Genomic DNA, 55,853 nt, shown 5'->3' with positions numbered 1-55,853 from the left:
TCCTCGTCCAGGAGTCGATCCAGGACGAGCTGCTCGACTCGCTCAAGCGCCGGCTGTCCACGCTGCGCCTCGGCGACCCGCTGGACAAGAACACGGACATCGGCGCGATCAACTCCGCCGAGCAGCTCTCCCGGATCACCACGCTGGTCGAGGCGGGCGAGGCGGAGGGTGCCGAGCGCTGGTCGCCGGCCTGCGAACTCCCGTCCGCCGGTTACTGGTTCGCCCCGACGCTGTTCACGAACGTCACCCAGGCGCACACCATCGCCCGGGACGAGATCTTCGGCCCGGTGCTCTCGGTCCTCACCTTCCGCACCCCGGACGAGGCCGTCGCCAAGGCCAACAACACCCAGTACGGACTGTCGGCGGGCATCTGGACGGAGAAGGGCTCGCGGATCCTCGCCGTGGCCAACAAGCTCCGGGCCGGTGTCGTCTGGTCCAACACGTTCAACAAGTTCGACCCCACCTCGCCGTTCGGCGGCTACAAGGAGTCGGGCTTCGGCCGCGAGGGCGGTCGCCACGGCCTGGAGGCGTACCTCGATGTCTGACCGCCTGTCTGTTTTCAAGACCTACAAGCTGTACGTCGGCGGGAAGTTCCCGCGTTCCGAGAGCGGCCGGGTGTACGAGGTGACCGACGCAAAGGGCAAGTGGCTGGCGAACGCGCCGCTCTCCTCCCGCAAGGACGCCCGTGACGCGGTCGTCGCCGCCCGTAAGGCGTTCGGCGGCTGGTCCGGCGCGACGGCGTACAACCGGGGCCAGATCCTCTACCGCGTCGCCGAGATGCTGGAGGGCCGCAAGGGCCAGTTCGTCCACGAGGTCGGCGACGCCGAGGGTCTGTCGAAGTCGAAGGCCGCCGCCCTGGTGGAGGCGACCATCGACCGCTGGGTCTGGTACGCCGGCTGGACCGACAAGATCGCCCAGGTGGTCGGCGGCGGAAACCCGGTGGCAGGCCCGTACTTCAACCTCTCCTCCCCCGAACCGACGGGCGTGGTGACGGTCCTGGCCCCGCAGGAGTCGAGCTTCCTGGGCCTGGTCTCGGTACTGGCCCCGGTGATCGCGACCGGCAACACGGCGATTGTGATCGCGAGCGAGAGGTCCCCCCTCCCGGCGCTGTCACTCGGCGAGGTGCTGGCCACCTCCGACGTCCCCGGCGGTGTCGTCAACGTCCTCTCCGGCCGTACGGCGGAGATCGCGGCACCCCTGGCGGCCCACCAGGACGTCAACGCGATCGACCTGGCCGGCGCGGACGACGTGCTGGCGAAGGAGCTGGAGATCGCCGCGGCGGACAACCTCAAGCGCGTCCTGCGTCCACAGCCTGTGGACGACTGGACGACCACTCCGGGCCTGGACCGCATGACGGCGTTCCTGGAGACGAAGACGGTCTGGCACCCGACCGGCTCCCTGGGCGCGTCGGGGTCCGCGTACTGACCGACACCGAATAAACCGAACAAATCACATAAAAAGCCGAGGGCCGCGTCTCCCACCGTCCGGGGAGACGCGGCCCTCCAGGTTTGTCGTAACACCGACCGCCCGCTTCAGACCCCTTCGAGGATCATCGCGTTGGCGAGGCCGCCCGCCTCGCACATCGTCTGCAGCGCGTAGCGCGCACCCCGCTCCCGCATCGCGTGCACCAGGGTCGTCGTCAGGCGGGTTCCGCTCGCGCCGAGCGGGTGGCCGAGGGCTATCGCGCCGCCGTGGACGTTGACCTTGGCGAGGTCGGCACCCGTCTCCTGCTGCCAGGACAGGACGACGCTGGAGAAGGCCTCGTTGACCTCGAAGAGGTCGATGTCGCCGAGGGACAGGCCCGACTTGCGGAGCACCTTCTCGGTGGCCGGGATGACGCCGGTGAGCATCAGCAGCGGGTCGGATCCGGTGACGGCGAAACTGTGCAGCCGGGCGATCGGGCGCAGCCCGAGGCGGGCGGCGGTCTCGCTGGAGGTGATCAGCACGGCCGAGGCACCGTCGTTGACCGGGCTGGAGTTGCCGGCGGTGACGCTCCAGTCGATCTGGGGGAAGCGCTCGGCGAAGTTCGGGTCGTAGAAGGCGGGCTTGAGGCCGGCGAGGGTCTCGGTCGTGCTGCCGGGCCGTACGGACTCGTCGCGCAAGACCCCGTCCAGGGGCGCGACCTCCGCGTCGAAGAGGCCCTTCTCCCAGGCCTCGGCCGCCTTGCGGTGCGAGGAGGCCGCGAAGGCGTCCATCTGCTCGCGGGTGATCGACCACTTGGCGGCGATGAGTTCGGCGCTGACGCCCTGCGGGACGAGACCCTCGGGGTAGCGCTCGGCGATGCCGGGGCCGAAGGGGTCCTTGCCGGCCGGCACGTTCGACCACATCGGCACGCGGCTCATCGACTCGACCCCGCAGGCCACGACGATGTCGTACGCGCCGGAGATGACGCCCTGCGCGGCGAAGTGCACGGCCTGCTGGGAGGAACCGCACTGCCGGTCGACGGTGGTCGCGGGGACCGACTCCGGGAAGCCCGCCGACAGGGCGGCGTAGCGCGTGATGTTCATGGCCTGTTCGCCGACCTGGTCGACTGTGCCGCCGATGACGTCGTCGATCAGCGCCGGGTCGACACCGGAGCGCTCGACGAGGGTGCGCAGGGTGTGGGCGAGGAGTTCGACGGGGTGGACGTGCGCGAGGGCGCCGTTCGGCTTGCCCTTGCCTATCGGGGTGCGTACGGCTTCGACGATGACGGCGTCACGCATGCTGCGGCCCTCCACGGGTGCACGGCTGTACGGATTTACAGATGCACGGCTACTAGTGAGTAGGAAATCCAAACTCATCATAGGCTGGTGAGTTGGAAAATCCAACTCACCCCTAGACTGGACGGCATGGCCGCCTCCCCCTCCCCCAAAGACCCGCGCCCCTGCTCCATCGCCGACACCCTGGCGCTCGTCGGCGAGAAGTACTCCCTGCTCGTCGTGCGGGAGGTGTGCCTCGGCAACGGCCGCTTCGACCAGCTGGTGCGCAACATCGGCGCCCCGCGCGACGTCCTGACCACCCGCCTGCGCCGCCTGGTGGACGCCGGGATCCTGGTCAAGCGCGTCTACAGCGAGCGACCGCAGCGCTTCGAGTACCGCCCCACGCAGGCGGGGCTCGACCTGGAGCCGATCCTGATGACGCTCATGGCGTGGGGCGACCGCCATCTCCGGAAGGAGGACGATCGCCCCATGGTGGTCGAGCACAACTGCGGCCACGAGATGGTCGCGGTGGTCACCTGCGCGGCCTGCGGCGACAAGGTTCGCCACGAGGACCTGACGGCCCATCCGCAGTCCGCGGGGTGGACGGTGGCGGGACCGACGGCGGCCTGAGAGGCTCCCGCATCAGGCCGGGACCACCCCGCTCACGGTCCGCCCACGACCCGCCAACGGGCCGCGCGGCACAGCGCGTTCAGCCGCCCAGCAGCCCCGTCGCCTCCCCCAGCAACGGGATGCTGCCGATGGACTGCGCCTGGGCCACCGGGCCGGTCAGGGCCTGGGAGGTCAGGGGCTGGAAGTCGGCGAGCTGCGTACCCACGCCGTTGTCGAGCGGGTCGACTCCCGTACCCGCCAGCGGATTCGGCTTGATTCCCTGGACCGCTCCCGTGACGTAGCCGACCGAGCCGGTGAGTGCCGCCAGGCCGCTCTGCGGGTCGATCTGCCCCAGCGAGGCACTGGGGTTCATGCGGATGGCGTCCACCGCGGGTCCGACCTCGGCGGCGGAGGCCGTCGCGGCGCCCGCCCCCAGGGCCGCGCCGGTGGCCGCGAGGGCGATCAGGGCGCGCTGCGCGGTCTGGTGCTGGGGGGACGTTCGTCGTGCCATGACTGGTGACCGCCTTCTGCTGCACTGGGTAATCGGAACGGCACAAAGAGTAGTTGAGGTGTGACGCACCTTCCAAAGCCGACCCTCGGGGTCGGCAGAGGGCCGCCCGATGCCTCACACTGGTGACTCGTGACCTCCCACCCGCCCATACCCGCCCGTGTCGTGCTGCTCTGCGGCCCTTCCGGCTCCGGCAAGTCCCTCCTCGCCGCCCGTTCCGGTCTCCCGGTCCTGCGGCTCGACGACTTCTACAAGGAGGGCGGCGACCCGACGCTGCCGCAGGTCCTGGGAAGCACCGACATCGACTGGGACCACCCACGGTCCTGGGACGCGGACGCGGCAGTCACCGCGATCACGGAGCTGTGCCGCACGGGTCGTACGAACGTTCCGGTGTACGACATCTCGCTGAGCGCCCGCACGGGCGTGGAGGGCGTCGAGATCGGCCGGACCCCGCTGTTCATCGCGGAGGGCATCTTCGCCGCCGAGATCGTCGCGCGCTGCCAGGAGGAGGGCGTCCTCGCGGACGCGCTCTGCCTGAGCCGGGGCCCGGTCAAGACGTTCCGCCGGCGGTTCCTGCGGGATCTGCGCGAGGGCCGCAAGTCGGTGCCGTTCCTGCTGCGGCGCGGCTGGCGGCTGATGCGCGCCGAGCGTTCCATCGTGGCCCGCCAGACGGCCCTGGGCGCGTACGCGTGCGACCGGGACGAGGCGATGGGCAGACTTGCGGACGCGGCGGCGGGCACGAACACACACGTACGCGGCACGTACGTCCGCAACACGTAGGCGACACACAAAAGCGGGACTGGACGGACCCCCCGGCCCTCCAGTCCCGCTTCTTTGTGCTTCCCCCGTGCGGTGCTTCCCCCGTGCGGTGATCCACCGCGGCCCCCCAGCCGCGGTGGTTCCCCCTTGGTGGTGCTCCCCCGTGCTCCCCCGTTCACCGCTCCCCCGAGCGGTGCTCCCCCCGGACCCTCAGGCGACAAGCTCCCCGAAGGACTCCTCCTCGTCACGACCGAAGCTGAGGACCTCGTCCTCGCGCATCCGGCGCAGCGACCGCCAGATGCTCGACTTCACCGTGCCGACACTGATGTCGAGGATCTCCGCGATCTCCGGGTCGGTGCGGCCCTCGTAGTAACGAAGGACCAGCATCGTCCGCTGGAGTTCGGGCAGCCGCGCGAGCGCCTGCCACAGGACCGCGCGCAGCTCCGTGCCGCGCATCGCGTCCGTGTCGCCGGCCGTCTCCGGCAGCTCCTCGGTCGGGTACTCGTTCAGCTTGCGGCGACGCCACGCGCTGATGTGCAGGTTGGTCATCGTGCGGCGGAGGTAGCCCCCGACCGCCGCCTTGTCGCTGATCCGCTCCCAGGCGCGGTACGTCGAGAACAGCGCGCTCTGGAGCAGGTCCTCCGCCTCGAAGCGGTCACCGGTGAGGTGGTAGGCGGTCGCGTACAGGGAGGCCCGACGCTCCTGGACGTAGGCGGTGAACTCCGCCTCCGACAGCGAACGACGCTCTCCCGTTGTCTCCCTGTACGCCGCCCCCGTGCGCCCCGTTTCCCCCGTGGCGCCGCTTCCGTTACCCCCCGTGCGTGCGTCAACCACCGACATGTACGTGGTGTGCTGACGCCCGGTGCCGCGAACGCACCCCCGCCCGTTTACGGCACCGGACTTCTCGGTGGTCCGGGTGACGTCGTGCAGGCGCGTGATCACTGCGTTCGCGCTCGTGCTGTGCAGCGTGCTCATCTCGCGCCCCCCGTCGTGGACTTCCCGGTCTTCGGCTTGGTTCGTGGTGCTCCCTTGCCTGTGCCGAGAACTCTGCCCAAGCCACTTCATGACGGTGTCCGCCGACTGTCACAGGCGTGCAACAGGGCTCCGTCCCAGGAACATCACAGCGATGTCACAGCAACGCGCGGTACGCGCCCGTGCGACCCCCAAAACACCCGTCAAGCCCCCGCCGGCCACCCGGCAACCATCCGACAACCCCCTGGCAGTCGCAGCACGGCCCGGCCATGGGCCAGAATGCATCCGTGCCTTCCCTGTTGCTGATCGAGGACGACGACGCCATCCGTACGGCCCTGGAGCTGTCTTTGACGCGCCAGGGCCACCGGGTTGCCACCGCTGCCACCGGTGAGGACGGTCTGAAGCTGCTGCGCGAGCAGCGGCCGGATCTGATCGTCCTGGACGTGATGCTGCCCGGCATCGACGGATTCGAGGTGTGCCGGCGCATCCGGCGCACCGACCAGCTGCCGATCATTCTGCTCACCGCGCGCAGCGACGACATCGACGTGGTCGTCGGGCTGGAGTCCGGCGCCGACGACTATGTCGTCAAACCCGTGCAGGGGCGTGTGCTCGACGCCCGGATCCGGGCCGTGCTGCGCCGTGGCGAGCGGGAGTCGAACGACTCGGCGACCTTCGGTTCGCTGGTCATCGACCGCTCGGCGATGACGGTGACGAAGAACGGCGAGGACCTGCAGCTGACACCCACCGAGCTGCGGCTGCTCCTGGAGCTGAGCCGGCGGCCCGGTCAGGCGCTGTCGCGCCAGCAGTTGCTGCGGCTGGTCTGGGAGCACGACTACCTGGGCGACTCGCGGCTGGTGGACGCGTGTGTGCAGCGGCTGCGCGCCAAGGTCGAGGACGTCCCGTCGTCGCCGACGCTGATCCGTACCGTCCGTGGGGTCGGCTACCGGCTGGACTCGCCTCAGTGACGAAACCGCAGGACAAGCTCCGTGGCTGGGCCGCGGCGCGCAAGGCGATACTTTCCGGGCTGCGCTTCACCAGCCTGCGGCTGCGTCTGGTCGTGGTGTTCGGTCTCGTGGCGCTGACGGCGGCCGTGTCGGCGTCCGGGATCGCGTACTGGCTCAACCGCGAGGCGGTGCTCACGCGTACGCAGGACGCGGTGCTGCGCGACTTCCAGCAGGAGATGCAGAACCGCGCGGGTGTGCTGCCGACCCACCCCTCGCAGGACGAACTCCAGCACACGGCGGGCCAGATGGCCGCCAGCAGCCAGCGGTTCAGTGTGCTGCTGGTCGCCCAGGACGAGAACGGGCGGACGGTCGTCGGCAACTCCGGGGCGCTGGACACCTTTTCGCTGGCCGACGTGCCCAAGTCGCTCCGTACGGCGGTCGGCAAGCGGCAGTCGGTCACCTCGAACAACAAGGATCCGTACCACCTGTACTGGCAGCGGATCATCGACGGCGACAAGCCGTACCTGGTCGCGGGCACGATGGTGATCGGCGGGGGTCCGGCCGGGTACATGCTGAAGTCGCTGGAGCCCGAGGAGAAGGATCTCAACTCACTCGCCTGGTCGCTGGGTATCGCGACCGGCCTCGCGCTGATCGGCTCCGCGCTGCTCGCACAGGCCGCCGCCACGACCGTACTGAAGCCGGTGCACCGGCTCGGTATCGCGGCCCGGCGGCTCGGCGAGGGCAAGCTCGACACCCGGCTGCGGGTCTCCGGTACGGACGAACTGGCCGATCTCTCCCGGACGTTCAACCACACGGCGGAGGCACTCGAGAAGCGGGTCGCCGATATGAGCGCCCGTGACGAGGCCTCCCGGCGGTTCGTGGCGGACATGTCCCACGAGCTGCGTACGCCACTCACCGCGATCACCGCCGTGACCGAGATCCTCGAGGAGGAGCTGGACGCGGAGACCGGCAGCGTCGACCCGATGATCGAACCGGCGGTACGGCTGGTGGTGAGCGAGACGCGGCGGCTCAACTCCCTGGTGGAGAACCTGATGGAGGTCACCCGCTTCGACGCGGGCACCGCCCGGCTGGTCCTGGACAACGTCGACATCGCCGACCAGATCACGGCCTGCATCGACGCCCGCGCCTGGCTGGACGCGGTCGACCTGGACGCCGAGCGCGGCATCATGTCCCTGCTCGACCCGCGCCGCCTGGACGTCATCCTCGCCAACCTCATCGGCAACGCCCTCAAGCACGGGGGTTCGCCGGTACGGGTGTCGGTGCGCGCGTCCGACACCGATCCCGACCTGCTGATCGAGGTGCAGGACCACGGCCCCGGCATCCCCGAGGACGTCCTGCCGCACGTGTTCGACCGCTTCTACAAGGCGAGCGCGTCCCGGCCGCGCTCCGAGGGCAGCGGGCTCGGCCTGTCCATCGCCCTGGAGAACGCCCACATCCACGGCGGCGAGATCACCGCCGCCAACTCCCCCAAGGGCGGCGCAGTGTTCACCCTGCGGCTCCCCAGGGACCCTTCAGCACTGACAGAGACACCGCCCGACCCGAACGACGCGAACGACAGCAGCGACGGCAGCGGCAACGGGGAGGGCTCGTGATGAACGTACGTGGCGGGCGGCGGTCCTGGCTGGCCGTCCCGGTGCTCGCGGCACTGCTCGCCGGCTGCGGGATCCGGGCCACCGAGGTCCCGACGGACTTCGGTCCGGCGCCCTCCCGCGTTCCGTGCTCGCTCTCCGACGTCACCGCCCCCACCTCACCGGACTCCGCCGCCGCGCGGACCCCGGCGGGCGTACCGGTCCAGGTGTTCCTGCTGTGCGCCTCCCAGCTGGTGACCGTCGACCGGGCGGTGCGCGTCCCGGACGGTACGGCGGAGGCGCGGCGGCGCGTCCTGGTGGCCCAGGGGCTGCTGGACGAGCTGGCGCGGACCCCGACGGCGAGCGAGACCGAGGCCGGCTACACGACGGACGTACGCGGCGGGATGAGCGTGAGCGGCCCGGGCCCGAAGGACCCCGAGGACGCCCTGCGGCTGAGTACGCCCCCGGCCGACCTGGCCTCGTACGCCCTGGCCCAGATCGTCTGCACGTTCTCCGACTCGGCCGCCGCCGAGGGAGACGGCCACGTGGTCCTGGGCGGCCCCGACGCCACCCCCCTACGCCGCTACGCCTGCACCCCAGAGGTCCGCTCCCGCCCAGGCTCCCAGGTCCCCCCGTCATCAACGGTGGACGGCGCGTAAGCGCCAGTCCAGGGGCGCGGGGCTGTATCCGATCTGCGGCTCCGCCGCGGGGCGCGACAAGCCCCCACCGCCCCGCGGCCAAAGAACGACCCCCCGTGTGGCACACCCCTCACTCCCCAGTAAGCCCCCACCCCGGAACCGATCGCGCCGCCCCCCGCGTCTTGGGGGGCGTGCAGCGTACTGGTTCCAGCGGCAAGAGTGCCGCACTCCGCATCCGTACGACGGGAGGTGCCCTCCTCGTCGCCCACCTCGCACTCGTCGCCTGGATCACGCTGCGTCCGCTCGACGTCCCGTGGCAACTGCCCACCAACCTGCGCCCGTTCGCGGGCCTGAGGGCCGACCTGGCCCTCGGCTGGCCGGAGGCGGCCCGCCGCATCGCCGAGGGCCTCTCCCTGCTGGCCCCGCTCGGCGTACTGCTGCCGATGGCGGGCGGCCGCCTCGACGTCTCCCCGCTCGCCTCGCTCGTCCGTACGGTCATGGCGGGCGCCCTGATCTCGCTCGGCATCGAGCTGCTGCAGACCGGCGTACCCGGTCAGGTCGTGGACGTCGACTCGCTGCTCCTGAACACGGTGGGCGTGGGCCTCGCCCATGTCGCCGTGGTGCCCGCCGTACGGTCCTGGCTGCGCCGCAGGAGTGAGACCAGGCGCCGCGCGGCCATCCGCAGGGAGGAAGCGACTCAGGGTATGACCCCGACGATTCCCAGGGTCGGGATCGCCCCGTAGAGCGACGCTTCGTCCGCTGTGCGTCCGTAACGTTGAGTACAGATGAGGCGACCGGACAGGCCGGTCCCCGTCACCGTAGTCATCGAGGAGACGCCATGACCGCCCTTGCCCGCCCCACGAACGGCCGCATGATCGGCGGAGTGTGTGCCGCGCTGGCACGGCGCTTCGGGATCTCCGCGACGACGATGCGCGTGATCTTCGTGCTCTCCTGTCTGCTGCCCGGCCCGCAGTTCGTGCTCTACATAGCGCTGTGGTTCCTGCTGCCCTCCGAGAAGTACGCGGACAAGGCGCACACCGCCTGGTAGCCGGCACCGGCCCCGGAGCTTCGCTGTACGCCGATGGGGCGCACCCCTGACGCAGGGGTGCGCCCCATCGGCGCGTTCACGGGGTGGGTCAGCCGAGCGGAATGCCGTTCACCGGGAGGCCGTGCGTGGGCAGGCCCTGCAGCGGGAGGCCGCCGAGCAGACCGGCGACCGGCGCGGTCGGGCCCTCGGCGAGGAGCTTCGTGACGGCGGGCTTCGCGGTGGCCACGCCCGCGCCGAGCGCGCCCTGACCCTGGGCCACGGCCTCGACGGCACCCGGCAGCGCCTGCGACACGTTCTCCACGGGCAGCGTCTGGGTCACGGAGCCCAGCGCGGCGGAGTCCGGGAGGGCGGGGAGGGCCGGGGCGGCGTTGGCGGCACCCGCACCCGCCGCGGCGAAGGCGGCACCGAGAGCGGCGACACCGAGGGTCTTGGCAGCAGACTGCTTCATAGTGAATGCGTCCTTGAATGCGAGACGGGGATGTGAGCGGTCCACGACCGTAAACACGGGAAGGCGCCCGCCGCAAACATCGAAAAGCGGTCGAGTCGCACCGACCCGACCGCTTCCCGGACTCCCGGATCAGCCCTGGTCTTCGACAGAACCGCTGGTGGAAGCGGTCTGCCGGAACAACCATTCGGATTTCAGCTCGGCATATCCGGGCTTGATGACGTCATTGATCATCGCCAGTCGTTCATCGAAAGGAATGAATGCTGACTTCATAGCATTGACAGAGAACCATTGAAGGTCGTCGAGCGTGTAGCCGAATGCCTCGACAAGGTGCTCGAATTCCCGGCTCATTCCGGTGCCCGACATCAATCTGTTGTCGGTGTTGACCGTCGCACGAAAATGAAGCCTGCGCAGCAGCCCGATGGGGTGCTCGGCGTAGGAGGCGGCGGCGCCGGTCTGGAGGTTGGAGCTGGGGCACAGCTCCAGGGGGATGCGCTTGTCCCGTACGTAGGAGGCCAGGCGGCCGAGTTTCACCGAGCCGTCGTCCAGGACCTGGATGTCGTCGATGATGCGGACGCCGTGGCCGAGCCGGTCGGCGCCGCACCACTGGAGGGCCTGCCAGATGGAGGGCAGCCCGAAGGCCTCACCGGCGTGGATGGTGAAGTGGTTGTTCTCGCGCTTGAGGTACTCGAACGCGTCGAGGTGCCGGGTGGGCGGGAAGCCGGCCTCGGCTCCGGCGATGTCGAAGCCGACGACGCCCAGATCGCGGTAGCTGTTGGCCAGTTCGGCGATCTCCAGCGAGCGGGCGGCGTGCCGCATCGCGGTGAGCAGGGCGCCGACCCTGATCCGGTGGCCGTTCTCCCGGGCCCGCCGCTCGCCCTCCCGGAAGCCCTCGTTGACCGCCTCGACGACCTCCTCCAGGGTGAGCCCGCCTTCGAGGTGCTGCTCGGGCGCGTACCGCACCTCGGCGTAGACGACGCCGTCCTCGGCGAGGTCCTCGGCGCACTCGGCGGCGACCCGGACGAGGGCGTCGCGGGTCTGCATGACGGCACAGGTGTGCGCGAAGGTCTCCAGGTACCGCTCCAGGGAACCGGAGTCGGCGGCGTCCCGGAACCAGGCGCCGAGCTTGTCGGGGTCGGTCTGCGGGAGTTGGGCGTACCCCGTGTCGCGGGCCAGGTCGACGATGGTGCCGGGGCGCAGGCCGCCGTCGAGATGGTCGTGCAGGAGGACCTTGGGGGCGCGGCGGATCTGGTCCGGGGTGGGACTGGGGCCCGGGGTGCTCACGGTGGCCGCGCTCTGTGCTGTCGTCCGACCCGGTGTCCGGTCACTCTGGCTCGTCATTTCCGCACTCTAACTCCTACGCGCGTAGATTCACCCCTTGTCGCTCCCTTCTCTTCTTCTCCCTCCTTCTCTCTCCTCCTCTCTCCTTCTTCCCCCTTCTTCCCTCTTCTTCCTTTCCTCGCCTGTACGTTTTCGCCGATACGTAACGGTGACCGCGAGGACAGGTGGCGTACACCGTCGCTTCTGACACTGTTCTGTCATGGCACACCAAGGGACGCCGGTACGACAGGCCCGGCTGGGCAAGGCACTTGGCCCGGAGCCGACATCGGTCAGTGGAGTGGTCCTGCTGCTTCCCGGCGGTGACGAGGTGTCGACGCGCAGGCCGTCGCCCGTCCTGGCGGCCGCCTCCGTAAGGACGTTGGGCCTCCGGCTCGCCCGCGCGGGCCGTACGGACGGACTGGCCGTGCACGTCGTCCACTACCGCTACCGGGGCTGGAACGGCAGCGAGGCGCAGCTCGCGCACGACGCGCGCTGGGCGGTCGACGAGATCGTACGGCGGTACGGCGATGTCACCGTGTGCCTCGTCGGCGTCGGCATGGGCGGGCGGGCGGCGCTGCGCGCGGCGGATCACGAGGCCGTCAACTCCGTACTGGCGATGGCTCCTTGGCTGCCCGAGGACGATGTGGCGGCGACGCCGGAGCCGGTACGGCAGCTGAGCGGGCGGCAGGTGCTGATCGTGCACGGCACGAACGACGAGCGGACCGATCCCGAACTGTCGTTCCGGTTCGCGGCTCGGGCGAAGAAGGCGAACCGGGACATCTGTCGGTTCGAAGTGCACGCGGATGGGCACGGGTTGCGGCAGTACCGGCGTGAAGTGCACGCGTTGGCTGAGGACTTCGTGATGGGGGTGTTGTTCGGGAGGGGGTTTTCGCGGCCTGTGCGCGATGCGTTGATGGCTCCGCCGCCGTTGGGGTTGCGGATGCCGTTGGCTGCGGGGTTCGGGGCGTCTTTGCGGCGGTAGGTCTCGGGGCTTCCTGTCGGTTGCGGGGTGCGGGTCGTGTGTGGCTTGTCGCGCAGTTCCCCGCGCCCCTGAAGACTTACGGCAGCAAGTTGCCCTTTCTGGCCAGGAGGAACTTTTTGAAGGCTGCCACCGGTGGGGTGTCGGGGTGGCCGTCGAGCCAGGCGACGCCGATTTCCCTGGCCGCTCTTGGGGAGGTGACCGTCAGTTCGGCGACTCCTGGGCGGGGGACGGCCGGAGGGGGGAGCAGGGCGACGCCCAGGCCGGCTGCCACCAGGCCTCGCAGGGTTTCCGCTTCCTCTCCCTCGAAGGCGATCCGGGGGCGGAAGCCGGCCTCCTTGCAGAGGTCGTCGGTGATGCGGCGGAGGCCGTAGCCGGGTTCGAGGGTGACGAAGGTTTCCTCGGCCGCTTCGGCCAGGCGGATCCGTCTGCGGGCGGCGAGGCGATGGTCGGCGGGGACCACCAAACGGAGTTTCTGCTCGTCCAGGCGGCGGGCGACCAGGTCGGGGGCGTCGGGGACGGGCGAGGTGAGGCAGAGGTCCAGTTCGCCCGAGCGCAGGCGTTCGAGCATGGCCTCGCCGTAGTTCTGTACGAGGGTGAAGCGGACGCGGGGATGGTCGGCGCGGAAGGCGTGCAGCAGGCCGGGGACGGTCTCGGCGCCCATGGTGTGCAGGAAGCCGAAGGCGACCTTGCCGGTGGCGGGGTCGGCGTCGGCGCGTACCTCGTCGGCGGCCCGCCCGATCTCGGCGAGGGCACGCTCGACGGAGACGAGGAAGGTGCGGCCGGCGGGGGTGAGGGAGACGGTACGGCCCCGGCGGGCGAACAGGTCGACGCCGAGGTCCTGTTCGAGGCGAACCATCGCACGCGAAAGCGTCGACTGCGGGACCTGCATCTCCTGGGCGGCGCGGGTGACGTGCTCCGTGCGGGCCACTCCGGCGAAGTAGGAGAGGCGTGGGGCGAGGGCTGTGACGATGTCTTCTGTGTCACTGGACGGTGACAGGTGGGCGGCTGACCTCTGCTGATGCACCATGGGAACGATTATGGGGTTTCTGTGCATTGGACGGATGAGCGGGGGCGTACGTAGTTTCGAGGCATGCCTGCTGCCAGTACCGAGGCGTCCACCACAGTGGCCGCCGTCTCCCCCGCACTCCCCGTCGTCGACTCCCGGATGACCCCGGGTGGGCCCGGCTACCGGCGGATGAGCTTCGCGCTCTTCCTCGCGGGCGTCGCGACCTTCGCCCTCCTCTACTCCACGCAGGCACTGCTGCCGTTGATCTCCGGCGAGTTCGGCGTACCGGCGAGCGACGCGAGCTGGACGGTGTCGGCGGCGACCGGTGCGCTGGCCCTGTTCGTCCTCCCGATGAGCGCCCTGTCGGAACGGTTCGGGCGGCGTACGTTGATGACGGCGTCGCTGGTGGTCGCGGTGACGGTCGGGCTGCTGGTGCCCTTCGCCCCGTCGCTGGGCGCGCTGGTCGCGCTGCGGGCGGTGCAGGGCGCGGCGCTCGCGGGGCTCCCGGCGTCGGCGACCGCCTATCTGGCCGAGGAGGTCCGCCCCAAGGCCCTGATCACGGCGATCGGCCTGTTCGTGGCCGGCAACAGCGTCGGCGGGATGAGCGGCCGGGTCATCACAGGCTGGGTCGCGCAGGAGTGGGGCTGGCGGGTCGCGGTCGGTGTGATCGGCGTGATCGCGGTGGGCTGCGCGGTGGCGTTCCGCCTGCTGCTCCCGGCGCCGAAGCACTTCCGTACGGGCTCGCTGCGGCCCCGCGTACTGGCGCGCACGGTCCGTACGCATCTGGCGAACCCGCTGCTGCGACGGCTGTACGCGATCGGCGCGCTGTTCATGACGGTGTTCGGCGGGGTCTACACGGTGATCGGGTACCGCCTGACGGAGGCCCCCTTCGGCCTGCCCCAGGGCATCGTCGGCTCGGTCTTCCTGGTGTACCTGGTGGGTACGTTGTCGGCGTCGACGGCGGGGAAGCTGGTGGCCCGCCTGGGGCGCCGGGGCGCGCTGTACCTGGCCGGGGGCACGACGACGTCGGGCCTGCTGCTGTCGCTGTCGGACACCCTGGCGCTGGTCCTGCTGGGCCTGGTGCTGATCACGGCGGGCTTCTTCGCGGGGCACGCGGTGGCGTCCTCGGCGGTGAGCCACACGGCGAAGACGGGCCGGGCCCAGGCGTCGGCGCTGTACCAGTCGGCGTACTACATCGGCTCGAGCGCCGGCAGTACGTTGGGCGCGGTGGCGTTCCACGCGGGCGGCTGGCCGGGAACGGTGGGGATGGGCCTGCTGGCGGTGGCCGGCGTTGTGACGGTCACGGTGCTGGGCTCACGGGCGGCATCGAGGATGCGCGTGCCTGCGGCGGCTTGACGGGGGTTGTTTCCCACCCGCCCACCCGTTCACCCCTCGTGTCCAGCGCGGGCCGACCACTTCAGCCCGTCCGGCGTTTGAGGACAAGGCCCCTTCAGGGGCGAAACCCCTCCCACCTGCACCTTTTCCCACTCCAGGGGCCGTTGTCAGTGGCCTGCGCTAGCTTTCATCGTGTTGGGTCGCGATGGGGCGACAAGGGCAGCCATGGGGCGGGTTCGGCAATGGGCGACAGTACGGCTACTGCTACTGCGACAGACCTCGACGTGAAGCTCGAACAGCATCGCGTCGAACTGACCGGGTACTGCTACCGCATGCTCGGCTCCTCCTTCGAGGCCGAGGACGCCGTACAGGACACCATGGTCCGCGCCTGGCGGAGCTACGAGAAGTTCGAGGGCCGGTCGAGCCTCCGTTCGTGGCTGTACCGCATCGCCACCAACGTCTGCCTGGACATGCTGACCGCCGGCAACAAGCGCGCCCGCCCCATGGACCTCACCGACTCCACCCCCCTCGCCCGCGCGGCCCTCTCCCCCCGCCCCGACAACACCTGGCTGGAACCCATGCCGGACGCCCGCGTGCTGCCCACCGTCGAGGACCCGGCGGAGGCGGCCGTGGCCAAGGAGTCCGTCCGGCTCGCGTTCATGGCGGCCCTGCAGCAACTGCCCGCGAAACAACGGGCGGTGCTGATCCTCCGCGAGGTGCTGGCCTGGAAGGCGAGCGAGGTCGCGGAGCTTCTCGAAACGTCGGTCGCGTCCGTCAACAGCGCCCTCCAGCGGGCCAGGGCGACACTCGCCGAGCGGGACCGGGACGGAAAGGGCGCCATCGCCGGTGCCGTCTCCGACCCGCTCAGCGAGGAGCAGCAGAAACTGCTCGAACGCTACGTCGCCGCGTTCGAGGGGTACGACATGACGGCCCTCACCGCGCTGCTGCACGAGGACGCCGTCATGACGATGCCGCCGTTCGACCTCTGGCTGACCGGGCCGCAGGACATCACGGGCTTCATGACGACCCTCGGCGCCGCCTGCGCGGGCTCGCACCTCGTGCCGGTCGCGGTCAATGGGCTGCCGGGGTTCGCGCAGTACAAGCCGGACGAGGAGACGGGCGGTTTCTCTCCCTGGGCGGTCCAGGTGCTGGAGATCTCAGAGGGCCGGATCACCGGATTCCACTGCTTCCTCGACACGAAGCGCTGGTTCCCGCTGTTCGGCCTCCCCCTCTCGCTCCCCCTCGACGTCGAAGGCGAGACCGACCAGGTCGAGAAAGGCGAGTAGGGCGGGCGCCGGTTCCCGGAGGCGTATACGGCCTCCGGCCCGGCGGGCGGTCAACTGGAGCCGGGCCAGCAGTTCCACGGAGCCCAGCCCCGGTGGCCCGAGCCCCGCCACATCACAGACGACAACCGGCTCACGCCCCCCATTACCTCCCCCACCACCTCCCCCACCACCTCCTCCTCCGGCTTCCAACAGCGCACGCAGGGCCTCACACAGCCCGGGCACCTGTTCACGGGTGACGGGGCCGGCCAGCACGAGTACAGCGGGTGTCATGGCGTCCACGAAGGGTAGACCGGGCGGCTGCCCCCAACTCATCGCCCACCCGTTGAGATCGCTTTGACGCGCGCCCCTCCTCCCCCCGAGGGTTACGTGTATGCCCCACGAACCACCCCCATCCGCGCCTCCTTTCCCGCCCATGACGGAGGCCGCATGCAAGGCGTGCTGACCGGGTTCGCGGTGATCGCGATGGTCATCGGCGTCGGTTACGCGATAGGGCTGCGCGGCTACCTCGGGGACAACGGGCGCGAGGTCCTGACCAAGCTCGCCTTCCATGTCGCCACCCCGGCCCTGCTGTTCACCACGCTCGCCCGGGCCGACCTGTCGGTGATCTTCTCCAGCCGGCTCCTGATCACCGCGCTGAGCACGATCGCGGCGGCGAGTGTCTTCGTCACGGTGGGCGTCGTACGCCGCTGGGGTGCCGGACGTACGACGATCGGGGCGCTCTGCTCCAGCTACGTCAACTCCGGGAACCTCGGGATCCCGATCGCGGTGTACGTGCTGGGCGATGCCTCGCTCGTGGCGCCGGTGCTGCTGTTCCAGACGATCGTGGTCACGCCGATCGCGCTGACCGTCCTGGACCTGACGGGACCCGGTAAGAAGGGGCCGCTGTGGCGGCAGTTGATCACGCCGTTGCGCAATCCCGTCGCGGTCGGTTCGCTGTCCGGGGTGCTGGTGTCGGCGGCGGGCATCGGTGTTCCCGCGCCGATCCTCGACCCGCTGAACCTCATCGGCGGCATGTCCGTGCCCGCGGTGCTACTGGCGTTCGGCATCTCGCTGAGCGCGAGCACGCTGCCGCTGCGCGGCCGGGAGCGCACGCCCGTCCTGCTGTCGGTCGCCCTGAAGTCGGTGGGCCAGCCGATGGCCGCCTGGGCCCTGGGCGCGGGCCTCTTCGGCCTGCACGGCGCACCCCTGCTCGACGTGGTGGTGACATCGGCGCTACCCGCCGCCCAGAACCTCTTCACCTACGCGAGCCGCTACCGGGTGGCGGAAACCCTGGCCCGCGAATCGATCCTCCTGTCGACGGTACTGGCGGTACCGGTACTGGTGGTGATCGCGGCCCTGCTGGGCTGAGCGAACGAGGCGTGCCCGGGGGGACTCACTCCCCCCGGGCTCGCGCGTCCTCTTCCCGCTGCCGGCTCAGGCGATCCGTTCCAGCACCACCGGTGCCGCGGCGAACTCGGTCCCCGCCGCGCCGATGTCGTACGAACCCTCGATCGACTGGAGGGCGTACTCGAAGCGTTCCGGGGTGTCTGTGTGGAGGGTCAGCAGGGGCTGGCCGGCGGTGACGGTGTCGCCCGGCTTGGCGTGGAGTTCGATGCCCGCGCCTGCCTGTACCGGGTCCTCCTTGCGCGCGCGTCCCGCGCCGAGGCGCCAGGCGGCCACGCCGATGTCGTACGCGTCCAGGCGGGTCAGGACGCCCGAGGTCGGGGCCTTGATGACGTGCTGTTCCCGTGACGTGGGCAGCGGGGCGTCCGGGTCGCCGCCCTGGGCCGCGATCATCCGGCGCCACACATCCATCGCGGAGCCGTCGGCCAGCGCCTTCGCCGGGTCGGCGTCGCGGATGCCGGCCGCGTCGAGCATCTCCCGGGCCAGGGCGAGCGTCAGTTCGACCACATCGGCCGGGCCGCCGCCCGCCAGGACCTCGACCGACTCCCGTACCTCCAGCGCGTTGCCCGCCGTCAGGCCGAGCGGGGTCGACATGTCCGTGAGCAGGGCCACCGTGCGGACCCCGTGGTCGGTACCCAGGCCCACCATCGTGGACGCCAGCTCCCGGGCGTCGTCCAGGGTCTTCATGAAGGCGCCGGTTCCCACCTTCACGTCCAGGACCAGCGAGCCCGTGCCCTCCGCGATCTTCTTCGACATGATCGACGAGGCGATCAGGGGGATCGCCTCGACCGTGCCGGTGACGTCCCGCAGGGCGTACAGCTTCTTGTCGGCGGGGGCCAGACCGTCGCCCGCCGCGCAGATCACCGCGCCGGTCGTGTCGAGGACGTTCAGCATCTCGTCGTTCGACAGCAGTGCGCGCCAGCCCGGGATCGACTCCAGCTTGTCGAGGGTGCCGCCGGTGTGGCCGAGGCCGCGGCCCGAGAGCTGCGGGACGGCGGCGCCGCAGGCCGCCACCAAGGGGGCGAGGGGCAGCGTGATCTTGTCGCCCACGCCTCCCGTGGAGTGCTTGTCGGCCGTCGGGCGGGACAGGGAGGTGAAGTCCATGCGCTCGCCGGAGGCGATCATCGCGGCGGTCCAGCGGGCGATCTCACGGCGGTTCATGCCGTTGAGCAGGATCGCCATGGCGAGCGCGGACATCTGCTCGTCGGCGACCTCGCCGCGCGTGTACGCGTCGATGACCCAGTCGATCTGATCGTCACTGAGTTCACCGCGGTCCCGCTTGGTGCGGATGACGGAGATGACATCCATCGACAGGAGCGTCATGGCTTGGCTTCCTTCCGGTGGTTCTGTGAACCGGTCGTTCTGGGGAACCGCGCGGCCCCCCTGAGGAGGCAGGCAACCAACTCAGGGGGGCCGTACGGGAGTTACTTGGTGAGATGGTCCGGGCCGAAGGCCTGGGGAAGCATCTCGGACAGGGGCAGGATGCCCGCCGGGGTCTCCAGGAGCAGACTCGCGCCCCCGAACTCGTACAAGAGCTGCCGGCAGCGCCCGCACGGGACGAGGATGTCGCCGTTGCCGTCCACGCACGTGAAGTGCGTCAGCCGGCCGCCGCCGGTGCGCTGGAGCTCGGAGACCAGGCCGCACTCGGCGCACAGTCCGATCCCGTACGACGCGTTCTCGACGTTGCAGCCCGAGACCGTACGGCCGTCGTCGACGAGGGCCGCGACACCGACCGGGTAACCGGAGTAGGGGGCGTACGCGTGGGACATCGCGTCCCGGGCCACCTCCCGCAGCGCGTCCCAGTCGACGTCCGTCATTTGCCCTGGCCCTTCCGGTAGCGCATGCCGTCCGCCTTGGGCATCCGCAGCCGCTGCGCGGACAGCGACAGCACCAGCAGCGTGACGACGTACGGGGTGGCGCCCACGAAGTCGCTCGGGACCTCGTCGGTGGTCAGGTACCAGACCAGGACGCCCGCGGCCACCATGAGGCTGATGCCGCCCTGCCAGTGCGCCTTCTTGTACAGCTTCCAGCCGGCCATCGCCAGCAGCAGCACGAACAGCAGGAGCAGCAGCGCGTGGACGGTCTCGCCGCCGTTGCGCAGCTGGAGCGCGTCGGAGTAGCCGAACAGGCCGGCGCCCATGGCGAGTCCGCCGGGACGCCAGTTGCCGAAGATCATGGCGGCGAGACCGATGTAGCCGCGTCCGCCGGTCTGGCCCTCCAGGTAGGTGTGCGAGGTGACCAGCGCGAGGAAGGCACCGCCGAGGCCGGCGAGGCCGCCGGATACGGCCACGGCCGCGTACTTGTACTTGTACACGTTGACGCCGAGCGACTCGGCGGCGATCGGGTTCTCGCCGCAGGAGCGCAGCCGCAGGCCGAACGCGGTGCGCCACAGCAGCCACCAAGTGCCGACGAACAGCGCGACCGCCAGGACCGTCACGATGGACAGGTCGGTGAACAGACCGCCGAGAATGCCCGCGATGTCGGAGATCAGGAACCAGTGGTGGTTCTCGATGGAGTGCAGCCCGCTGGACACGCCCGGGACGTCGAAGCTGGGCAGCGAGTCGACCGGCGGGGACTGCTTGGGGTTGCCGCCCGCCTCGGCCGCCTCGCCGTCCACGAAGAAGAGCTTGGCGAGGTACTGGGTGGCGCCGAGGGCGAGCAGGTTGATCGCGACACCGGAGACGATGTGGTCGACACCGAAGGTGACCGTCGCGACCGCGTGCAGCAGACCGCCCAGGACACCGAAGCCGATACCGCACAGCAGGCCGAGCCAGGGGCTGGACTGCCAGCCGATCCAGCCGGCGCCGAAGGTGCCGAGGATCATCATGCCTTCGAGGCCGATGTTGACCACACCGGCCCGCTCGGACCACAGACCGGCGAGTCCGGCCAGGCCGATCGGTACGGCGAGGCTGAGCGCGGCGGAGACCTGGCCCTCGGAGGTCAGCTGGTCGGAGCCCGAGATGACGCGGACCGCGGCGACGAGCAGCAGCGCGCCGGCGACGATCAGCAGGATCTGGCCGAGCGAGCGGCCCGACCGGGTGGCGGTGCCCGCCTTGGGTGCCGCGGGGGGCGGCGTGTCGGTCATCGTGGCAGTCATCACGCCACCTCCTGCTTCTGGGTGGGGGCTGCGGCCTGGGCGGCGAGCTCGGCGCCGACCCGCTGCTGCTGGCGCTTGAGTCCGTAGCGTCGTACGACTTCGTAGGCGATGACGACGCACAGGACGATGACGCCCTGGATGACGCCGAGGATCTCCTTGTCGTAGCCCTCGAACTCCAGGTGGTTGGTGGTGCGTTCCAGGAAGCCCCAGAGCAGGGCGCCCAGGGCGATGCCGACCGGGTTGTTGCGGCCGAGCAGGGCGATCGCGATGCCGGTGAAACCGATGCCCACGGGGAAGTCGTTGCTGAACTGGTGGCTGTCGTTGAGCAGGGTCGGCATGCCGATCAGACCGGCCACCGCGCCCGAGATGACCATGCTGGTCGCGATCATCTTCTTCACGGACACACCGCTCGCGGCGGCGGCGGACTCGGACTGGCCGACGGTGCGCAGGTCGAAGCCGAACCGGGTGCGGCCGAGCACGAACCAGTAGGCGACACCGACGAGCACGGCGATGACGATGAAGCCCCACAGCTCGCCCGCGGCGCCGGTGTCGATCTGGAAGAAGTACGACGACTTCGGCAGCGGCGTGGTGGAGACGACCGTGCCGCCGGCCTGGAGTTCGGCGAGCTTTCCGGGCTGGAGCAGGTAGGCGATGATCGCGGTGGCGATCGAGTTGAGCATGATCGTCGAGATGACCTCGCTGACCCCGCGGGTCACCTTCAGGACGCCCGCGATGGCCGCCCACAGGGCGCCGGTCGCCATCGCGCACAGGATGATCAGCGGAATGGAGATCCAGCCCGGCGTGGTCAGCGCGCCACCGAGGACGGCGGCGACGAACGCGGCGATCCGGTACTGGCCGTCGACACCGATGTTGAACAGGTTCATCCGGAAGCCGATGGCCACCGAGACGCCCGCCAGGTAGTACGTCGTCGCCTTGTTCAGGATGTAGACCTGGCTGTCGGCGGCGGAGCCGTAGGTCACCATGTCGCTGAAGGCGGCGCCCGGGTTCTTGCCGGTGGCGAGGATCACCAGGGTGGTGACGACGAGCGCGGCGACGACCGCCAGCAGCGGCGCCGCGAGGCCGAGGAGCAGCCGCTCCCTGTCGATGCGTTGCGTCAGCTTCTTCATCGGGCGTCGTCCTCCGCGCTCTCCGGGCCGGAGGCCTCTGTGTGCTCCAGGTGGCCGGTGGCCGCACCCGTCATGGCGGAGCCCAGCTCCTCGGGGGTGATCGTGGCGGGGTCCGCGTCGGCGACCAGACGGCCGCGGTACATGACCCGCAGGGTGTCGGAGAGCCCGATGAGCTCGTCCAGGTCGGCGGAGATCAGCAGCACGGCCAGGCCCTCGCGGCGGGCCTCGCGGATGTGGTCCCAGATCGCGGCCTGCGCGCCGACGTCCACCCCGCGGGTGGGGTGGGCGGCGATGAGCAGCTTGGGCGCGTGGCTCATCTCGCGGCCGACAATCAGCTTCTGCTGGTTGCCGCCGGAGAGGGAGGCCGCGGTGACGTCGATCCCGGGGGTGCGGACGTCGTACGCCTCGACGATGCGCTCGGTGTCGGCGCGGGCCGCCTTGATGTCGAGCAGCTGGCCGCGGGAGTTGGGCCTCTCGGTGACATGGCCGAGGATGCGGTTCTCCCACACCGGGGCCTCGAGGAGCAGGCCGTGGCGGTGGCGATCCTCGGGGATGTAGCCGACGCCGGCCTCGCGGCGGCGGCGGGTGGGCACGCGGGAGATGTCGGTGTCGTCGAGCGTGATGACACCGGCGTCGGGGGTGCGGATGCCCATGATCGCCTCGACCAGCTCGGACTGGCCGTTGCCCTCCACGCCGGCGATGCCGAGGACCTCGCCCTTGTGGATGGTGAAGGAGATGTCGTCGAGGATGACGCGCTCGACGCCGTCGAGGTCGGTCTGGGCCAGGCGCAGGCCGTCCAGCTTCAGCAGCGGGACGTCGGTGACCGTGGACTCCTGGGTCTCCGGGGTGGGCAGTTCGCTGCCGACCATCAGCTCGGCGAGCTGCTTGGGAGTCGTACCGGCGGGCTCGACCGTGCCGACGGTGGTGCCGCGGCGGATGACGGTGATCTCGTCGGCGACGGACAGGACCTCACCGAGCTTGTGGGAGATGAAGATGACCGTGAGGCCTTCCGCCTTCAGCTCCCGCAGGTTGGCGAAGAGGGCGTCGACCTCCTGCGGCACGAGGACGGCCGTGGGTTCGTCGAGGATGAGGGTCTTGGCGCCGCGGTAGAGGACCTTGAGGATCTCCACGCGCTGGCGGTCGGCGACGCCGAGTTCCTCCAGGAGAACGTCGGGCCGGACGTTCAGGCTGTACGCGTCGGAGATCTCCCTGATCTTCGCGCGGGCCTTGGCGCCGATGCCGTACAGCTTCTCCGCGCCCAGGACGACGTTCTCCAGCACGGTGAGGTTGTCGGCGAGCATGAAGTGCTGGTGGACCATGCCGATGCCGCGGGCGATGGCGTCGGCGGGGTTGTGGAAGGTGACCGTCTCGCCGTTCACCGTGATGGTGCCCTCGTCCGGCTGCTGCATGCCGTAGAGGATCTTCATCAGGGTGGACTTGCCGGCACCGTTCTCACCGCACAGGGCGTGCACGGTGCCGGTGCGGACGGTGATGTCGATGTCCTTGTTGGCCACGACACCGGGGAAACGCTTGGTGATGCCGCGCAGTTCGACGGCAGCGGGAGGGCTGGACGCGTTGATGGCGCACTCTCCTCGGGGAAAGGGGCTGCGTAGGGGAGGGCAGGCGTCGGTGACGCTAGCGCGGCAACTCCATGCTACACGCGTAGAGTTGACACATTGTTATGGCCCGGCGAGGGGGGCGGAGCCGCCCCCTCCCGCCGAGCCTGGTTCCCTCGGGAACCGTCAGATCACGGGGTGGTCTTGACCTTGATGGTGCCGTCGACGATCTTCTTCTTCGCGGCGTCCAGCTGGGTCTGGATGTCGTCGATGAAGCCACCGCTGGTGGCCAGGCCGACACCGCCCTTGGCGAGGGAGTACACCTGGTTGCCGGTCAGCGGCGAGCCGTCCTTGACGGACTTGATGAAGTCGTAGACGCCGACGTCGACGTTCTTGACCATCGAGGTGAGGATCGACTCCTTGTACTTGCTCAGACCCTGGATGTTGTACTGGTCCGAGTCCACGCCGATGGCCCAGGCGCCCTTGACGCCGGAGATGGCCTCGATCGAGCCGTTGCCGGAGGAGCCGGCCGCCGAGTAGATCACGTCGGCGCCCTTGTCGAGCTGGCCGGACGCGGCCTCCTTGCCCTTGTCGGGGCTGGCGAAACCGGAGTAGTCCGAGCCGTGGGTCAGGTACTGGACGTCGACCTTGACCTTGGGGTTGGTGTCCTTGACGCCCTGGACGTAGCCCGCCTCGAACTTCTTGATCAGCGGGGTGTCCACACCGCCGATGAAGCCGACGTAGTTCTTCTTGGTCTTCAGCGCCGCGGCGACACCGGCCAGGTAGGAACCCTGCTCCTCGGTGAAGGTGATGCTGTCGACGTTCTTGGCGGTCGCGACCGCGTCGATGAGGCCGAAGCTGACCTTCGGGTACTTGGCGGCGACCTTGTCGACCGAGGTGGCGTAGGAGAAGCCGACGGCGACGATCGGGTTGTAACCGGCGTCGGCCAGGTCGGTCAGGCGCTGCTCGCGGTCGGCCTCGGTGTCGGAGGCCTTGGCGGTCAGTTCCTTGATGGAACCGCCGAACTCCTTCTCCGCCTTGTCGGCACCGCGGGCGGCGGAGTCGTTGAAGGAGCGGTCACCACGGCCGCCGATGTCGTAGGCGAGGCCGATCTTGAGGTCGCCCTTGGCGCCGTCCGACGAGGACGAGGACGAGGACGAGCTGTCCTTCTCGGAGGAGGTGCTGCCACAGGCAGTGGCAGTCATTGCGAGAGCTGCGGTCGCGATACACGCAGCGGAAAGCTTGGCTACCCGGCGCACGGGGGGCTCCTTCACCTGACCTGAGCGCCATGTCGGCGCTTCATGTGAGCACCATGCCAGTGCTCGGGCCCGGACGCCCCAGTGGCGTCGGCTTCGCGGCATCGTAACGCGCGTAGATGTCAGAAAATAACCCGTGGGTAAGCCGTTATCGATTCGAGGCAAACACCCTCTGAACTCGTGTCCTTACGGCTCCCGGGCGGATGATTTCCGATGGCGCACGATTGGCTTACAACCAGGTTGCGCCGATCGGCGGAGCGCGTCCCGCAGGCCCAGCCCAACCTGCGCAGACATGCCGGCACAGACTCCCGCTGACCGAAGATTGACCGAAGCCGGGCAAAGGTTGACTGAGTACAGACAAAGGCAAAACCCGGCCCGTCCTACCTTCTCACCCATGCCCCCACAGCCACCCTCTCCCCCCTGGTCCGCCGCTGCCCGCCCCGCGCTCCCGGTGCTGCCCTACCGCAAGCCCACCAAGGGCCGCGACTACTGGGTCCTCGACGACGTCCTGCCCGGCGTGGACGCCGTACGCGAGCGGTGTCTCGCCAAGGACGACTGGATCGAGGGCCACCCCTACACCTCGGAGACCTGGCCCGGGCTGCGGGCCATGCCGGGTCTCGAGCCGGCCGAGCTGGGGCGGATCGAGCGGCTGGTGAAGCAGGCGACCGGCGCCAGGGAACTCTGGGTGCAGCGGGCGCCCGGCGGCGGCACCCTCAACCACAACTGCGTGCAGGTGGTCGGCGAGGGCGAGAGCACGCCCCGGCCGCACACGGACTCACGGGCACTGTGCCGGTACGCGGCCGTGCTCTACCTCAACCCCGGTGTCCCCAAGGACTGCGGGACCAGCTTCTACCGCCAGTCCCTGCCCGGCGGGCGCCTCGGCGGCAACACGGTGCAGGCCCCGCACAACAACCTCGTCGAGGCGCTGGGCACGCGGTTCGTGGCACCGGACGCCTTCGAGGAGGACGTACGCGTCCCGCACAGGTACAACCGTCTTCTCCTCTACAACGCCAACCTCGTGCACAGCGCGACCGGGTACTTCGGGACGACGCTGGAGGAGAAGCGGATGACGGCGGTGTTCTTCTGGATGGCCTGAGTCCCTTCTCACCCGCCGGGTGACCTCGAACGGGACCCTCCCGGGCCGTCCTACGCCTTCCGCTCCTGTGCGTCGATCAACGCGGCGGCCGTGAACATCTCCACGCCGACCGTGATCGCGTACTCGTCGGCGTCGAAGTCGCCCTGGTGCAGATCCCGCACCCCGCGATCCCCGGGCCTGCGTACGCCGAGCCGGGCCATCGCGCCGGGGACGTGCTCCAGGTACCAGGAGAAGTCCTCGCCGCCGAGGCTCTGCGGGGTGTCCTCGACGGAGTGGGCGCCGCGCCGGGCGGTCATCGCGTCGCGCAGCAGTTCGGTGACGTCGGCGTCGTTGACGACGGGCGGCACCCCGCGCACATAGGTGATCTCGGACTTGGCCCCGTACAGGGTGGCGATCTCGTCGACGGCCGCGTGGACGAGGTCGGGGGCCTTGTGCCAGGTCTCGAGGTCGAGGCACCGTACGGTCCCGGAGAGCTCGGCGTGCTGCGGGATCACATTGCAGGCGTGACCGGACTCGATCCGGCCCCAGGTCACCGAGAGCCCGCTGCGGGCGTCGACACGCCGGGCGACGAGCCCGGGCAGGTCGGTGGCGACCCGGGCGGCGGCGGTGACCAGGTCGGTGGTGAGGTGGGGGCGCGCGGTGTGACCGCCGGCACCGTCGAGGGAGATGTCCAGCCGGTCGCAGGCGGAGGTGATGGGGCCGTGGCGCAGCCCGATCCTCCCGGCGTCGACTTTCGGGTCGCAGTGCACGGCGATGATCCGGCCGACCCCGTCGAGCGCGCCGCACTCGATCGCGTCGGCGGCGCCGCCGGGCAGGACCTCCTCGGCGGGCTGGAACAGCAGCCGCACCGGGCGCGGCAGCAGGCCCTGGCGGTGCAGGTCGGCGAGGACGAGCCCGGCGCCGAGGACGACGGTCGTGTGCACGTCGTGGCCGCAGGCGTGGGCGTGGCCGGGCACGGTCGAGCGGTACGCGCACTCACTCTTCGTGTCCGGGATGGGGAGGGCGTCGATGTCGGCGCGCAGGGCGAGGACGGGCACGGGGGTGCCGTCTTCCTGGCCCTCGGGGGCGGCGTCGATGTCGCCGATGTCACAGATGAGCCCGGTTCCGGTGGTGAGCACGCGCGGCGCGAGGCCGGCCTTCTCGAGCCGCGCCTTGATCGCGGCGGTGGTGCGGAACTCCTGGTTGCCGAGCTCCGGGTGCATGTGCAGGTCACGCCGGAACGCGACGAGTTCGGCGCGCAGTGCCTCCGGCAGCGTGCCGGGGAGCAGTGCTTCCGCGGGGAGGTCGGCCTCGGACTCTCGGGACATCAATTGGTTCACCCTCTGAAGGGTAGGACGCCCAGGCGGTCAGCTGACCAGGATCAACAAAATTTCAACCTGTTAGAGGAAGAAAATCTGATCGCCGGAGGCATACTCGCGAACTTGGATGGGTAGACTCCGGGGCCTTTCCCGGCAGCCACTCCTGTCTCTCTTCGTCCACGATGCCACGCCGTCCACCGCCTCGACCGAACTGTCCACCCACCGAAACGGTCGCGGTCAGGGGCGTGAACACTCGACGTCGTCGACGAGAACGGCCCCCGTCCCCGCCCGGCGCCCGGGTAACGTGCACCCACGTGACCGCCCCGAACCAGGACTCCCCACAGGCCTTGCTCCCCCCGGACGCACCGAGCGCACCGGGCTTTCTCCAGGCCACCCGCGCGTCCTACGACGCGATGGCCGTCGACTACACAGAGCGATACGCGGACCATCTGGCGGACCTTCCGCTGGACCGTGCGCTCGTCGCCGCGTTCGCCGAGCTGGTGCGGGCGCGGGGCTCCGAGCCCGTCGCCGACATCGGTTCCGGCCCCGGTCATGTGACCGCGCGGCTGCATGCCCTGGGCGTACCGGTGTTCGGGGTCGACCTGTCCCCGCGCATGGTGGCGCTGGCCCGGCGGGCCCATCCGGGGCTCCGCTTCCATGTGGGTTCGATGACAGCGCTGGATCTCCCGGACGAGACCCTGGGCGGGATCCTGGCGCTGTACTCGATCATCCACATCCCGGACAGCGAGCTGCCGACGGTGTTCGCGGAGTTCCACCGGGTCCTGGCGCCCGGCGGCCATGTCCTGCTCGGCTTCCAGACGGACCTTGAAGACGAACACCAGCACATGCACCTGACGGAACGCTTCGGGCACGAGATGTCCCTGGACTACTGGTTCCACACCCCGGAGAGGGTCACGGAACTCCTGACCAAGGCGGGGCTGACTGCGCACGCGCAAACGATCCGCGAGCCGTACGAGGAGGAGAAGCGGCGGCGCGCGTATGTCCTGGCCCGCAAGCCGGTGTAGCGCTGCGTTTTTCTCGCCCCCGCCGCCCCTACCCGTCCCATCCCGTTCCTGGGGGCTGCGCCCCCAGACCCCCCTACGGCCCTGAACGGGCCTTGTCCTCAAACGCCGGACGGGCTGGGGGTGCCGGCCGGGGTCTCGAAGGGCGGACGGCTGGAAGGGCACAGGAAAGATGCAGGGCGGGCGTCAGCCCGTTGCCTTTGCTTCCTTTGTGGGGCGGGGGGAGTCCGTCGAGACTCGTTCCACGTCGCGGGCCGAGCCCGTTACGCCCGACAAAAAGCCCTGGGCTCTTGGTGACGCGTTCGCGGTCAGCCAGGCCGGGTCGATGTCGCAGACCGCGACCTTGACGTCCGTGCCGGCCAGGGCCAGGGGAAGAGTGTGCACGACCGTCGACGGGAAGCTGAGGATCGTACGGCCAATGGGGCCGCGGCGGGCGATCAGTTCCAGGGGGAGGTCCGGGCGGACCACCTCCAGGCCCGTGCAGGACGCCAGGTCGTGGAGTTTCTCGGGGCTTTCGCGGCGGTGGGCGAAGTAGCGCGTCACGCCGTGGGCCTTGGCCAGGGTGCGGACGGCCTCGCGGTAGCGGTCGGCGTCGACCACGCCCGTCTCGACCAGGGACGTACCGACCATGTCCGCGCCCTCCGCGATGTGCGGGGGGCCGAAGCGGGAGCGGGTCCAGGCGAAGTCGTTGTAGGTGACCTCGACGCCCTTGGGGGTGTCCTCGATCGGCATCGAGGAGAAGATCTCGACCCGGCGCCTGCCGCCCGGGGTCAGCCGGCGGCGGGCCTTCGAGGAGACCGGGATGAAGAGAAGGTCCCTCGCCCCGGGGCGGCGGGACTTGCGGTGCCAGCGCACCAGGCGTTCCCCGCGCGCCAGTTGGGAGACGAACTCCATGGTCGCGGTGCCGTCGTCGACGACGACGAGATCGCGGGCCTTGGTGATGTTGAGAAGTACCTGTACGTAACGGGAGAACGGGTCCCCCATCACGATCCGCCGCGTCCTGCGCAGCAGGGGGGCGAGGCCACCGATCGTGCGGAAGGGCGCCGACGTACCGTCCCGCGCGTCCTCCCAGCGGACCTCGTGGCCCTCCTCGCGGGCGAGGTCGGCCATCCGGCGCAGCTGGCCCCGGGTCATCGGGTCGACCGGGGAGAGGACCACCAGGGTCAGCCCTCCGTCGCCGACGGGCTCCCGGTGGATCTCCGGCCGGTTCTGGCCCCTGCGCCAGCGGCGCGTGGCCTGTCCGGGGACCCGGACCCTGCCGGAGGCTTTGCCTTTTTTACGGGTGGAAACAGCCGGCGCCGGACCGCCGGCCCCCTCCGGGCTGGGCGCGTGCGCATGCACGTGCGCCCATTCCAGCACGTTGAGCAGCTGGACCGGGCTCTCGACGAAGGCGAGAGTTTGGGGGCCGGTGGTACCGGCGCGTGGGCTCATCGACGTACGACCGTCGCTTCCGTGAGTACGGATTGGGGGATCCGCGTGGACGGAGTGGTCACCGGCTGGCGCCGGTGAAGCCGCTGAGTGGTGTGGATCAGGCGGTGACGGGCTCGCCCGCCGCAGCCGCGACCTCCGCATCGGCGATGACGCCGGAGACCCGACGGAGCTTCTTCATGGGGCCGATCTCGGACTCGTAGACCTTCTTGACGCCGTCGCCGAGGGACTCGGAGATGGTGCGGATGTCACGGACGAGGCGGGTCAGGCCCTGCGGCTCGACGGAGGCGGCCTGGTCGGAGCCCCACATCGCGCGGTCGAGGGTGATGTGACGCTCGACGAAGGTGGCGCCGAGGGCGACCGCCGCGAGGGTGGTCTGCAGGCCCGTCTCGTGGCCGGAGTAGCCGATCGGGACGTTCGGGTACTCCTTCTCCAGCGTGTTGATCACGCGGAGGTTGAGCTCCTCGGCCTTCGCCGGGTAGGTCGACGTCGCGTGGCACAGCAGGATGTTGTCCGAGCCCAGGACCTCGACCGCGTGGCGGATCTGCTTCGGGGTGGACATACCCGTCGACAGGATGACCGTACGGCCGGTCTTGCGCAGGGCGACGAGCAGCTCGTCGTCCGTGAGGGACGCGGAGGCGACCTTGTGGGCCGGGACGTCGAACTTCTCGAGGAACGCGACGGCCTCGGTGTCCCACGGGGAGGCGAACCAGTCGATGCCGCGCTTCTTGCAGTGCTCGTCGATGGCGCGGTAGTCGTCCTCACCGAACTCCACACGGTGGCGGTAGTCGATGTAGGTCATGCGGCCCCAGGGGGTGTCGCGCTCGATGTCCCACTGGTCGCGCGGGGTGCAGATCTCCGGGGTGCGCTTCTGGAACTTGACCGCGTCACAGCCGGCTTCGGCGGCCACGTCGATCAGCTTGAAGGCGTTCTCAAGCTCACCGTTGTGGTTGATGCCGATCTCGCCGCAGATGTACACGGGCTGGCCGGGGCCGGCGGTCTTCGAGCCGAACGAGCGCAAGCGGGTGGAGGTCATTCCGGGGGTTCCTTACTTCTTGTTGAGGGGGTCGAGAGAGGGGCCGAGGATCCAGCTGGCGATCTCTCGGATCGCGCCGTCGCCGCCGGGAACGGTGGTGACCGCGCGTGCGGCGCCGCGCACAACGTCGTGGGCGCTCGCGACCGCCACGGGCCAGCCCACGAGGGCGAAGCACGGGAGGTCGTTGACGTCGTTGCCGACGTAGAGCACGCGCTCCGGCGCGATGCCCTGCTCCTCGCACCACTGCTTCAGCGCGAGGTCTTTCCGGTCGATGCCGTGCAGCACGGGCAGCTGTAGCTTCCGTGCGCGGGCGGCGACGACCGGGTTCTGTTCCGAGGACAGGATCAGCAGCTTGAGCGCGCTCTTGCGCAGGGCTGCGATACCGAGGCCGTCACCGCGGTGCACGGAGACGAACTCCCGTCCCTCGGAGTCGATCAGCACCCTGTCGTCGGTCTGGGTGCCGTCGAAGTCGAGTACGACCGCGTCGATGTCGTCGGCGGTCGGGAGGGCGCCGGGGCGGTTCGCGTCGAAGAGCGTCGCGAGGGCCCGGGCGCGGGCGAGGTCGTGCGGGTCGTCGATCTCCAGCACGCGGGCCGGGTCGGTGCGCACGGGTTCGGTGTGACCGAAGAAACGGTGCTTCGACTTGCGGAAGCCCGCCGCGTTCATGGCGTAGACGGCGCCGGTCTCCAGGAGGTCCTGGGGGCGGTCCTGGCGGCGGGGCCGGAAGGACTTGTCGTGATTCACGCCATAGCCGCCGCCGACGGTCACCGTCTCGGTGGCCACGCTGCCGGTGCCGCCCTCGACCTCGGTGCGCTCGCCGGGCGCCGTCTGCGGGTCGTCGGCGGCGTCGCGCCAGATGAAGCCGTGGAAGGGGGCGACGGTCAGCGCGCTGTCCGCGCCGTTGTGCACGACCGCGTTGACGACGCCGTCGACGTCCTCGCGGACGATGAACGGGCTGGTGCACTGTACGAGCAGGACGACGTCGACCTTGACGCCGTGCAGCGCCTCGTGGGCGTCCAGGGCGTGCAGGACCGCGGCCTCGGAGGTCGCCGTGTCACCGGCGATGGCGGCGGGCCGCAGGACGACCTCGGCGCCGGCCTGGCGGGCGGCGGCGCCGATCGCCTGGTCGTCGGTGGAGACGACGACGTCCGTGACCAGCTTGGCGGCGAGGCACTCGCGCACCGCGCGGGCGACCAGCGGGACCCCGCCGACGGGCAGCAGGTTCTTCGCGGGGACGCCCTTGGAGCCGCCTCTCGCGGGGATGACCGCGAGCACGCGGGGCCGCGCGGTCGCTCGGCCCGCTTCCGGGTTGGACATTGCCTGCACTCCTTGACGCTCTTCGCGTGTTTGACGGGGGATCCGGTGGGTCACAGCTCCCCCATCCGCCGGATCACGGGCGCGACGCGCTGCACGCCGTGCCGGTAGGCGCCGCGGGCCGCGCGACGCACGATCTGCCGCACCGCTCCCGGCTCCTTGTCGGCGGCCGGCGCCCCGGGCAGCGGAACGCCGTCGGGGCCGAGGTGGTGCCGAGCGAGAATACCCGGCAAATATCCGGGAGCCGTCATCGGCGTGTAGTACGGGGCCAGGGGCGGAAGCTTCGAGGATCCCAGAAGACGGTCGATCCTGTCGCGTGCCGCGTCGAAGGCGGTCTCGTACGAGCCATCAGCGGCAACGCCCTGACGGGCCACCCACTCCGGGTCGGGAACGGGCTGGTGTCCCTCGTCCAACTGCGCCCAGGAGGCGAGGCAGCCGGAGCCGACGAAGTGGTGGTTGCCGAGCGACTCGCGCACGCCGAGGTCGCTCAGCACGACGGTCGGGATGCTGCGGTGCAGGGACTCCAGGGCCGCCGTGGAACTGATGGTGACCAGCAGGTCCGTACGGTCCAGGACCTCGCCCATGTGCCCGTAGACGAGCTTGAAGTTCGGCGGAAGGTCGGCGCGCTGGGCCAGTTTCTGGTACGGGAGTTCCTCGATGTGCGTGGTGTGCTCGCCGGGCTTGGAGCGCAGCTTGAGCAGCACCTCGCGCTCGGGGTGCAGCCTCGCGTGCTGCACGAGGCGGTCCAGCAGATACGTACGGTCCTTGCGGCTCTCCGGGACGGAGGGCTGGGCGGCGAACACCACCGTGTAGGGGTGACCATGCTCACCTGTGTACGTCGTACCGCCCAGGAAGGGGAGTGCGACTTCGGTCACAGAGGACGAATCGGCACCGACGCCGTCGTATACGGCCTTGAAGCGGTCGGCGTCCTGGCGGGAGTTGGCGAGGACCAGGTCGGCGCCGTGGCGCAGCAGCAGTCCGTCGGTGAGCTTCTCGTAGACGACGCCGACGTAGCCGGTGACGACGACGGGGCGCAGGGCCGTGTCGTCCCACACCTGCGCCAGACCGTGCAGCATCGCCTGCACTCCGCCGCCGACCAGGGCGAGTACGAGGATGTCGTACGGCTCCTCCTGCTCCATGGCCCGCAGGAACTCCAGGGCGGTGACCTCGCGCAGCGAGTCCGCGGTGACGCCGACCTCCTGGAGCTGGCGGGCTGTCGGGGTGGCTCTGCCCCGGAGGAGGTAGCCGTCGAGGAGAATGTCTGAATTATCAGGAGAAATACGACTGGCGGTGAGTGCACCCCATTTCCACCGAGTGTCGGAATCGGCGAGAACGGCGACCCTCATGGGGCTCGAGGTACTGGCTGGCACGCCCAAGACCTTAAGCCGACATGGGGTGCTTCCGCCCAATCCCGAGGCAACAAAGGGTTAACAAAAGATCGACGCCGCTTGATTCGGGGCGCCATACATGCAGAAACCCCCTTGATTCACCGGGCCGTCACACGCAGTTCGCCCCACCTCCAACCCCGGGTAAAGTGCGAGCTCCGGAGAGGCTCTAACCTGGACGCGTGGTCAAGCTCTCCGTCATCGTGCCGTTCTACAACGTGCAGCAATACGCGCCCGACACTCTGAAGAGCCTCAGCGCCAACGCGCGCGAGGACTTCGAGTTCATTCTCGTCGACGACTGCTCGCGCGACGAGACTCCGGACATCCTCGCGCGCGCAGAGCGCGAGCTGCCGGGCGCCGTGCTGGTCAGCCACGAGAAGAACGGAGGACTGGCCACCGCCCGCAACACCGGGATCGACAAAGCGCGTGGCGAATACCTCACGTTCCTCGACGGCGACGACTGGCTCGCGCCCGGTTATTTCTCCCAACTCCTCGCTTCTATTGAGGACTTGGGCTGCGATTTCGTCCGCACGGATCATGTGCAGTGCACCGGCAAGGCGCGCACGATCCACCGGGTTCCGCATGGCCGGCGCGGGGTGGTGATGTCTCCGCGGGACGCGATTCTGCCGACCGACCGCACCACGTCCGTCGACTACGCCTATGCCTGGGCGGGCATCTATCACCGCCGGCTCGTCGACCGCGGCGTCCTGCACTTCAGGGACGGGCTGCGGACGGCGGAGGACCGGCCGTGGATCTGGAAGCTGCACCGGGAGGCGGAGTCGTTCGCCGTGGTGGGGCTGCTCGGCGTCTTCTACCGGCGCGGGGTCACGTCGTCCCTCACTCAGATCGGTGACACCCGGCAACTGGACTTCATCCGCGCCTTCGACCAGGTGATCGAGGAGACGGCGCGGGATGCCGAGGCCGATAGGCTGCTGCCCAAGGCAGTGCGCACGTACTGCGCGATCATGGCCCATCATCTCGGATCGATCGAGAGGTTCGAACCCGCCGTGGCTCGAGAATTGCGCTCACTGAGCTCAGCCGCCCTGAAGCGGATGCCGCAGGACGTCCTCACGGAGGCGATCAACTCCATGGACGCCACGCGCGCCGGTCGGCTGCGCCGGGTGCGGCGCAGGCCCGTAGCCGCGGAGAAGGTGGCCGGCTGATGGCGCGCACCACTCAGATCTTCGTCGCGTCCACGCTGTACGGCGCCGCCACGGTGGCCGCCGCGCTGGACGCCGGGCTGTTCGAACCGGCCGACCGGAGAGTGTTGTTGGTCACCAACAACACCGCCGCCCCCGAGATCACCCCCGGCCTCGATGAGATGTCCGGTTTCGACCGGGTCCGCGAGCGTTTCGACGACGTGCTCTCGTGGAACGAGGCCATCTCCCCGTTCCACCCCAGCGGCTGGAGCCCGCGCGCCGACGACATCCCCATATGGGAGCGTCATCTGCGGCTGCTGTGGAACCTCGGTGACGACCATGTCGAGCTCGCCGTCGAGTCCGTCCAGGTCAATCCCTCGCTGGCGCTGTGCCGTCTGTTCAACGGCGCGCCCGTCGACGTCTACGCGGACGGCCTGATGAGCTACGGCCCCACGCGCGACAAGATCGACCCGCTGGTCGGCACCGGCATCAGACGGCTGCTGCACCTCGATCTCGTACCGGGGCTCAAGCCGCTGCTGCTCACCGAGTTCGGGGTGGAGCCCGAGCTGGTGCCGTCGGAGGCGTTCCTGAAGGTCCTCGGCGAGCTCGCGGAGTCCGCGGCCGCCGAGGAGGGGGCCGAGGCCGGGACGACCGCGGCGGCCGGCTCCGGCGAGGGTCCCGCGCTGCTGCTCGGCCAGTACCTGTCGGCGCTGAGCATCCTCACTCCCGAAGAGGAGGAGGAGCTGCACGTGCGCATGATGCGGGGCGCCGTGGCGCGCGGTCACCGCAAGATCGTCTTCAAGCCGCACCCGGTCGCGCCCGCGCACTGGTCGCAGACCCTGGAGAACGAGGCGAAGAAGCTCGGCGCCGAGCTCACCGTGCTGGACCGGCCGGTGCTCGCCGAGGTGGTCTTCCAGCAGACCCGGCCCTCGCTCGTCGTCGGCTGCTTCTCCACCGGGCTGCTCACCGCGGCCGGTCTGTACGGCATCCCGGTCGCCCGGGTCGGCACGGACACCCTGCTGGAGCGGCTCGCGCCCTACCAGAACAGCAACCGGGTGCCGCTGACCATCGTCGACGCGCTGCTGCCCGACCTGGAGGACGCCGCCGCGGTGGCCAAGTGGTCGATGCCCTCACGCAAGGCCGTGGACGACGACCTGGCCGGGCTGGTCAAGGCCGTCGGGTTCGCCATGCAGCCGAAGATCTACCCCAGGCTGCGGCCGGAGGCGGAGAAGTACCTCTCCACGCGGCTCGACGCGCACACCTGGCGCTACTTCAAGCGCCGCCGGCTGACCGCGCTGGCCCTGCCGGGTTCCGTGCCCGTGCAGCTGGCGTTCATCCCGCGCAACGCGACCGTGCGGCGCATCGCCCGCCGGGCGCGGGCCCTGGGCAAGACGGTGAAGAAGTAGAAGCGGGCTGAACCGTAGGGCAGTTGCCCCCCGTTTCCTTGCGAAACGGGGGGCAACCCATGTGCGGCCTCGGGGGTCAATACACTGTCCTATCCTTCACCCGTACAACTTCTGTGCGGGTGCCGTGCGCTGCCTCCGACCCCTCCGGTCCCTGCTGCCCACAGTCCTTGTCCCGAAAGGCTTCACGATGACCGCGGCCGACCAGACCATGGCACCCCCGCATCCGGCATCGCCACCGGCTGCGCGTGCGGACGCCGAACCGGCCGGCCCGGCCGTGCCCCCCGCGCCCGCTCCCGCGCGGGCAGGCAGCCGTCTGCGCGCGCTGGACGGGCTTCGGCTCGTCGCCGCGCTGATGGTCGCCTTCTACCACTACGCGGGCCGGGGCGGCACGATCTCCGAGTCCTGGAACCAGTCGCCGGGCCTGATGTTCCCGACCCTGTCCCAGGCGGCGGTCTACGGCTGCCTCGGTGTGCAGTTCTTCTTCGTCATCAGTGGCTTCGTGATCTGCATGAGCAGCTGGGGCCGTACGGTCGGCGACTTCTTCCGCTCACGTGTCGCCCGTATCTACCCGGCGTACTGGGTCGCGATCGTCATCATCACCGTCGCCGCGTATCTGCTGCCCGTGGTCGTCCACCCGCTGCGGACCGACGAGGTCCTGGTCAACTTCACCCTGCTGCAGCAGCCCATGGGCGTGAAGCGGGTGCTCGGTGTGTGCTGGACGCTCTGGGTCGAGGTGCGCTTCTACGCCCTGTTCGCGCTGCTCGTGGTGTGGAAGGGCGCCAACTACCGCAGCGTGGTGATCTTCTGCCTGCTGTGGACGCTCGCCAGCGGGATCGCGGGGGTCACCAATGACCCGCTCGTGGACCAGATCGTGATGCCCGAGTACGCGCCCTACTTCATCGGCGGCCTGGCGCTCTTCCTCATCCACAAGTTCGGCAGCGACCTGCTGACCTGGGGCATAGTCGGCGCCTCGTTCCTGCTCGGGCAGCGCTACGCGACGATCGAGCTGTGGCACCCCGGCGCGACCGGCGACTTCCACCGCAACCCGCATGTCATCCAGTTCCTCGTGCTGCTCTCCTTCGCGGCCGTCGCCGTGGTGGCGCTGGGCTGGCTGAGCTGGATGAACTGGAGCTGGCTGACGCTCGCGGGGGCGCTGACGTACCCCTTCTACCTGATCCACGAGCACCTGGGCTGGTTCTTCGTCCGGGTGCTGCACCGGGGCCTGGGCCTCGACCCGTACCTGACGCTGGCCGCGACCATCACCAGCATGCTCGTCCTGGCCTATGCGATCCACCGTCTGGTCGAGAAGCCGTTCGGGCCCCGGCTCAAGCGCGCGATGACCGTGCAGGCGGCCCGTTTCCACAAGGCCTGACCCGGCGGGCGACCGCCGGGGAGGCGGAGACCGGTGAGGCGGCGGCGCTCGAAATAGTGGGCGTCCGCCGCCGACCGGGTGCTCAGCCAGGCGGCGACCTCGTCGCGCAGGCCGGGGTGCTTGCGGGGCTGCATGCAGTACCCCACCGCGCGCACCAGCGGCGTCAGCCGCTCGGCCACCCCGGGGTCGGTCGGCGAGCGCATGAAGTCCGACGGCCCGTCCTCGGCGTCGGGGAGGGCCGCGTCGACGATGGTGAGCGGGATCCGGTTGCTGTTCTCGTACGGGGTGATCCGGTCGAGCAGCGTGCGGGTGCCGACGCGGGCGACGGGGATGCCGTAGAAGGCCGCGGCGGTCATCAGGGCGGTGGAGAAGCAGCCGATGACGAGTTCGGGCTTCAGCTGGGCGAAGACCGTCTCGGCGAGCACCGGTTCGCGCAGCACGGTCAGCTCCACGGACAGCTCTCGCGCGGCGGTCTCCAGGGTGCCGTCGTAGGCGGCCGGGGCGCTGGGGTGGGGCTTGAACAGGACGCCGGTGTGGCCGGCCTTCGCCGCCGCGCACAGCATCCGAACGTGCAGTTCCTCCTCTTCCTCCCGCGAGACGAGGCCGAGGGCGGAGAGGTACTGCCCGAGCAGCACGGCGGTGGGCCGGTTCAGGTCCGGCACGCACTCGGCGAGGAGGGCCGCGCCCTGCTCGCCCATCTCGTTCAGTACGGCGACGATCGGCTCGTTCGGGATCGCGACGGACCGCACGCCGTACTCGGTGAGCAGCAGCGGCTCGAGCCCCGGTATGAGGTCGAGGTGCAGGACGCGGTCGATGCGGGTGCTCATGCCGTGCGGGATGCGGTTGCGGGTGGGGCCGTAGCTCATCAGGCCGTCCGCGTACACATGGACGGGGCTGTCGGCGAAGATGTCGGCGACCGCGCGGGAGGGGTTGGCCTGGATGGACTCGCAGGCGATCTCGACGGGCTCGTCACCGAGATCCCAGGCCAGGCGTACGGCCTTCTCCCACATCGGGGCGTCCTGGGCGGTCGGGGACCAGGCCCCGGGGTGGTGCGGGAAGACGAACTCGTTCCAGGAACGCACCTCGTCGAACTCGGACCGCAGCCTCTCGAAGCCCGCCATCCGGTCCAGCGGGGTACCGACCTCGGGGACCGCTGCGGTGTCACTGACCACAAGCACACGCCGGTGATCCTCACGCGGCCCGAAGAGCCCGGCACGAATCGCGGCGACGACGGTCGCGGCGGCGTACTGCGTCGCCGAGAAGAAGAGCTGGATCATGCCGCGATCCCCCGTCGGTCTTTCAGCCGTCGAGGAGAGAGTCGACCAGGATCTCGACGTGAACCCCGACGGATTCCGGAACGGTTACGCTCTGGCCCCGCTTGAAGCGCTGGGGGCCCGGATACTTGCCGTCGACCGGGTCGGCGTAGAGGAGCACCTCCCCGTGCTTGCGGTCCGCGACGAGGTAGGCGGGGATGCCGGCCTGGGCGTAGCACTCGACCTTGACGTAGAGATCGTCGGACCAGTTCGACGAGGTCACCTCGACGACCAGGCGGAAGACGTTCGGAGCGTAGTAGTTCTTCGTGACGTGGGCGTCGCGGAAGTCCTCGTCGACGACCGAGAAGTCAGGGATCGCGAAGTCCTCGGGCAACGACGGCAGCCACAGGCCCACACCTTGGACGTATTCGTAACCTGCCTCGACGATGCCCCCTTGATCGAATGCCCTGCCCAGCTTCGTCAACGACAGCGCATGCGAGCCGTCGGGCGGTGGTGTCACAGTGAGCCTCCCCTGGAGAATCTCCACGCGGTGCCCAGGCAGTGCACGGGAAAGCTGGTCGGCGGCTTCGCCCAACGTCAGCTCGTGTTGCAGTACGGCCACGGCATCCTCCTTTTCAGGGCTCACACTTCACGAGAGTAACCGGGGGTGTGCGCTTTCCGTCCACGATCACCCGTTCGGATGAGTCGCCCAGGTCAGAAGGCATCTGTGGGTACGTAGACCCCCCAGACCTCCCGCAACGCCCCGCACACCTCCCCCACCGTCGCGCGGGCCCGCAGGGCCTCCTTCATCGGGTACAGGACGTTGGCCGTGCCCGCCGCCGCTTGTCGAAGGGCGGTCAGGGTCGTGTCGACCGTTCGCTGGTCGCGGGTCGCCCGGAGGGCGGTGAGGCGCTGTGTCTGCTGGGTCTCGATGGCCGGGTCCACGCGGAGAGGCTCGTACGGCTCCTCCTCGTCGAGTCGGAAGCGGTTGACGCCGACCACGACCCGCTCGCCCGCGTCCGTCTCCTGGGCGATGCGGTAGGCGACCCGCTCGATCTCGCTCTTCTGGAAGCCCTGTTCGATCGCGGCCACCGCGCCGCCGAGATCCTCGACCCGCCGCATCAGGCCGACCGCCGCCGCCTCCACGTCGTCGGTCATCCGCTCGACGGCGTACGAACCGGCGAAGGGGTCCACCGTCGCCGTGACGTCCGTCTCGTGGGCGAGGACCTGCTGGGTACGCAGGGCCAGCCGGGCGCTCTTGTCGGTGGGCAGGGCGATCGCCTCGTCGAAGGAGTTGGTGTGCAGGGACTGGGTGCCGCCGAACACCGCCGCGAGGCCCTGCACCGCGACCCGGACCAGGTTCACCTCGGGCTGCTGAGCCGTCAGCTGCACCCCGGCGGTCTGCGTGTGGAAGCGCAGCATCCACGACCTGGGGTCGCGCGCCCCGAACTCGTCCCTCATCACCCGCGCCCAGATACGCCTGGCCGCACGGAACTTGGCGACCTCCTCCAGGATCGTCGTACGGGCCACGAAGAAGAAGGACAGGCGCGGGGCGAAGTCGTCGACGTCCATTCCGGCCGCGAGGGCGGTACGGACGTACTCGATGCCGTCCGCGAGCGTGAACGCGATCTCCTGTGCGGGGATCGCACCCGCCTCCGCCATGTGGTAGCCGGAGATCGAGATCGTGTTCCATTTCGGGATCTCGGCCCGGCAGTACGCGAAGATGTCTGCGGTCAGACGCAGGGAGGGCTTCGGCGGGAAGATGTACGTTCCGCGCGCGATGTACTCCTTCAGTACGTCGTTCTGGATCGTGCCCGTGAGGCGGGCCGCCGGGACGCCCTGTTCCTCGCCGACCAGCTGGTACATCAGCAGCAGGAGCGCGGCGGGGGCGTTGATCGTCATCGACGTCGACACCTGATCCAGCGGGATCCCGTCGAACAGCACTCGCATGTCGTCGACCGAGTCGATCGCCACGCCCACCTTGCCGACCTCGCCGTGCGCGATCGGGGCATCGCTGTCGTGGCCCATCTGGGTCGGGAGGTCGAACGCGACGGACAGTCCGGTCGTGCCGTGGGCGATCAGCTGCCGGTAGCGCGCGTTCGACTCCACGGCGGTGCCGAAACCGGCGTACTGGCGCATTGTCCAGGGGCGGCCCGTGTACATGGTGGGGTATACGCCCCGGGTGAAGGGGTACTCGCCGGGCTCGCCCAGCTTCCGCGCCGGGTCCCAGCCCGCGAGCGTGTCGGGGCTGTACACCGGTTCGACGGGTAGTCCCGACTCGGACTCACGCGTCATGGTGTGTCCTTCCGCGTACGTTGCCAGTCGCCGCACACAACAATGCCGCGTAGTTCGTCCCGGGTCATGTGCGGGGAAGCACCGGGGGACGGACGGATGGACGGATGGGGGTAGGGACGATGAGCTTCGGGGGGTTCGGCTTGCGTACTACGGACATGCGAAAGGTGATTTCCGCGGTTCTCGCGGCTCTCGTCGTGGGCGGCTGCACGGTGCAGACCACCGATGGAGACGGCGAGGCGCGTTCGCCGGTGCACATCCAGGTCTCGCATCCGCCCGCCGACGACAAACCCGGCGCCGGGGACGATCCGGCACCGGCACGGACAAGCACTTCGACTTCGACCCCGGCTCCAGCACCGACTCCGACTCCGACTCGGCCACCGAAACGGGCATCGGCTCCGGCGGCGAAGAAGGCGGCTCCCGCGCCGCCCGCTCCCGTGCTCTGGTCGCGCGGGGACAGCGGGCGGGACGTGCGCGAACTCCAGGCGCGGCTGCATCAGGTCGCCTGGCTGTTCGACGGGCCGACCGGGTCGTACGACGATCTGACGGAGAGCGCCGTCAAGGGCTTCCAGGGCAAGCGCGGGCTGCCGCGCACCGGGAAGACCGACACCGTCACCTGGCAGCGGCTGCTTCGGATGACGCGCGAGCCGGGGCAGTGGGAGCTGTATCTGATGGGCGGGCAGCCGGCCGCCTACCCCGACCCGCGCTGTCTCAGGGGCCGGGTGCTGTGCATCAGCAAGACGAGCCGGACGCTGCGCTGGATGATCGACGGCCGGACCGTCTCGACGGTGTCCGTACGGTTCGGCAGCCAGTACACGCCGACCCGGGAAGGCGTCTTCAGCGTCTACTGGAAGTCACGGCACCATGTGTCGACGCTCTACGACTCCCCGATGCCCTACGCGATGTTCTTCAGCGGGGGCCAGGCGGTCCACTTCTCCGCCGACTTCGCGGCCCGCGGCTACGGCGGCGCCTCGCACGGCTGTGTGAACGTACGGGACGAGACGGCGATCGCCGCGATCTTCGCCGAGGTGAGCACGGGCGACAAGGTCGTCATCTACTGGTGAGCCGGCGTCGGCGGGGAGTGTGGTGGTGATTCGGGGCGCGGACGGGACCGGGGGAACGTGTCCCGCCCGCGCCAGGTGCACGAGCCGTAGGTACGGGGGGAACCCCGGCTCTGTGCGAGGAACCGATGACCAGTCGGCTCACTGTCTACTGCGTCGGCACCGCTGAAAACGTCACACCCCGGCAGGCAAAAAGATCTTCGGCGCGTGTTCGCGCAGGTCGGAGGGGGGTTCACGGCGGCCATTTCCGGGGCGGTGCGAGCGCGGCCCGCGCCGACGGCGGTCACGGGCGCCGCGGCGGGCCGATCCCGATGCGGCACGGGGAGGGGGGACCGGTGGGGTGTGCGGAGCTAGGTGGTCTTCGGTCGCGGCAGGATGCCGTACGACGGGCCGGGAGCCGGGGCGGGTTCGTCTCGGGGTGTGGTCGCGCCGACGGCGGTGAAGGACGTCGGGGCGGGCGCCGGTGCCGATACGGTACGGCCGCCGTGGCCGTTGCCCTGACCGTTTCCGCCGCCGTTGCCGTTGCCGTGACCGTTTCCGCCCCCGCCATGGCCGTTGCCCTGGCCGTTTCCGCCGCCGTGGCCGTCGCCGTTGCCCTGGCCGTTTCCGGCGCCGCCGTGGCCGTTGCCGCCGCTGTCGCCGGCGCCGCTCTGGCCGCCCTCGGCACCGACCTCTCCCCCGCCCTGCCCGGTGCCTGTGCCTGTGCCGGTTCCGGTGTTGGGGTTCGGGTGGCCGGCCGGCTCGTGGTTCAGGGTCTTCTCGCAGTACTTCGGCACCTTCTTGGCGCCCTTGGCCGCCTTCTCCAGGGCCCGTCTGCGCTCCGCCTCCAGCTTCTTGCCGCTGCGCATGTCCCGGCAGGACGAGGCGAGTCCGCCGCGCCAGTCGCCGGGCAGGCTCATGTCGGAGCGGGACCCCTGCTTCCCGTCGCCCGGACCGATCTTGGCTCCGCCACCGCCGGCGGAACCCTGGTCGCCGGAGCCCCCGGTCGTGGCGTCGGGCCCCTGGGACGGGACGCTCCTGCCCCGGGTGCCGCCGTCCGGAGAGGGCGAGACGGGCACGGAGTCGGCCGACTCACCGGCGGACACGGTAGCGGCGGGGCGTCCGGGGTCGCCGCCCCGGAACGGGTTCGGCAGGACCCCGACACCGGCGGCCATCGCGACCGAGCCGACCATTCCGGCGGCCAGCGCGGCGCCGAGCCCCGCCCGCAGGGGGCGGCCCCAGCGGGCCGGGCGGACGCCGCGTCGCCGGGAGGCCCCGAAGCGCCCGGCGCCTCCCACCCGGACGAGACCGATGTCCGGGCCCGGGTTCGTCACGGGCGCGCCGGCGGTGAGGTCCGCGACCGGGCGAGCCTTGCGGAACGCGGCCAACGCGGCGGCCTCGCCCGGGAGTTCGTCGCCGCTCGGCGGGCTGTCCACGGAGAGGGAGTCCAGTGTCTTGGCGAGCCGCTCGGCCTGGTCGCGGGCTTCGGGGCCCGCGGACGCCAGTGAGGCCTCCAGTGACTCCCCGCTCAGCAAACGCTCCGCCGTGGCGCGGTCCAGCCACCCGTACCGGTCGTCGTCGGCCATCACATGTCCTTCTGCGTCCGCGAACGCGTATGCGTCACACCGGCCGACGTCACCGCACGTCCGTGCGGTTCCCGTTGGAGCGGCAGCGCGTCGAGCGCGGCGGTCGCGTCCGGGTCCGCCCCGAGCAACTCCGCGAGTCGTCTCAGACCGCGGTGCGCCGCCGTGCGTACGGCTCCGGGGCGCTTGCCGAGGGTCTCGGCGGCGGTTTTGGCGTCGAGGCCGACGACCACCCGCAGGACGACGGCCTCGGCCTGGTCCTGCGGCAGCCGGGCGATGAGGGAGAGGGTGCTGTCGGTGGCCAGGGACTCCATGGCCTCGCCCGCCGTGTCGGAGTCGGCGGCCCGGCCGGACAGCTCGGTCTCGTCGCCGCCTATCGCCGGGCGGCGGCCACGCATCCGTATGTGGTCGAGGGCGCGGTTGCGGGCGATCCGGGCGGCCCAGCCCCGGAACCGGTCCGCGTCCCCGCTGAACCGGTCCAGGTCACGGGCGATCTGGAGCCAGGCCTCGGACGTCACGTCCTCGGCGTCCGGATCGCCGACCAGCGTCCGTACGTACCCGAGCAGCCGTGGGTGCACCGAGCGGTACACAGTCCGGAAAGCGGTCTCGTCCCCAGCCTGTGCCGCAAGCACCGCGGTGGTCAGCTCCGCGTCGTCCCCCTGCACCACACCTCTTCGCACCTGAACCGGCGCCGCTCTCACGGACCCGGTCCTGCCGTCGTGGTTCCTCAATGAATGAATGACTGGTTGCGGTCTCAGGCCTCAAGGACGTGGGTGCCCGTCGTCCGCGACCTGTAGCGAAAGGCACGTTACGGCGTCAAAGTGCTCCTCGTCCATGTCCGTCCATTGTGCAACTGACTCGTGACGCGGTGACGGTGTGACAGAAAACGAACGCGTGGCGCTGTAGAAGGTACGGGCCGCCGCGCGGCCCGTACCGCGCGACGGCCGGGGCCTCTCCTGTGGGGGGTGGCGGCCCCGGTCGTCTCCGTGGTCTCAGCGCATCGGCCTGACCGCCCGGCCACCGGACCGCAACCGGACCTCATGCGTTACGCACCCGAACCAACGACCACACGGCGATGCAAAACCCCCGTCCGATGGTGGAGCCGTTCACGGAGCCGCCGGAGGGGCTCCCTCCAGTGCCACGCGGAGGTCGGACGTTGGGGATCGAGCAGTTGTCCATGTACGGGTACGCGTCGAAGGCGGAGGTCCTCGCGGACGCGCGGCGGTACTGGAACCCGGACAAGACGGAGTTCTGGCAGACGGAAGGCGTGCCGCTGGTCATCGGTGAGCGCAACGGCTACCGGCTGACCGACGTCGACGGGCACGAGGTCATCGACGTGCACCTCAACGGCGGCACCTACAACCTGGGCCACCGCCATCCGGAACTGGTGCGCACGCTGACCGACGCGGTCCAGTACGTGGACATCGGCAACCACCACTTCCCGACCCCGGGGCGCGCGGCGCTGGCCCGGCGGCTCGTCGAGGCGACGCCAGGTGCCGAGAAGGCCGTCTTCGGTTCCAGCGGCGGCGAGGCGGTCGACGTCGCGCTGAAGAGCGCGCGCTACGCCACCGGCCGGCGCGGGATCGTGTCCGTGGTGAAGGCGTACCACGGGCACACCGGGCTGGCCGTGGCCACGGGCGACACCCGGTTCTCGCAGCTGTTCCGGTCGGACAACCCGGCCGAGTTCACGCAGGTGCCCTTCAACGACCTCGACGCGATGACCAGCGCGCTCGCCGGTGAGGACGTCGCCGCCGTGATCATGGAGACCGTCCCGGCGACCTACGGCTTCCCCACCCCCGAGCCCGGCTATCTCGCCGGCGTCAAACGGGCGTGCGAGGACACCGGCGCCCTCTACATCGCCGACGAGGTACAGACCGGCCTCGGCCGGACCGGCGAGCTGTGGGGCGTGTACGCGGAAGGCGTCACCCCCGACATCCTGGTGACCGGCAAGGGGCTCGGCGGTGGTCTGTACCCGGTGAGCGCCGCCCTGCTGGGGCCGGCGGCGAGCGGATGGCTGGAGCGGGACGGCTTCGCCCATATGGCCACCTTCGGCGGCGCCGAGCTCGGCTGCGCGGTCGCCGCCAAGGTCCTGGAGATCACCCGGCGGCCCGAGACCCGCGAGAACGTCCGCCGACGCATCGCGCAGGTCACCGAGGGCCTCGACGAACTGCGCGCCGAACTTCCGCACGCCCTGACCGGGATCCGCCAGAAGGGCCTGGTCATCGGCCTGGAGTTCGGTGCCACCGGGGCGAAGCCCGTCATGACAGAGCTCTACCGGCAGGGCGTCTGGGCGATCTTCTCCACGCTCGACCCGGCCGTCCTCCAGTTCAAGCCGGGCCTGCTGCTGACCGAGCCGGAGACCGACGAGATCCTGACCCGGCTGCGGACCGCCGTACGAAAGGTGGCCGCACATGGCTGACACCTGGGACCAGCAGGTCACCCCGGCGTTGCGGGCGTACGGCCTGGACAGGGTTCTCACGGACGCCCGGCTGCTCAGCCTGTCCGAGAACGCGACCTATCTGTGCGGTTTCGCCGACGCCTCCGCGCCCCTCGTGCTGCGCCTGCACCGGCCAGGTTTCCGCACACAGGAGCAGATCCGCAGCGAGCTGACGTGGATCGAGCGGCTGCGCGCGGACGGCGCGGTCGCCACACCCGCCGTCGTGCCGACCCCGGCCGGTGAGCCGGTCGCGACCTTCCCGGGCGCGGACGGGACACCCCAGCACGCGGCGCTGTTCGAGTTCGCGCCCGGCGCCGAGCCGGACACCACGGACTTCGCGGAGGTGATGGAGGTCGTCGGCCGGGAGGCCGCCGCGCTGCACGAGCACGCGCGCCGGTGGCGACGGCCGGACACCTTCACCCGGCCCGACTGGGACCTCGACAACCTGATCGGCGCGGCCTCGCTGTGGGGGCGGTGGCGTGACAACCCGGACGTGGAACGCGCACCCGGCGGCGTAGCCGTCCTCGCCCGGGCGGAGGACAGACTGGCCCGCGAACTCGACGCGTACGGCAGGAGCGAGGCCGTCTTCGGGCTCATCCACGGCGACCTGAGAGCCGCCAACCTGCTGGTCGCGGCGGACGGGGTACGGCTGATCGACTTCGACGACTGCGGCACCGGCTGGTTCCTCTACGACCTGGCGTGCTCCCTGTCCTTCGTGGAGCACGACCCGCGCGTCGACGACTGGGCCGCCGCCTGGCTGCGTGGTTACGAGACGCGGCGCCCCCTGCGGGACGAGGACCTGCGGGTCCTCCCTGCCCTGGTGATGCTGCGCCGGCTGATGCTGGTCGCCTGGGTCCACAAGCGGGGCGACACACCCTTCGCCGCCTCGCTGCGGCCGGAGTTCGCGCTCCGGTCGGTGGAACTCGCCGCCCGCTACCTGGACGACGACTACCTCACCGCGACACGCCATGGGCTCTGACACCGCGCCCGTCCCGCTCGGCCCGGCCGCGACCCGGATCGCGGAGGGTGTACTGGGGATGATCGGACGCGGGGAGGTCAGCATGGGCGGGCGGCTGCCCCCGGAGCGGCGGCTCGCGGAGATCTTCGGCGCGAGCAGGGAGGCCGTGCGCAGCGCCCTGGCCAGGCTCGAAGCGGACGGCGAGGTGCGCCGGACCCGCGGCAAGGCGGGCGGCACCTTCGCCCTGCACCCGAACCCGAACTGGCCCGTCTACAGCTGGAGTCGTCTCGCGCACGGGCACGACCGCGTGGTGGCCCGGCAGCCGGGCGTCGACGTGAACGTCCCCGCCCTCCTTCGGCACCAGCGTTTCGAGGTCGCCACCCGGGTCGTGTCCACGGGGATCGGGCGTGGCGACCCGGAGGTGTGTGCCGCTCTCGGCCTGCCGGACGGCTCCGGGACGGTGGCGATCGAACGGGTGCGGCTCGCGGACGGGGTGCCGCTGTCGTGGGAGCGGCTGTTCGTGTCGGCGCGGCGCTTCCCCGGGATCCTCGACCACGACCTCACCGGCTCCCTGTCCCAGTTGTTCCACCATGTGTACGGCGTCACGGCCCGCACGGTCTCGGAGCGCATCCGCGTCCGCCTCGCCGAGCGCCACCACGCGGACCACCTCGACGTGTCGGTGGGCCAGCCACTGCTGGCGATCACCCGGACCTCGTACGACCAGCACAAGGCGCCCATGGAGTTCTCCCGGGACCTCTTCCGCGCCGACCGCACCGAACTCCACGTCACTTCGCCGAGCGGACAGCCCGGAAAACCCAGAGAACGGGGAAGACCATGACTCACCGGACCAGGAAAGTCGCCGTCGTCGGCGGGACACGCGGTATCGGCGCCGCCATCACCTCCACGTTCGTGCGCGGCGGCCACGACGTGGTGCTGACCGGACGGGCCGTCCCGGACACCACCGTCGAGAAGTTCCGCGCCGAGGCCGCGCGGGCGGAACAGACCGTCGAGGCCCTCTCCCTCGACTCCACCGCACCGGACTCGGCACAGCGGCTGGCCGAGTCGGCGTCCACGCTGCTCGGCGGCCTCGACGTGCTGTGCCTCAACGCCGGCGTCTTCCCGAACAAGCCGCTCGCGGAACTGACGTACACCGACATCCGCGAGGTGTTCGCGGTGAACGTGGAGAGCCAGATGCTCGCCGTCGCCGCGTGTCTGCCCCTGCTTCGGGAGTCGGCGGCCGGGCGAGTGGTGCTCACCTCGTCGATCACCGGCCCGGTCACCGGGTTCCCCGGCTGGAGTCACTACGCGGCGAGCAAGGCCGCCCAGCTCGGGTTCATGCGCACGGCGGCGCTCGAACTCGCCCCCTACGGGATCACCGTGAACGCGGTGGCCCCCGGGAACGTGGCGACCGAGGGCCTCGACGGCATGGGCGACGCCTACCTCGCGCAGATGACGGCGACGATCCCGCTCGGCCGCCTCGCCCGGCCCCAGGAGATCGCCGACGCGGTGGAGTTCCTCGCGAGCGAGCGGGCGTCCTTCGTCACGGGGCAGGTCATCACGGTCGACGGCGGCCAGACCCTGCCGGAGTCACCGGACGCGGTGTTGCCGACGCGGAGCTGACCCGACGTCATGGTGCCTAGGGGCCCGCCGGCCCGGGGGCTTCAGGACGGTCGTACCAGGCCCGTGTCGTAGGCGAAGATCACCGCCTGGACGCGGTCCCGGGCGCCGATCTTGGCGAGTATGCGGCTGACGTGCGACTTCACGGTCGACTCGGCCAGGTGGAGGCGCTCGGCGATCTCGGTGTTGGTCCAGCCGGAGGCGACGGCGACGAGCACCTCCCGCTCGCGCTCGGTCAGGACCGCGAGCCGGCTTTCCTGCGCGGCGCCCCGGCCGCCCGGCGCCCGCTGGGTGAACGTGTCGATGAGCCGGTGGGTGATGCCGGGGGAGATCACGGAATCCCCGGCGGCCACCGCGCGGATGCCGACCACGAGTTCGTCGGGGCGGGCGTCCTTGAGGAAGAAGCCGCTGGCTCCGGCGCGCAGGGCCTCGTAGGCGTACTCGTCGAGGTCGAACGTGGTCAGCACGAGCACCTTGGAACGGCCCCCGGACTCGACGATGCGCCGGGTGGCCTCGATGCCGTCCATGCCGGGCATGCGTACGTCCATCAGGACGACGTCGGGACGCAGTTCGGCCGCCTTGCGGACCGCCTCGCTGCCGTTGACGGCCTCGTCCACGACGGACATGTCCGGCTGGGCCTGCAACAGCATGCGGAAGCCGAGGCGTTGCAGGGCCTGGTCGTCGACGATGAGCACGGTGGTCATGCGGGCGGCTCCTGTGCGGGGTGGGTGGTGGTCGTACCGGTGGTGGACGGGGTGGTCGGGGTGGTCGGGGTGGTCGGGGTGGACTTCAGGAGGGCTCGGACTGTCCAGCCGCCGCGCAGGTTGGGACCGCCGGCGACGCTGCCCTCGTACAGCGCGGCCCGCTGGCGCATACCGACGACTCCCCGGCCGCTGCCGCTGCCGCCGCCGCTCGGGCGGGCCGCTCTCGTGGGGTGCGCGGGGCCCGTGTCCTCCACGGCGACCCGGACGAGGTGGGAGTCGGCCGTGACGGTGACGTCCACCGTGGTGTCGGGGCCCGCGTACTTGAGGCTGTTGGTGAGGGCTTCCTGGACGATGCGGTAGACGGCGAGCTGCAGCCCCCGGGTGAGGCCGGTGAGGTCGCCCTCGGTGCGCAGGGTGGCGGTGGGGCCGGCCGCGCGGATGCGCTGCAGCAGCGCGTCGAGGTCGGCCAGGCCCGGCTGGGGCGCGAGCGGGGCCTGGTCCCTCGGTGCGTCCTCGTCGCCGATGACGGCGAGGAGGCGGCGCAGTTCGCCCAGGGCGTCGCGACCGCTGTCGGCGATGATGCGCAGCGTGTCGGCGCCGCTCTCGGGCCTGGTCACGGCGAGGGCGGCGGCTCCGTCGGCGAGGCCGACGATGACGGCCAGGGTGTGGCCGAGGATGTCGTGCATCTCGCGGGAGACCCGGGCGCGTTCCTGGGCGGTGGCCAGGCGTGCCTGCTGGTCGCGTTCCTTCTCCAGCGAGGCCATGGCCGCGTCCACCAGCCGGCCGGCCAGTCCGAGCGCGGCACTCCCCCACAGCAGGAGGATCACCATGAGCGTCACCACGTCGGGGCGCGTCATCTGTTCCAGCTGCTGACCGCTCCGGGCGAAGAAGGCCCATACGAGGATCTCCACCAGGGCGGCGGAGGCGGCGAGGGCGAGTCGGCGGGGTGTCTCGTGCCGGCCCACCTGGTGGAGGGCCAGCACCCAGGCGGTGGCGGAGCCGCTGATGGTGTCGAGCGGGAACGAGGCCGCCAGGACGCAGGAGACGACGGCGAAGACGAGCATCGGCCGGCGTGTCCGCCACAGCAGCGGAACGGCGTAGGCGACCGCCAGGGCCAGGGCGGTCACCGCCTCGCGGCCGTCGGAGGCGTGCAGTACGGCGGGCAGGCCGAGCAGCGCGCACAGCGCCGGCACCGCCCACCGCCGGACCCGCGGATGGGCCTGGTCGGCCAGGCGCCAGCCGGCCAGCCGGAGGATGAGCGAGCGGATCACGCGGTACTCGGGGTCGCTCATCAGCGGCCCCGGAATGCGCAGCACCCGCTCGCCGCCCTCGGCGGTGGACTGGGACGCGTTTGTCGAGGTCACGGTGTACGCCCTTCACGGAGCAGGCGGATCCGCCCGTCGGCCCAGGGGGGAAGGGGGCCGACGGGCGGAGTTTCGAGGACACGGCCGGCCGGGATCCGTCCCGCTCGGGGGGATCGTATGGCTTCGACCGCGGCGCTCTTCGGTGCGGCGGTGCGTGTCAGCCCTGGTGCAGCGGCGCGGGCTCGGCAGGCTCCGGCTGGTCACCGTCCGGGCCGCCCTGCGACCGCTGGGCCTCCAGGGTGTGGCGCAGCTTCTCGCCCTCGACGTCCACGTTCGGCAGGATCCGGTCGAGCCGGGCCGGCAGGCTCCAGGCACGGCGGCCGAGCAGGGTCATCACCGCCGGAACGATGGTCATCCGGACGACGAAGGCGTCGAAGAGGACGGCCGCGGCGAGCCCCAGCCCGATGGACTTGATCAGCGCGGTGTCGTCCAGGAGGAACCCGGCGAACACCGCGATCATGATGACGGCGGCGGCGGTGACCACCCGGGCGCCGTGCCGGAACCCGGCGACGATGGCCTCGGTGGGTTCGGCGCCGTGGACGAACTCCTCACGCATCCGGGTGACGAGGAAGACCTCGTAGTCCATGGCGAGGCCGAACACCACGCCGATCATGAAGATCGGCAGGACGCTGACGATCGGCGCGGCCTCGTCGATGCCGAAGACGTCCTTGAGCCAGCCCCACTGGAAGACGGCGACCACCACACCGAGGGTGGAGACGATGCTGAGCAGGAAGCCGAGCGCCGCCTTGACCGGGACCAGGATGGACCGGAAGACCAGCAGGAGCAGGATCAGGGCGAGGCCGACGACGATGGCCAGGTAGGGCAGCAGGGCTTCGCCCAGCTTCGCGGACACATCGATGTTGACGGCCGTCGTGCCGGTGACCAGCAGATCCGCGCCGGTGTCCGCGTGCAGGCCGGCACTCTGGTCGCGGATGGCGTTGACCAGGTCCTTGGTGTCCTCGCTGGACGGGGAGCTCTTCGGGACGACGCCGATCAGGGCCACGTCCCCGGCCTCGTTGAAGACGGCCGGGCGGGCTGCGGCGACGTCGGGCAGCTTGCCGACCTTGGCGTACGCGTCGGCCGCGGCGGCCTTGGGGTCCTTGCTGTCGCGGGCGTCGACGACCACGGTCAGCGGTCCGTTGAAGCCCTCGCCGAAGCCCTTGCTCAGGGTGTCGTAGGAGGCGCGCTGGGTGCTGCCGGGCGCGGCCATGCTGTCGTCGGGCAGGGTCAGCCGCATCGACAGGGCGGGGATGGCCAGCACACCGAGGACGAGCACCGACCCGACGAGCATCTTGACGGGGTTGCGGGTGACGAACCGTCCCCAGCGGACGCCCATCGTCTCGCCCTCGCCGCGCTCCTGCGCGCGCAGCCGCTCGGTCGTCAGTTTGCCCTTGGTGATCCGCGTCCCGGCGAAGCCGAGCATCGCGGGCAGCAGGGTCAGCGCGATCACGACGGCGACGGCGACCGCGAAGGCGGCGCCCAGCCCCATGGTGGTGAGCATCTTGATGCCGATGACGCTCAGTCCGGCCAGCGCGATGATCACGGTCAGACCGGCGAAGACGACGGCCGAACCGGCGGTGCCCAGGGCGCGCCCGGCGGCCTCCTCCTGTTCGTGGCCCTCGCGGAGCTCGCTGCGGTAGCGGGAGACGATGAACAGGGCGTAGTCGATGGCCACCGCGAGGCCCAGCATCAGCGCGAGGGTCGTGGAGGCCGACGACATGTCCACGAACGCGGTGGCGATGGTGATCGCGAAGACGGCGGTGACAACGCCGATGATCGCGGTGAGCAGCGGCAGTCCCGCCGCGAGCAGCGAGCCGAAGGTGATCACCAGGACGATCGCGGCGACCACGAGACCGATCATCTCGGCCGCCTTGCTGGCGCTCTTCTCCTGGACCGCGTTACCGCCCAGGCTGACCGTGAGGCCGGCCTTCTCACCCTTGTCGGCGGCTTTGTTCAGGGCGCCGGAGGCCTCGTCGCTGAGGTCCGCCTTGGACACCTTGTAGGTGACCTGCGCGAAGGCGATGGTGCCGTCCTTGCTGACCTGCCCGTTGGTGAACGGGTCGGAGGCGTTCGCCACCTGCGGGGCTGCCTTCAGGTCGGCCACGAGGGACTCGACGACCGACTTGTTGCCGCCGGAGGTCAGCTTCTGCCCCTTCGGCGCCTCGAACACGACCCGGGCGGTGGCACCGGCCGCGGAGGCCTGCGGGAACTCCTTCTCCAGCAGGTCGATCGCCTTCTGCGACTGGGTACCGGGCAGGGTGAAGTCGTCCGTCGAGGTGCCGGGGCTGTTGGCGGCGCCCACTCCGACGGCCGCCAGGACGACTATCCACAGCGCGAGGAAGAGCCGGCGTCGCCGGAAGGCGAGCCTGCCCAGCCGGTACAGAAAGGTGGCCACGGTGTACTCCAGCGGGAGACGAGAGGTCGGGGGGAGGGGGCGGGAACAGCCCCGAACTCAAGCTAGGAGCGGACGCGCGCCGTCCCCCGGCACCGGAGGACGCACTTCGGCCGCCGGGTAGTACCGCGGTACCTATGGCGTTCATCCTTGAGACTCAGTGAGCCGACCGGCTCACCGGTTGGCCGGCTGTCGTGCCGCCGCCGTTCACGCCGGTTCCCCCAGTTGCCGGGCGAGGCGTCTCAGCCCGCGGTGTGCGGCCGTCCGTACCGCGCCGGGGCGTTTGCCGAGGACGCGGGCGGCGGCGGGAGCGTCGAGGCCGACGACCACGCGGAGCAGCACCGCCTCGGCCTGGTCGCGCGGCAGCCCGGCGATGAGCCCGAGGGCGTACTCCGTGGACAGGGTCTCGAGGGCCTGGTCGGGGGTGCTGTCGGGGCCGGGCAGCTCCAGTACGTACGGTTCGAGCGCCGTCGCCTGCGGCCGTACCCGGCGGCGGCGCAGCAGGTCGAGGGCGCGGTTGCGGGCGATGGTCGCGGTCCAGCCGCGGAACCCGGCTCCGTCGCCCTTGAAGCGGCCCAGGTCGCGGGAGATCTCCAGCCAGGCGTCGGACGCCACGTCCTCCGCCTCGTCGCCGACAAGGGCGCGCAGATAGCCGAGGAGTCCGGGCTGCACGAGTCGGTACGCCACCGCGAAGGCGGCCTCGTCCCCGTCCTGGGCCCGCGTGACCGCGTCGCCCAACTCCTCGTCGTACGCCTGTACGCGGCGGGGTTCCCGTCGTCCCTGGCCCAAGACTCCCCCCGTCCCCATGGGCATCTGCGTCGCCCGGGGCGGAAGTGTCACAGCTCAGGCCGGTCCTGGTCGGCTCAGATCGCCGTGGCGTCCAGGCACAGCAGGCGCAGCGAACCGTGGCCGCCGAAACAGCGGCGGGCCTCGTCGAGCGGGTCCCAGAACTGCCCGTCGGCCGTACGGATCCAGTGCCCGCCGCCCGCCTCGAGCCACTCCGCGCCCCCCTGGGCCTGCCGCACGATCACCTCACCGGCGTACGCCCCGAAGCCGCGCAGCACCGACTCCACGGCGGCGTACGGGGTCTGCTCGCGGCGGAGTTCCTCGATCATGCGGTCGACGCGCCACAGGCTCTGGGTCGAGTAGTCGAGGCGCAGTCGGGCGCCCTCGCGCATCGTCGAGACGGTGTCGGCGGCCCACCGTACGGGCTTCGCGGCGGCCTGCGGGCGTATCAGTCGCTCTGGTGCTCGATGTGCGGTCACAGTCAAGGAAAGCGTGCAGGTGGCGGCTGGTGTCACCCCATTGCGGCCACTGACGTGAATCGGTACGGGACCACCCCAGATCCACCCCAGCTCCCTCCCGGGACGCCCACAGGAACCCCACACGGCTCGCCGGGGCCGGGCGGTCAGGCCCGGCCGCGTGCCCGCCGCGACACCACCGCGCGCAGTACGCGCCGGCCCTCCGTGGCCACCGCGAGCGCCTGCCGCAGCCCGCCGGAGCCGTGCTCGGCGAGCAGCTCCAGCACCTTGGTCTGGCGCCGCAGTTCGGCCGCGACGAGGGGTGAGATGCCCTCCGTACGGCCTTCCCGGTTCGACTCGATGGAGGACGGGCCGGCGGGGAAGGCGTCCAGGAGCCGGTGGATGCGGAGCGCGGCGAGGGAACAGGCGTCGGCCCACTCGCGTACCTCGGCCCCGGAACGGGTGTCGGGGGCGGCGGCGAGCATGCCCCGGGCGAGAAGCGCGGCCTCGTCCTCGTTCTCCGCCGAGCCGTCCGTGGCCAACTTGAGGCGGGCCTGTTCCAGCCCGGTCGCCCATTCCTCCGTGTCGCTGCCGTCGGCGAGACTCGCCCACAGGGGACGCAGAATCTCGTCGTCGCCGCCCAGAAGGGCGACGCACCGATCCAAACAAGCCAGTCCGCTGGCTGCCAGGCCGCGCTCGTCGGCCCGAGCGATCAGTTCCACCAGGCTCATGCACGCCTCCCTCGCAGGGCGCCATCCCTTACGGAGCCCGCATTTTCCCTTACTGCGTGCAACGTACCCGGAGCGTCACAGGGGCAGAACCCCGAGCCGGTCGAGGAACCTGAAGAACAGGTTTTCGGCCAATGGGTCGGGCTCTGAAGTCAGTACGTCGAGGAGCGGTCCGGCGTTCACCGTGTGCCCGGCCTCCGCGGCCCAGTCGACCGCGCGTCGGGCGGCGTCGCCGGGCTCGAGGAAGTAGTCGTCGAGCGTGAGCCCGCCCCCCTCCTCCCCGTCCGCATCCGCTTCCCCGTCGCCCAGGTACCCGGCCATGGCGCCGCGTGCCAGACAGGTGGTCCACGCCCCGCTCTCGGGTGCCGCCGCCTCCAGCACCACGCAGCGGCTGTCCATGACGTACCCGAAGAGCGCGGGCGCGCCGGTCTCCAGGGCGAGGGTGTTCATGCTGCCGACGTCACCGTCACCGCGCGGGTACTCCCAGACCTGCCAGCCGTCGTCCCGCCGTTCGCGCGAGGTCAGCGCGTCGCGCACCGCCCGCAGGGCCTCGGTCTCGGCGAGCGGCCGCTCGCTCCTGCCCACGATCAAATAGCCCCAGTAACCCAATGCCATCCCCCTGGCGTTCTGGTTCAGCTCGCTGTGCCCGCGCCGAATACACCACAGAGACAAGGGGGTTGGCCAGGGATCCGACGCTTCGGGCGTGTCAGACCCCCACGGCGACGGGGCCCCGCAGCGCCTTCTCGTTCTGCATCCGGGTCAGTCGCAGCACGACGAGGATCGCGAGCACGGCGGCCACGATGTCGGCGACGTCGGAGAACAGCACCTGGCCGACGGCGCTGCGGATCTCGTCGGCCGTGTCCGCGCGGTCGAACGGGCTGAAACTGCTCCGGCGGGTGAAGAGCGCGACGAGCCACAGCGTCCACCAGGCGTTGACGAGCCCGCGCGGGGCCCGGGTGCCCGCGGGGCTGCTGGCGTCCCAGATGTCCAGCATGATCCGGCGCGGGAACCAGAGGCTCACGACCGGCACGAACCAGCCCCAGCCCGCCCAGCCACGCTTCATGGTGTGCCCGAACGGATTGAACACCTCGGCGTTGACCCGCACACGCAGGAACCAGACGAGGTAGAAAACGACCGTCGCGACGAAAGTCGCCGACTGTACGACTCCGGCGGCGTCGTAGAGCGTGTCCGCGTGGTTGGCGCGGCGCAT

At 70.5% G+C, this 55,853-nt stretch carries 53 protein-coding genes and 1 pseudogene (2 of these 54 cut by a window edge); 23 read left to right on the top strand and 31 right to left on the bottom strand.

What is annotated here, in order from left to right:
- Positions 1-545, top strand: partial view of an aldehyde dehydrogenase family protein gene (locus ABZ855_RS10505; RefSeq protein ID WP_360804080.1) — the 3' portion only. The gene continues 892 nt to the left of window position 1, outside the view; 545 of the gene's 1,437 nt are visible here — the last part of the coding sequence; the start codon falls outside the window, past its left edge; the stop codon is at positions 543-545.
- Positions 538-1,425: an aldehyde dehydrogenase family protein gene (locus ABZ855_RS10500; RefSeq protein WP_360804077.1), complete on the top strand. Its 888-nt coding sequence runs from the start codon at positions 538-540 to the stop codon at positions 1,423-1,425. The genes ABZ855_RS10505 and ABZ855_RS10500 overlap by 8 nt, the downstream gene beginning before the upstream one ends.
- A 107-nt stretch (positions 1,426-1,532) precedes the next feature.
- Here ABZ855_RS10500 and ABZ855_RS10495 read toward each other — a convergent pair whose 3' ends face one another.
- Complete coding sequence (locus tag ABZ855_RS10495) at positions 1,533-2,702, bottom strand: thiolase family protein (protein ID WP_360804074.1); 1,170 nt, start codon at positions 2,700-2,702, stop codon at positions 1,533-1,535.
- Between the two features lie 126 nt (positions 2,703-2,828).
- On the opposite strand from ABZ855_RS10495, the gene ABZ855_RS10490 reads away from it, so the two are divergent.
- The gene (locus tag ABZ855_RS10490; RefSeq protein WP_360804071.1) at positions 2,829-3,308 is read left to right on the top strand and encodes a helix-turn-helix domain-containing protein; all 480 of its coding nucleotides are present in this window, start codon (positions 2,829-2,831) and stop codon (positions 3,306-3,308) included.
- A 79-nt stretch (positions 3,309-3,387) separates the two neighbouring features.
- Here the strand turns inward: ABZ855_RS10490 and ABZ855_RS10485 are convergent, their stop codons facing one another.
- Entirely contained in the window at positions 3,388-3,798 is a 411-nt protein-coding gene (locus tag ABZ855_RS10485; RefSeq protein WP_360804068.1) for a hypothetical protein, read from the bottom strand.
- Positions 3,799-3,927: 129 nt separating this feature from the next.
- On the opposite strand from ABZ855_RS10485, the gene ABZ855_RS10480 reads away from it, so the two are divergent.
- Positions 3,928-4,575, top strand: a complete 648-nt coding sequence (locus tag ABZ855_RS10480) for a uridine kinase (RefSeq protein ID WP_360804065.1) — start codon at positions 3,928-3,930, stop codon at positions 4,573-4,575.
- A gap of 189 nt (positions 4,576-4,764) precedes the next feature.
- On the opposite strand, the gene ABZ855_RS10475 is transcribed toward ABZ855_RS10480, so the two are convergent.
- Positions 4,765-5,529 (bottom strand): SigE family RNA polymerase sigma factor, encoded by a 765-nt coding sequence (locus ABZ855_RS10475; RefSeq protein ID WP_360804062.1) that lies wholly within the window; start codon positions 5,527-5,529, stop codon positions 4,765-4,767.
- Between the two features lie 284 nt (positions 5,530-5,813).
- Between ABZ855_RS10475 and afsQ1 the strand changes: the two genes are divergently transcribed.
- The 5 genes from afsQ1 (at position 5,814) to ABZ855_RS10450 (ending at position 9,745) form a co-directional block, all read left to right on the top strand.
- Positions 5,814-6,491, top strand: a complete 678-nt coding sequence (afsQ1, locus tag ABZ855_RS10470; protein WP_318323702.1) for a two-component system response regulator AfsQ1 — start codon at positions 5,814-5,816, stop codon at positions 6,489-6,491.
- Entirely contained in the window at positions 6,488-8,083 is a 1,596-nt protein-coding gene (locus ABZ855_RS10465; RefSeq protein ID WP_360804059.1) for a HAMP domain-containing sensor histidine kinase, read from the top strand. The genes afsQ1 and ABZ855_RS10465 overlap by 4 nt, the downstream gene beginning before the upstream one ends.
- Positions 8,083-8,718 (top strand): hypothetical protein, encoded by a 636-nt coding sequence (locus tag ABZ855_RS10460; RefSeq protein WP_360804056.1) that lies wholly within the window; start codon positions 8,083-8,085, stop codon positions 8,716-8,718. The genes ABZ855_RS10465 and ABZ855_RS10460 overlap by 1 nt, the downstream gene beginning before the upstream one ends.
- 170 nt (positions 8,719-8,888) lie before the next feature.
- Positions 8,889-9,440, top strand: coding sequence for a VanZ family protein (locus ABZ855_RS10455; RefSeq protein WP_360804053.1), 552 nt, complete (start codon positions 8,889-8,891; stop codon positions 9,438-9,440).
- Positions 9,441-9,535: 95 nt separating this feature from the next.
- Positions 9,536-9,745, top strand: a complete 210-nt coding sequence (locus tag ABZ855_RS10450; RefSeq protein WP_319211126.1) for a PspC domain-containing protein — start codon at positions 9,536-9,538, stop codon at positions 9,743-9,745.
- Positions 9,746-9,833: 88 nt separating this feature from the next.
- Here the strand turns inward: ABZ855_RS10450 and ABZ855_RS10445 are convergent, their stop codons facing one another.
- Positions 9,834-10,193, bottom strand: coding sequence for an ATP-binding protein (locus ABZ855_RS10445; RefSeq protein ID WP_360804050.1), 360 nt, complete (start codon positions 10,191-10,193; stop codon positions 9,834-9,836).
- Between the two features lie 129 nt (positions 10,194-10,322).
- Entirely contained in the window at positions 10,323-11,531 is a 1,209-nt protein-coding gene (locus tag ABZ855_RS10440) for an adenosine deaminase (protein ID WP_360804047.1), read from the bottom strand.
- Between the two features lie 199 nt (positions 11,532-11,730).
- Here ABZ855_RS10440 and ABZ855_RS10435 point away from each other — a divergent pair, with 199 nt between their 5' ends.
- Positions 11,731-12,492, top strand: coding sequence for a prolyl oligopeptidase family serine peptidase (locus ABZ855_RS10435; protein ID WP_360804044.1), 762 nt, complete (start codon positions 11,731-11,733; stop codon positions 12,490-12,492).
- 76 nt (positions 12,493-12,568) lie between these two features.
- On the opposite strand, the gene ABZ855_RS10430 is transcribed toward ABZ855_RS10435, so the two are convergent.
- Positions 12,569-13,519, bottom strand: a complete 951-nt coding sequence (locus ABZ855_RS10430; RefSeq protein WP_360804041.1) for a LysR family transcriptional regulator — start codon at positions 13,517-13,519, stop codon at positions 12,569-12,571.
- 63 nt (positions 13,520-13,582) lie between these two features.
- On the opposite strand from ABZ855_RS10430, the gene ABZ855_RS10425 reads away from it, so the two are divergent.
- Together ABZ855_RS10425 and ABZ855_RS10420 are read left to right on the top strand one after the other, a co-directional pair.
- Positions 13,583-14,854 carry an MFS transporter gene (locus ABZ855_RS10425; RefSeq protein WP_360804038.1) on the top strand — a complete coding sequence of 424 codons (1,272 nt, stop codon included), beginning with the start codon at positions 13,583-13,585 and terminating at the stop codon, positions 14,852-14,854.
- 221 nt (positions 14,855-15,075) lie between these two features.
- Positions 15,076-16,119, top strand: a complete 1,044-nt coding sequence (locus ABZ855_RS10420) for a sigma-70 family RNA polymerase sigma factor (RefSeq protein ID WP_360804035.1) — start codon at positions 15,076-15,078, stop codon at positions 16,117-16,119.
- A 30-nt stretch (positions 16,120-16,149) separates the two neighbouring features.
- Here ABZ855_RS10420 and ABZ855_RS10415 read toward each other — a convergent pair.
- Positions 16,150-16,389 (bottom strand): annotated as a pseudogene (locus tag ABZ855_RS10415) (hypothetical protein); the annotation flags it as partial.
- A gap of 156 nt (positions 16,390-16,545) precedes the next feature.
- Between ABZ855_RS10415 and ABZ855_RS10410 the strand changes: the two are divergent.
- The gene (locus ABZ855_RS10410; RefSeq protein WP_360804032.1) at positions 16,546-17,466 is read left to right on the top strand and encodes an AEC family transporter; all 921 of its coding nucleotides are present in this window, start codon (positions 16,546-16,548) and stop codon (positions 17,464-17,466) included.
- A 66-nt stretch (positions 17,467-17,532) separates the two neighbouring features.
- Here ABZ855_RS10410 and ABZ855_RS10405 read toward each other — a convergent pair whose 3' ends face one another.
- From ABZ855_RS10405 to ABZ855_RS10380, 6 genes are all read right to left on the bottom strand, one after another.
- Entirely contained in the window at positions 17,533-18,816 is a 1,284-nt protein-coding gene (locus ABZ855_RS10405) for a thymidine phosphorylase (protein ID WP_360804213.1), read from the bottom strand.
- A gap of 110 nt (positions 18,817-18,926) precedes the next feature.
- A complete protein-coding gene (locus ABZ855_RS10400; RefSeq protein ID WP_360804029.1) occupies positions 18,927-19,319 on the bottom strand; it encodes a cytidine deaminase in 393 nt (130 codons plus the stop codon).
- Positions 19,316-20,599 (bottom strand): ABC transporter permease, encoded by a 1,284-nt coding sequence (locus tag ABZ855_RS10395; protein WP_360804026.1) that lies wholly within the window; start codon positions 20,597-20,599, stop codon positions 19,316-19,318. Before ABZ855_RS10395 ends, ABZ855_RS10400 begins: the two co-directional genes overlap by 4 nt.
- On the bottom strand, positions 20,599-21,726 hold the full coding sequence (locus ABZ855_RS10390) for an ABC transporter permease (RefSeq protein WP_360804023.1): 1,128 nt from the start codon (positions 21,724-21,726) through the stop codon (positions 20,599-20,601). The genes ABZ855_RS10395 and ABZ855_RS10390 overlap by 1 nt, the downstream gene beginning before the upstream one ends.
- Positions 21,723-23,306 carry an ABC transporter ATP-binding protein gene (locus tag ABZ855_RS10385; RefSeq protein ID WP_360804210.1) on the bottom strand — a complete coding sequence of 528 codons (1,584 nt, stop codon included), beginning with the start codon at positions 23,304-23,306 and terminating at the stop codon, positions 21,723-21,725. Before ABZ855_RS10385 ends, ABZ855_RS10390 begins: the two co-directional genes overlap by 4 nt.
- Positions 23,307-23,473: 167 nt before the next feature.
- Positions 23,474-24,541 (bottom strand): BMP family ABC transporter substrate-binding protein, encoded by a 1,068-nt coding sequence (locus ABZ855_RS10380; RefSeq protein ID WP_360804020.1) that lies wholly within the window; start codon positions 24,539-24,541, stop codon positions 23,474-23,476.
- 391 nt (positions 24,542-24,932) lie between these two features.
- Here ABZ855_RS10380 and ABZ855_RS10375 point away from each other — a divergent pair, with 391 nt between their 5' ends.
- Positions 24,933-25,634, top strand: coding sequence for a DUF6445 family protein (locus ABZ855_RS10375; RefSeq protein WP_360804017.1), 702 nt, complete (start codon positions 24,933-24,935; stop codon positions 25,632-25,634).
- A 50-nt stretch (positions 25,635-25,684) separates the two neighbouring features.
- Here the strand turns inward: ABZ855_RS10375 and ABZ855_RS10370 are convergent, their stop codons facing one another.
- A complete protein-coding gene (locus ABZ855_RS10370; RefSeq protein ID WP_360804014.1) occupies positions 25,685-26,941 on the bottom strand; it encodes an amidohydrolase in 1,257 nt (418 codons plus the stop codon).
- 404 nt (positions 26,942-27,345) lie between these two features.
- Between ABZ855_RS10370 and ABZ855_RS10365 the strand changes: the two genes are divergently transcribed.
- Positions 27,346-27,957 carry a class I SAM-dependent methyltransferase gene (locus ABZ855_RS10365; RefSeq protein ID WP_360804207.1) on the top strand — a complete coding sequence of 204 codons (612 nt, stop codon included), beginning with the start codon at positions 27,346-27,348 and terminating at the stop codon, positions 27,955-27,957.
- Positions 27,958-28,140: 183 nt separating this feature from the next.
- Here ABZ855_RS10365 and ABZ855_RS10360 read toward each other — a convergent pair whose 3' ends face one another.
- The 4 genes from ABZ855_RS10360 to ABZ855_RS10345 form a co-directional block, all read right to left on the bottom strand.
- Positions 28,141-29,385 (bottom strand): hypothetical protein, encoded by a 1,245-nt coding sequence (locus tag ABZ855_RS10360; RefSeq protein ID WP_360804011.1) that lies wholly within the window; start codon positions 29,383-29,385, stop codon positions 28,141-28,143.
- Positions 29,386-29,482: 97 nt separating this feature from the next.
- A complete protein-coding gene (locus tag ABZ855_RS10355) occupies positions 29,483-30,418 on the bottom strand; it encodes an N-acetylneuraminate synthase family protein (protein ID WP_319211072.1) in 936 nt (311 codons plus the stop codon).
- Between the two features lie 12 nt (positions 30,419-30,430).
- Positions 30,431-31,735: an N-acylneuraminate cytidylyltransferase gene (locus tag ABZ855_RS10350; protein WP_360804007.1), complete on the bottom strand. Its 1,305-nt coding sequence runs from the start codon at positions 31,733-31,735 to the stop codon at positions 30,431-30,433.
- A gap of 50 nt (positions 31,736-31,785) precedes the next feature.
- Positions 31,786-33,102: a DUF6716 putative glycosyltransferase gene (locus ABZ855_RS10345; RefSeq protein ID WP_360804004.1), complete on the bottom strand. Its 1,317-nt coding sequence runs from the start codon at positions 33,100-33,102 to the stop codon at positions 31,786-31,788.
- A 197-nt stretch (positions 33,103-33,299) separates the two neighbouring features.
- Between ABZ855_RS10345 and ABZ855_RS10340 the strand changes: the two genes are divergently transcribed.
- From ABZ855_RS10340 to ABZ855_RS10330, 3 genes are all read left to right on the top strand, one after another.
- On the top strand, positions 33,300-34,280 hold the full coding sequence (locus ABZ855_RS10340) for a glycosyltransferase family 2 protein (RefSeq protein ID WP_360804002.1): 981 nt from the start codon (positions 33,300-33,302) through the stop codon (positions 34,278-34,280).
- Positions 34,280-35,662 carry a polysialyltransferase family glycosyltransferase gene (locus ABZ855_RS10335; RefSeq protein ID WP_360803999.1) on the top strand — a complete coding sequence of 461 codons (1,383 nt, stop codon included), beginning with the start codon at positions 34,280-34,282 and terminating at the stop codon, positions 35,660-35,662. The genes ABZ855_RS10340 and ABZ855_RS10335 overlap by 1 nt, the downstream gene beginning before the upstream one ends.
- Before the next feature lie 187 nt (positions 35,663-35,849).
- Positions 35,850-37,034: an acyltransferase gene (locus tag ABZ855_RS10330; RefSeq protein WP_360803996.1), complete on the top strand. Its 1,185-nt coding sequence runs from the start codon at positions 35,850-35,852 to the stop codon at positions 37,032-37,034.
- Here ABZ855_RS10330 and ABZ855_RS10325 read toward each other — a convergent pair.
- The 3 genes from ABZ855_RS10325 to ABZ855_RS10315 all read right to left on the bottom strand — a co-directional run bounded on the left by ABZ855_RS10325 (position 36,944) and on the right by ABZ855_RS10315 (position 40,582).
- Positions 36,944-38,311, bottom strand: coding sequence for a polysialyltransferase family glycosyltransferase (locus tag ABZ855_RS10325; protein ID WP_360803993.1), 1,368 nt, complete (start codon positions 38,309-38,311; stop codon positions 36,944-36,946). The two genes, ABZ855_RS10330 and ABZ855_RS10325, sit on opposite strands and share 91 nt — an antisense overlap.
- Before the next feature lie 22 nt (positions 38,312-38,333).
- The gene (locus ABZ855_RS10320) at positions 38,334-38,909 is read right to left on the bottom strand and encodes a Uma2 family endonuclease (RefSeq protein ID WP_360803990.1); all 576 of its coding nucleotides are present in this window, start codon (positions 38,907-38,909) and stop codon (positions 38,334-38,336) included.
- A 92-nt stretch (positions 38,910-39,001) separates the two neighbouring features.
- Complete coding sequence (locus tag ABZ855_RS10315) at positions 39,002-40,582, bottom strand: methylmalonyl-CoA mutase family protein (protein WP_360803987.1); 1,581 nt, start codon at positions 40,580-40,582, stop codon at positions 39,002-39,004.
- A gap of 155 nt (positions 40,583-40,737) precedes the next feature.
- On the opposite strand from ABZ855_RS10315, the gene ABZ855_RS10310 reads away from it, so the two are divergent.
- Positions 40,738-41,643, top strand: coding sequence for a L,D-transpeptidase family protein (locus ABZ855_RS10310; protein ID WP_360803984.1), 906 nt, complete (start codon positions 40,738-40,740; stop codon positions 41,641-41,643).
- Between the two features lie 347 nt (positions 41,644-41,990).
- Here ABZ855_RS10310 and ABZ855_RS10305 read toward each other — a convergent pair whose 3' ends face one another.
- Positions 41,991-43,205 carry a hypothetical protein gene (locus ABZ855_RS10305; RefSeq protein WP_360803982.1) on the bottom strand — a complete coding sequence of 405 codons (1,215 nt, stop codon included), beginning with the start codon at positions 43,203-43,205 and terminating at the stop codon, positions 41,991-41,993.
- On the bottom strand, positions 43,205-43,867 hold the full coding sequence (locus ABZ855_RS10300; protein ID WP_360804204.1) for an RNA polymerase sigma factor: 663 nt from the start codon (positions 43,865-43,867) through the stop codon (positions 43,205-43,207). Before ABZ855_RS10300 ends, ABZ855_RS10305 begins: the two co-directional genes overlap by 1 nt.
- Positions 43,868-44,358: 491 nt before the next feature.
- Here ABZ855_RS10300 and ABZ855_RS10295 point away from each other — a divergent pair, with 491 nt between their 5' ends.
- The 4 genes from ABZ855_RS10295 to ABZ855_RS10280 are packed head-to-tail and all read left to right on the top strand — an operon-like array spanning position 44,359 to position 48,217.
- The gene (locus ABZ855_RS10295) at positions 44,359-45,621 is read left to right on the top strand and encodes an aminotransferase class III-fold pyridoxal phosphate-dependent enzyme (protein WP_360803979.1); all 1,263 of its coding nucleotides are present in this window, start codon (positions 44,359-44,361) and stop codon (positions 45,619-45,621) included.
- Entirely contained in the window at positions 45,614-46,618 is a 1,005-nt protein-coding gene (locus ABZ855_RS10290; RefSeq protein ID WP_360803976.1) for a phosphotransferase, read from the top strand. Before ABZ855_RS10295 ends, ABZ855_RS10290 begins: the two co-directional genes overlap by 8 nt.
- A complete protein-coding gene (locus ABZ855_RS10285) occupies positions 46,608-47,435 on the top strand; it encodes a GntR family transcriptional regulator (RefSeq protein ID WP_360803973.1) in 828 nt (275 codons plus the stop codon). Before ABZ855_RS10290 ends, ABZ855_RS10285 begins: the two co-directional genes overlap by 11 nt.
- Positions 47,432-48,217 (top strand): SDR family NAD(P)-dependent oxidoreductase, encoded by a 786-nt coding sequence (locus ABZ855_RS10280; RefSeq protein WP_360803970.1) that lies wholly within the window; start codon positions 47,432-47,434, stop codon positions 48,215-48,217. The genes ABZ855_RS10285 and ABZ855_RS10280 overlap by 4 nt, the downstream gene beginning before the upstream one ends.
- 41 nt (positions 48,218-48,258) lie before the next feature.
- Here the strand turns inward: ABZ855_RS10280 and ABZ855_RS10275 are convergent, their stop codons facing one another.
- The 8 genes from ABZ855_RS10275 to ABZ855_RS10240 form a co-directional block, all read right to left on the bottom strand.
- On the bottom strand, positions 48,259-48,918 hold the full coding sequence (locus ABZ855_RS10275; RefSeq protein ID WP_360803967.1) for a response regulator transcription factor: 660 nt from the start codon (positions 48,916-48,918) through the stop codon (positions 48,259-48,261).
- Positions 48,915-50,282 (bottom strand): histidine kinase, encoded by a 1,368-nt coding sequence (locus tag ABZ855_RS10270; RefSeq protein ID WP_360803964.1) that lies wholly within the window; start codon positions 50,280-50,282, stop codon positions 48,915-48,917. Before ABZ855_RS10270 ends, ABZ855_RS10275 begins: the two co-directional genes overlap by 4 nt.
- Positions 50,283-50,439: 157 nt before the next feature.
- Positions 50,440-52,677, bottom strand: a complete 2,238-nt coding sequence (locus tag ABZ855_RS10265) for an MMPL family transporter (protein WP_360803961.1) — start codon at positions 52,675-52,677, stop codon at positions 50,440-50,442.
- 204 nt (positions 52,678-52,881) lie between these two features.
- A complete protein-coding gene (locus ABZ855_RS10260) occupies positions 52,882-53,463 on the bottom strand; it encodes a sigma-70 family RNA polymerase sigma factor (RefSeq protein WP_360803958.1) in 582 nt (193 codons plus the stop codon).
- Between the two features lie 74 nt (positions 53,464-53,537).
- Positions 53,538-53,939, bottom strand: coding sequence for a hypothetical protein (locus ABZ855_RS10255; RefSeq protein WP_360803955.1), 402 nt, complete (start codon positions 53,937-53,939; stop codon positions 53,538-53,540).
- A gap of 143 nt (positions 53,940-54,082) precedes the next feature.
- Positions 54,083-54,646, bottom strand: a complete 564-nt coding sequence (locus ABZ855_RS10250; protein WP_360803952.1) for a hypothetical protein — start codon at positions 54,644-54,646, stop codon at positions 54,083-54,085.
- 75 nt (positions 54,647-54,721) lie between these two features.
- Entirely contained in the window at positions 54,722-55,252 is a 531-nt protein-coding gene (locus tag ABZ855_RS10245) for a hypothetical protein (RefSeq protein WP_360804201.1), read from the bottom strand.
- A 97-nt stretch (positions 55,253-55,349) separates the two neighbouring features.
- Positions 55,350-55,853: the 3' portion of a DUF4328 domain-containing protein gene (locus tag ABZ855_RS10240; protein WP_360803949.1), read on the bottom strand. The gene runs 225 nt beyond the window's last position; the window shows 504 of its 729 coding nt (coding positions 226-729); its start codon lies beyond the right edge, outside the window; its stop codon occupies positions 55,350-55,352.

The sequence above is a fragment of the Streptomyces sp. NPDC047042 genome, assembly GCF_040644035.1.
Classification (GTDB): Bacteria; Actinomycetota; Actinomycetes; order Streptomycetales; family Streptomycetaceae; genus Streptomyces.
The sequence above is the reverse complement of the archived record's forward strand: the minus strand, read 5'-3'. Positions and strand labels throughout refer to the sequence as shown.

What these genes read in the sequence shown, in the direction of transcription:
- ABZ855_RS10500 (WP_360804077.1), top strand. Translation starts at nt 538, where the DNA reads ATGTCTGACCGCCTGTCTGTTTTCAAGACCTACAAGCTGTACGTCGGC.
- ABZ855_RS10425 (WP_360804038.1), top strand. Translation starts at nt 13,583, where the DNA reads ATGCCTGCTGCCAGTACCGAGGCGTCCACCACAGTGGCCGCCGTCTCC.
- ABZ855_RS10285 (WP_360803973.1), top strand. Translation starts at nt 46,608, where the DNA reads ATGGGCTCTGACACCGCGCCCGTCCCGCTCGGCCCGGCCGCGACCCGG.
- ABZ855_RS10410 (WP_360804032.1), top strand. Translation starts at nt 16,546, where the DNA reads ATGCAAGGCGTGCTGACCGGGTTCGCGGTGATCGCGATGGTCATCGGC.
- ABZ855_RS10280 (WP_360803970.1), top strand. Translation starts at nt 47,432, where the DNA reads ATGACTCACCGGACCAGGAAAGTCGCCGTCGTCGGCGGGACACGCGGT.
- ABZ855_RS10350 (WP_360804007.1), bottom strand. Translation starts at nt 31,735, where the DNA reads ATGTCCAACCCGGAAGCGGGCCGAGCGACCGCGCGGCCCCGCGTGCTC.
- ABZ855_RS10395 (WP_360804026.1), bottom strand. Translation starts at nt 20,599, where the DNA reads ATGACTGCCACGATGACCGACACGCCGCCCCCCGCGGCACCCAAGGCG.
- ABZ855_RS10305 (WP_360803982.1), bottom strand. Translation starts at nt 43,205, where the DNA reads ATGGCCGACGACGACCGGTACGGGTGGCTGGACCGCGCCACGGCGGAG.
- ABZ855_RS10335 (WP_360803999.1), top strand. Translation starts at nt 34,280, where the DNA reads ATGGCGCGCACCACTCAGATCTTCGTCGCGTCCACGCTGTACGGCGCC.
- ABZ855_RS10250 (WP_360803952.1), bottom strand. Translation starts at nt 54,646, where the DNA reads ATGAGCCTGGTGGAACTGATCGCTCGGGCCGACGAGCGCGGCCTGGCA.
- ABZ855_RS10430 (WP_360804041.1), bottom strand. Translation starts at nt 13,519, where the DNA reads ATGGTGCATCAGCAGAGGTCAGCCGCCCACCTGTCACCGTCCAGTGAC.
- ABZ855_RS10420 (WP_360804035.1), top strand. Translation starts at nt 15,076, where the DNA reads ATGGGCGACAGTACGGCTACTGCTACTGCGACAGACCTCGACGTGAAG.
- ABZ855_RS10400 (WP_360804029.1), bottom strand. Translation starts at nt 19,319, where the DNA reads ATGACGGACGTCGACTGGGACGCGCTGCGGGAGGTGGCCCGGGACGCG.
- ABZ855_RS10490 (WP_360804071.1), top strand. Translation starts at nt 2,829, where the DNA reads ATGGCCGCCTCCCCCTCCCCCAAAGACCCGCGCCCCTGCTCCATCGCC.
- ABZ855_RS10325 (WP_360803993.1), bottom strand. Translation starts at nt 38,311, where the DNA reads ATGATCCAGCTCTTCTTCTCGGCGACGCAGTACGCCGCCGCGACCGTC.
- ABZ855_RS10390 (WP_360804023.1), bottom strand. Translation starts at nt 21,726, where the DNA reads ATGAAGAAGCTGACGCAACGCATCGACAGGGAGCGGCTGCTCCTCGGC.
- ABZ855_RS10495 (WP_360804074.1), bottom strand. Translation starts at nt 2,702, where the DNA reads ATGCGTGACGCCGTCATCGTCGAAGCCGTACGCACCCCGATAGGCAAG.
- ABZ855_RS10360 (WP_360804011.1), bottom strand. Translation starts at nt 29,385, where the DNA reads ATGAGCCCACGCGCCGGTACCACCGGCCCCCAAACTCTCGCCTTCGTC.
- ABZ855_RS10485 (WP_360804068.1), bottom strand. Translation starts at nt 3,798, where the DNA reads ATGGCACGACGAACGTCCCCCCAGCACCAGACCGCGCAGCGCGCCCTG.
- ABZ855_RS10445 (WP_360804050.1), bottom strand. Translation starts at nt 10,193, where the DNA reads ATGAAGCAGTCTGCTGCCAAGACCCTCGGTGTCGCCGCTCTCGGTGCC.
- ABZ855_RS10355 (WP_319211072.1), bottom strand. Translation starts at nt 30,418, where the DNA reads ATGACCTCCACCCGCTTGCGCTCGTTCGGCTCGAAGACCGCCGGCCCC.
- ABZ855_RS10435 (WP_360804044.1), top strand. Translation starts at nt 11,731, where the DNA reads ATGGCACACCAAGGGACGCCGGTACGACAGGCCCGGCTGGGCAAGGCA.
- ABZ855_RS10460 (WP_360804056.1), top strand. Translation starts at nt 8,083, where the DNA reads ATGAACGTACGTGGCGGGCGGCGGTCCTGGCTGGCCGTCCCGGTGCTC.
- ABZ855_RS10290 (WP_360803976.1), top strand. Translation starts at nt 45,614, where the DNA reads ATGGCTGACACCTGGGACCAGCAGGTCACCCCGGCGTTGCGGGCGTAC.
- ABZ855_RS10310 (WP_360803984.1), top strand. Translation starts at nt 40,738, where the DNA reads ATGCGAAAGGTGATTTCCGCGGTTCTCGCGGCTCTCGTCGTGGGCGGC.
- ABZ855_RS10450 (WP_319211126.1), top strand. Translation starts at nt 9,536, where the DNA reads ATGACCGCCCTTGCCCGCCCCACGAACGGCCGCATGATCGGCGGAGTG.
- ABZ855_RS10375 (WP_360804017.1), top strand. Translation starts at nt 24,933, where the DNA reads ATGCCCCCACAGCCACCCTCTCCCCCCTGGTCCGCCGCTGCCCGCCCC.
- ABZ855_RS10475 (WP_360804062.1), bottom strand. Translation starts at nt 5,529, where the DNA reads ATGAGCACGCTGCACAGCACGAGCGCGAACGCAGTGATCACGCGCCTG.
- ABZ855_RS10330 (WP_360803996.1), top strand. Translation starts at nt 35,850, where the DNA reads ATGACCGCGGCCGACCAGACCATGGCACCCCCGCATCCGGCATCGCCA.
- ABZ855_RS10370 (WP_360804014.1), bottom strand. Translation starts at nt 26,941, where the DNA reads ATGTCCCGAGAGTCCGAGGCCGACCTCCCCGCGGAAGCACTGCTCCCC.
- ABZ855_RS10440 (WP_360804047.1), bottom strand. Translation starts at nt 11,531, where the DNA reads ATGACGAGCCAGAGTGACCGGACACCGGGTCGGACGACAGCACAGAGC.
- ABZ855_RS10275 (WP_360803967.1), bottom strand. Translation starts at nt 48,918, where the DNA reads ATGACCACCGTGCTCATCGTCGACGACCAGGCCCTGCAACGCCTCGGC.
- ABZ855_RS10315 (WP_360803987.1), bottom strand. Translation starts at nt 40,582, where the DNA reads ATGACGCGTGAGTCCGAGTCGGGACTACCCGTCGAACCGGTGTACAGC.
- ABZ855_RS10365 (WP_360804207.1), top strand. Translation starts at nt 27,346, where the DNA reads ATGGCCGTCGACTACACAGAGCGATACGCGGACCATCTGGCGGACCTT.